The organism is Geodermatophilus sp. SYSU D00742 (genome assembly GCF_054049935.1).
Map to the genome: position 1 here is coordinate 56,260 of NZ_JBJGYJ010000015.1, position 56,384 is coordinate 112,643.

53 protein-coding genes (1 of these 53 running past the window's edge) are annotated in these 56,384 nt (G+C 75.0%); 23 read left to right on the forward strand and 30 right to left on the reverse strand.

What is annotated here, in order from left to right; translation table 11 throughout:
* Window positions 1-1,042, reverse strand: partial view of a non-homologous end joining protein Ku gene (gene ku, locus ACI78V_RS12455; protein ID WP_456851218.1) — the 5' portion only. Its footprint begins 14 nt before the window's first position; the window shows 1,042 of its 1,056 coding nt (coding positions 1-1,042); the start codon lies at window positions 1,040-1,042; its stop codon lies off the left edge, out of view.
* A 129-nt stretch (window positions 1,043-1,171) separates the two neighbouring features.
* On the reverse strand, window positions 1,172-1,735 hold the full coding sequence (locus tag ACI78V_RS12460; protein ID WP_456851219.1) for a DUF1360 domain-containing protein: 564 nt from the start codon (window positions 1,733-1,735) through the stop codon (window positions 1,172-1,174).
* 172 nt (window positions 1,736-1,907) lie between these two features.
* Between ACI78V_RS12460 and ACI78V_RS12465 the strand changes: the two genes are divergently transcribed.
* Window positions 1,908-2,318: a hypothetical protein gene (locus ACI78V_RS12465; protein WP_456851220.1), complete on the forward strand. Its 411-nt coding sequence runs from the start codon at window positions 1,908-1,910 to the stop codon at window positions 2,316-2,318.
* Window positions 2,319-2,605: 287 nt separating this feature from the next.
* Window positions 2,606-3,004 carry an STAS domain-containing protein gene (locus ACI78V_RS12470; RefSeq protein ID WP_456851221.1) on the forward strand — a complete coding sequence of 133 codons (399 nt, stop codon included), beginning with the start codon at window positions 2,606-2,608 and terminating at the stop codon, window positions 3,002-3,004.
* Between the two features lie 96 nt (window positions 3,005-3,100).
* Here ACI78V_RS12470 and ACI78V_RS12475 read toward each other — a convergent pair whose 3' ends face one another.
* Entirely contained in the window at window positions 3,101-4,126 is a 1,026-nt protein-coding gene (locus ACI78V_RS12475; protein WP_456851222.1) for a DNA topoisomerase IB, read from the reverse strand.
* 58 nt (window positions 4,127-4,184) lie between these two features.
* Window positions 4,185-6,035: a SpoIIE family protein phosphatase gene (locus ACI78V_RS12480; RefSeq protein ID WP_456851223.1), complete on the reverse strand. Its 1,851-nt coding sequence runs from the start codon at window positions 6,033-6,035 to the stop codon at window positions 4,185-4,187.
* Between the two features lie 224 nt (window positions 6,036-6,259).
* Between ACI78V_RS12480 and ACI78V_RS12485 the strand changes: the two genes are divergently transcribed.
* Both ACI78V_RS12485 and ACI78V_RS12490 read left to right on the forward strand, forming a co-directional pair.
* Window positions 6,260-6,757, forward strand: coding sequence for an ATP-binding protein (locus tag ACI78V_RS12485; protein WP_456851224.1), 498 nt, complete (start codon window positions 6,260-6,262; stop codon window positions 6,755-6,757).
* Complete coding sequence (locus ACI78V_RS12490; protein WP_456851225.1) at window positions 6,754-7,764, forward strand: RNA polymerase sigma factor SigF; 1,011 nt, start codon at window positions 6,754-6,756, stop codon at window positions 7,762-7,764. Before ACI78V_RS12485 ends, ACI78V_RS12490 begins: the two co-directional genes overlap by 4 nt.
* Window positions 7,765-7,913: 149 nt before the next feature.
* Here ACI78V_RS12490 and ACI78V_RS12495 read toward each other — a convergent pair whose 3' ends face one another.
* Window positions 7,914-9,128, reverse strand: coding sequence for an SPFH domain-containing protein (locus tag ACI78V_RS12495; protein WP_456851226.1), 1,215 nt, complete (start codon window positions 9,126-9,128; stop codon window positions 7,914-7,916).
* Window positions 9,129-9,174: 46 nt separating this feature from the next.
* Window positions 9,175-9,618, reverse strand: coding sequence for an NfeD family protein (locus tag ACI78V_RS12500; RefSeq protein ID WP_456851227.1), 444 nt, complete (start codon window positions 9,616-9,618; stop codon window positions 9,175-9,177).
* A gap of 86 nt (window positions 9,619-9,704) precedes the next feature.
* Here ACI78V_RS12500 and ACI78V_RS12505 point away from each other — a divergent pair, with 86 nt between their 5' ends.
* Complete coding sequence (locus ACI78V_RS12505) at window positions 9,705-10,442, forward strand: hypothetical protein (RefSeq protein ID WP_456851228.1); 738 nt, start codon at window positions 9,705-9,707, stop codon at window positions 10,440-10,442.
* A gap of 85 nt (window positions 10,443-10,527) precedes the next feature.
* On the opposite strand, the gene ACI78V_RS12510 is transcribed toward ACI78V_RS12505, so the two are convergent.
* The 10 genes from ACI78V_RS12510 to ACI78V_RS12555 form a co-directional block, all read right to left on the reverse strand.
* Window positions 10,528-11,655, reverse strand: a complete 1,128-nt coding sequence (locus ACI78V_RS12510; protein ID WP_456851229.1) for a ferrochelatase — start codon at window positions 11,653-11,655, stop codon at window positions 10,528-10,530.
* 37 nt (window positions 11,656-11,692) lie between these two features.
* On the reverse strand, window positions 11,693-12,463 hold the full coding sequence (fabI, locus tag ACI78V_RS12515) for an enoyl-ACP reductase FabI (RefSeq protein WP_456851230.1): 771 nt from the start codon (window positions 12,461-12,463) through the stop codon (window positions 11,693-11,695).
* Window positions 12,463-13,167: a 3-oxoacyl-ACP reductase FabG gene (gene fabG / locus ACI78V_RS12520; protein ID WP_456851231.1), complete on the reverse strand. Its 705-nt coding sequence runs from the start codon at window positions 13,165-13,167 to the stop codon at window positions 12,463-12,465. Before fabG ends, fabI begins: the two co-directional genes overlap by 1 nt.
* A 116-nt stretch (window positions 13,168-13,283) precedes the next feature.
* A complete protein-coding gene (locus ACI78V_RS12525) occupies window positions 13,284-14,204 on the reverse strand; it encodes an AEC family transporter (RefSeq protein WP_456851232.1) in 921 nt (306 codons plus the stop codon).
* A 4-nt stretch (window positions 14,205-14,208) separates the two neighbouring features.
* Window positions 14,209-15,075 (reverse strand): ATP-grasp domain-containing protein, encoded by an 867-nt coding sequence (locus tag ACI78V_RS12530; protein ID WP_456851233.1) that lies wholly within the window; start codon window positions 15,073-15,075, stop codon window positions 14,209-14,211.
* Window positions 15,072-16,586, reverse strand: a complete 1,515-nt coding sequence (locus tag ACI78V_RS12535; protein WP_456851234.1) for an aldehyde dehydrogenase (NADP(+)) — start codon at window positions 16,584-16,586, stop codon at window positions 15,072-15,074. Before ACI78V_RS12535 ends, ACI78V_RS12530 begins: the two co-directional genes overlap by 4 nt.
* A 26-nt stretch (window positions 16,587-16,612) precedes the next feature.
* Window positions 16,613-17,785 carry an L-talarate/galactarate dehydratase gene (locus tag ACI78V_RS12540; protein ID WP_456851235.1) on the reverse strand — a complete coding sequence of 391 codons (1,173 nt, stop codon included), beginning with the start codon at window positions 17,783-17,785 and terminating at the stop codon, window positions 16,613-16,615.
* A 16-nt stretch (window positions 17,786-17,801) separates the two neighbouring features.
* Window positions 17,802-19,130 carry an enolase C-terminal domain-like protein gene (locus tag ACI78V_RS12545; protein WP_456851236.1) on the reverse strand — a complete coding sequence of 443 codons (1,329 nt, stop codon included), beginning with the start codon at window positions 19,128-19,130 and terminating at the stop codon, window positions 17,802-17,804.
* Between the two features lie 29 nt (window positions 19,131-19,159).
* Window positions 19,160-20,074, reverse strand: coding sequence for a 5-dehydro-4-deoxyglucarate dehydratase (gene kdgD / locus ACI78V_RS12550; RefSeq protein ID WP_456851237.1), 915 nt, complete (start codon window positions 20,072-20,074; stop codon window positions 19,160-19,162).
* 136 nt (window positions 20,075-20,210) lie between these two features.
* A complete protein-coding gene (locus tag ACI78V_RS12555) occupies window positions 20,211-21,104 on the reverse strand; it encodes a LysR substrate-binding domain-containing protein (RefSeq protein ID WP_456851238.1) in 894 nt (297 codons plus the stop codon).
* 138 nt (window positions 21,105-21,242) lie between these two features.
* On the opposite strand from ACI78V_RS12555, the gene ACI78V_RS12560 reads away from it, so the two are divergent.
* The 8 genes from ACI78V_RS12560 (at window position 21,243) to ACI78V_RS12595 (ending at window position 27,410) form a co-directional block, all read left to right on the forward strand.
* A complete protein-coding gene (locus ACI78V_RS12560; RefSeq protein ID WP_456851239.1) occupies window positions 21,243-22,256 on the forward strand; it encodes a tripartite tricarboxylate transporter substrate binding protein in 1,014 nt (337 codons plus the stop codon).
* Between the two features lie 110 nt (window positions 22,257-22,366).
* A complete protein-coding gene (locus ACI78V_RS12565) occupies window positions 22,367-22,870 on the forward strand; it encodes a tripartite tricarboxylate transporter TctB family protein (protein ID WP_456851240.1) in 504 nt (167 codons plus the stop codon).
* A gap of 11 nt (window positions 22,871-22,881) precedes the next feature.
* Entirely contained in the window at window positions 22,882-24,396 is a 1,515-nt protein-coding gene (locus ACI78V_RS12570) for a tripartite tricarboxylate transporter permease (RefSeq protein ID WP_456851241.1), read from the forward strand.
* Window positions 24,393-24,782, forward strand: coding sequence for a universal stress protein (locus ACI78V_RS12575; RefSeq protein ID WP_456851242.1), 390 nt, complete (start codon window positions 24,393-24,395; stop codon window positions 24,780-24,782). Before ACI78V_RS12570 ends, ACI78V_RS12575 begins: the two co-directional genes overlap by 4 nt.
* 189 nt (window positions 24,783-24,971) lie before the next feature.
* A complete protein-coding gene (locus ACI78V_RS12580) occupies window positions 24,972-25,466 on the forward strand; it encodes a DUF2975 domain-containing protein (protein WP_456851243.1) in 495 nt (164 codons plus the stop codon).
* Entirely contained in the window at window positions 25,466-25,702 is a 237-nt protein-coding gene (locus ACI78V_RS12585) for a helix-turn-helix domain-containing protein (RefSeq protein ID WP_456851244.1), read from the forward strand. Before ACI78V_RS12580 ends, ACI78V_RS12585 begins: the two co-directional genes overlap by 1 nt.
* Window positions 25,703-25,843: 141 nt before the next feature.
* On the forward strand, window positions 25,844-26,356 hold the full coding sequence (locus ACI78V_RS12590) for a DinB family protein (protein WP_456851245.1): 513 nt from the start codon (window positions 25,844-25,846) through the stop codon (window positions 26,354-26,356).
* Between the two features lie 82 nt (window positions 26,357-26,438).
* On the forward strand, window positions 26,439-27,410 hold the full coding sequence (locus ACI78V_RS12595) for a quinone oxidoreductase family protein (RefSeq protein ID WP_456851246.1): 972 nt from the start codon (window positions 26,439-26,441) through the stop codon (window positions 27,408-27,410).
* Between the two features lie 54 nt (window positions 27,411-27,464).
* On the opposite strand, the gene ACI78V_RS12600 is transcribed toward ACI78V_RS12595, so the two are convergent.
* The 6 genes from ACI78V_RS12600 to ACI78V_RS12625 all read right to left on the reverse strand — a co-directional run bounded on the left by ACI78V_RS12600 (window position 27,465) and on the right by ACI78V_RS12625 (window position 35,384).
* The gene (locus tag ACI78V_RS12600; protein ID WP_456851247.1) at window positions 27,465-28,421 is read right to left on the reverse strand and encodes a VWA domain-containing protein; all 957 of its coding nucleotides are present in this window, start codon (window positions 28,419-28,421) and stop codon (window positions 27,465-27,467) included.
* Between the two features lie 61 nt (window positions 28,422-28,482).
* Complete coding sequence (locus tag ACI78V_RS12605; protein WP_456851248.1) at window positions 28,483-29,496, reverse strand: DUF58 domain-containing protein; 1,014 nt, start codon at window positions 29,494-29,496, stop codon at window positions 28,483-28,485.
* Complete coding sequence (locus ACI78V_RS12610; protein ID WP_456851249.1) at window positions 29,493-30,827, reverse strand: AAA family ATPase; 1,335 nt, start codon at window positions 30,825-30,827, stop codon at window positions 29,493-29,495. Before ACI78V_RS12610 ends, ACI78V_RS12605 begins: the two co-directional genes overlap by 4 nt.
* A gap of 273 nt (window positions 30,828-31,100) precedes the next feature.
* Entirely contained in the window at window positions 31,101-32,480 is a 1,380-nt protein-coding gene (locus ACI78V_RS12615) for an NlpC/P60 family protein (protein WP_456851250.1), read from the reverse strand.
* 116 nt (window positions 32,481-32,596) lie between these two features.
* A complete protein-coding gene (locus ACI78V_RS12620; RefSeq protein ID WP_456851251.1) occupies window positions 32,597-34,132 on the reverse strand; it encodes a long-chain-fatty-acid--CoA ligase in 1,536 nt (511 codons plus the stop codon).
* Window positions 34,133-34,175: 43 nt separating this feature from the next.
* The gene (locus tag ACI78V_RS12625; protein ID WP_456851252.1) at window positions 34,176-35,384 is read right to left on the reverse strand and encodes a LuxR C-terminal-related transcriptional regulator; all 1,209 of its coding nucleotides are present in this window, start codon (window positions 35,382-35,384) and stop codon (window positions 34,176-34,178) included.
* A 113-nt stretch (window positions 35,385-35,497) separates the two neighbouring features.
* Between ACI78V_RS12625 and ACI78V_RS12630 the strand changes: the two genes are divergently transcribed.
* Entirely contained in the window at window positions 35,498-35,911 is a 414-nt protein-coding gene (locus ACI78V_RS12630) for a RidA family protein (protein WP_456851253.1), read from the forward strand.
* Window positions 35,912-35,964: 53 nt separating this feature from the next.
* Complete coding sequence (locus ACI78V_RS12635; RefSeq protein WP_456851254.1) at window positions 35,965-37,323, forward strand: FAD-binding oxidoreductase; 1,359 nt, start codon at window positions 35,965-35,967, stop codon at window positions 37,321-37,323.
* A gap of 48 nt (window positions 37,324-37,371) precedes the next feature.
* Here ACI78V_RS12635 and ACI78V_RS12640 read toward each other — a convergent pair whose 3' ends face one another.
* Window positions 37,372-38,130, reverse strand: coding sequence for an SIR2 family NAD-dependent protein deacylase (locus ACI78V_RS12640; protein ID WP_456851255.1), 759 nt, complete (start codon window positions 38,128-38,130; stop codon window positions 37,372-37,374).
* 142 nt (window positions 38,131-38,272) lie between these two features.
* On the opposite strand from ACI78V_RS12640, the gene ACI78V_RS12645 reads away from it, so the two are divergent.
* From ACI78V_RS12645 to ACI78V_RS12655, 3 genes are read left to right on the forward strand one after another with little or no spacing between them, the layout of a single operon-like run.
* The gene (locus ACI78V_RS12645) at window positions 38,273-41,131 is read left to right on the forward strand and encodes an aconitate hydratase (RefSeq protein WP_456851256.1); all 2,859 of its coding nucleotides are present in this window, start codon (window positions 38,273-38,275) and stop codon (window positions 41,129-41,131) included.
* Complete coding sequence (locus tag ACI78V_RS12650) at window positions 41,131-41,892, forward strand: SDR family oxidoreductase (protein ID WP_456851257.1); 762 nt, start codon at window positions 41,131-41,133, stop codon at window positions 41,890-41,892. Before ACI78V_RS12645 ends, ACI78V_RS12650 begins: the two co-directional genes overlap by 1 nt.
* A 29-nt stretch (window positions 41,893-41,921) precedes the next feature.
* Window positions 41,922-42,608, forward strand: coding sequence for a sirohydrochlorin chelatase (locus tag ACI78V_RS12655; protein WP_456851258.1), 687 nt, complete (start codon window positions 41,922-41,924; stop codon window positions 42,606-42,608).
* Here ACI78V_RS12655 and ACI78V_RS12660 read toward each other — a convergent pair.
* Window positions 42,575-43,219, reverse strand: a complete 645-nt coding sequence (locus tag ACI78V_RS12660; RefSeq protein ID WP_456851259.1) for a TetR/AcrR family transcriptional regulator — start codon at window positions 43,217-43,219, stop codon at window positions 42,575-42,577. The two genes, ACI78V_RS12655 and ACI78V_RS12660, sit on opposite strands and share 34 nt — an antisense overlap.
* A gap of 101 nt (window positions 43,220-43,320) precedes the next feature.
* On the opposite strand from ACI78V_RS12660, the gene ACI78V_RS12665 reads away from it, so the two are divergent.
* The 3 genes from ACI78V_RS12665 to ACI78V_RS12675 all read left to right on the forward strand — a co-directional run bounded on the left by ACI78V_RS12665 (window position 43,321) and on the right by ACI78V_RS12675 (window position 46,927).
* On the forward strand, window positions 43,321-44,325 hold the full coding sequence (locus ACI78V_RS12665; RefSeq protein ID WP_456851260.1) for a hypothetical protein: 1,005 nt from the start codon (window positions 43,321-43,323) through the stop codon (window positions 44,323-44,325).
* Window positions 44,326-44,396: 71 nt separating this feature from the next.
* Window positions 44,397-45,122 carry a hypothetical protein gene (locus ACI78V_RS12670; RefSeq protein ID WP_456851261.1) on the forward strand — a complete coding sequence of 242 codons (726 nt, stop codon included), beginning with the start codon at window positions 44,397-44,399 and terminating at the stop codon, window positions 45,120-45,122.
* Between the two features lie 137 nt (window positions 45,123-45,259).
* A complete protein-coding gene (locus tag ACI78V_RS12675) occupies window positions 45,260-46,927 on the forward strand; it encodes a multicopper oxidase family protein (protein WP_456851262.1) in 1,668 nt (555 codons plus the stop codon).
* Here the strand turns inward: ACI78V_RS12675 and ACI78V_RS12680 are convergent.
* The 6 genes from ACI78V_RS12680 to abc-f form a co-directional block, all read right to left on the reverse strand.
* Entirely contained in the window at window positions 46,924-47,772 is an 849-nt protein-coding gene (locus ACI78V_RS12680) for a sulfurtransferase (protein ID WP_456851263.1), read from the reverse strand. The genes ACI78V_RS12675 and ACI78V_RS12680 overlap by 4 nt on opposite strands.
* Window positions 47,769-48,233 (reverse strand): SgcJ/EcaC family oxidoreductase, encoded by a 465-nt coding sequence (locus tag ACI78V_RS12685; protein WP_456851264.1) that lies wholly within the window; start codon window positions 48,231-48,233, stop codon window positions 47,769-47,771. The genes ACI78V_RS12680 and ACI78V_RS12685 overlap by 4 nt, the downstream gene beginning before the upstream one ends.
* A gap of 110 nt (window positions 48,234-48,343) precedes the next feature.
* On the reverse strand, window positions 48,344-50,236 hold the full coding sequence (locus ACI78V_RS12690; RefSeq protein ID WP_456851265.1) for an ABC transporter ATP-binding protein: 1,893 nt from the start codon (window positions 50,234-50,236) through the stop codon (window positions 48,344-48,346).
* A 69-nt stretch (window positions 50,237-50,305) separates the two neighbouring features.
* The gene (locus tag ACI78V_RS12695; protein WP_456851266.1) at window positions 50,306-51,082 is read right to left on the reverse strand and encodes an enoyl-CoA hydratase/isomerase family protein; all 777 of its coding nucleotides are present in this window, start codon (window positions 51,080-51,082) and stop codon (window positions 50,306-50,308) included.
* On the reverse strand, window positions 51,079-51,306 hold the full coding sequence (locus ACI78V_RS12700) for a helix-turn-helix domain-containing protein (protein ID WP_097205975.1): 228 nt from the start codon (window positions 51,304-51,306) through the stop codon (window positions 51,079-51,081). The genes ACI78V_RS12695 and ACI78V_RS12700 overlap by 4 nt, the downstream gene beginning before the upstream one ends.
* Before the next feature lie 184 nt (window positions 51,307-51,490).
* Complete coding sequence (abc-f, locus tag ACI78V_RS12705; protein WP_456851267.1) at window positions 51,491-53,092, reverse strand: ribosomal protection-like ABC-F family protein; 1,602 nt, start codon at window positions 53,090-53,092, stop codon at window positions 51,491-51,493.
* A gap of 126 nt (window positions 53,093-53,218) precedes the next feature.
* Between abc-f and ACI78V_RS12710 the strand changes: the two genes are divergently transcribed.
* Both ACI78V_RS12710 and ACI78V_RS12715 read left to right on the forward strand, forming a co-directional pair.
* Entirely contained in the window at window positions 53,219-53,947 is a 729-nt protein-coding gene (locus tag ACI78V_RS12710; protein WP_456851268.1) for a hypothetical protein, read from the forward strand.
* A gap of 121 nt (window positions 53,948-54,068) precedes the next feature.
* A complete protein-coding gene (locus tag ACI78V_RS12715; protein ID WP_456851269.1) occupies window positions 54,069-56,243 on the forward strand; it encodes an SCO7613 C-terminal domain-containing membrane protein in 2,175 nt (724 codons plus the stop codon).
* Window positions 56,244-56,384: the final 141 nt, after the last annotated feature.

A 56,384-nucleotide genomic window follows, 5' to 3' on the forward strand; every position in this document is an offset into this window, starting at 1 on the left:
GGGCGCGCTTGGCCGGCTGGTCCGCCGTGGCCTTCTTCGCGGCCGCGCTCCGCGTGGCCGCCGTCGTCTTCGCGGCGGCGGTCGCCTTCTTCGCCGGCTTCTCGGCGGTCTTCTCCGCCGCCTTCCGCGCGGTCGTCTTCCGCGCGGCCGTCGCCTTCCGCGCCGGCCGCTCCTCGACCTCCTCGTCCCCGCGGGCGGGGGCGCGCTTGGCGGCGGCGGCCTTCTTCGCCGGCGCCCGGCGGGCGGGCGCCTCGTCCTCGGCCGGGGCGCCGCCCCGGGCCTGCTCGACGCTGCGGCGCAGGGCGCTCATCAGGTCGACGACGGCGGCACCGGAGTCGGCGGTCTCCGGCAGCGGCTGCACCTCACCCCCGCTCTGCTTGGCCTCCAGCAGGGCGGTCATGGCCTCGCGGTAGTCGTCGGTGAAGGCGGTGGGGTCGAACTCCCCGGTCATGGAGGTGATCAGCGCCTCGGCCATCTGCAGCTCCTGCGGCCGGACGGCGATGTCCTCGTCGAGGAAGGCGAAGTCCGGACGCCGGATCTCGTCGGGCCAGCGCATCGTGTGCAGCACCATCACGCCGTCCCGGACCCGCAGGGCCGCGAGCGACTCGCGCGAGCGGATCGCGATCTTGGTGATGGCGACCTGACCGGCGTTCTCCAGGGCGTCGCGCAGCAGCACGTAGGGGCGGGTCGCCGAGGCGTCGGGCTCCAGGTAGTACGTCTTCTCGAAGTGGATGGGGTCGATCTCGTCCTGGTCGACGAACTCGAGCACCTCGATCTCCCGGCGCGTGGCCAGCGGGAGGTCCTCGAAGTCCTCGTCGCTGAGGATCACCAGCTGGCCGTCGGGCAGCTCGTAGCCCTTGGCGATCTCGGAGTACTCGACCTCCTCGCCGTCGATCGAGCAGACCCGCTTGTACTTGATCCGGCCGCCGTCGGTGGCGTGCACCTGGTTGAACCGGATGTCGTGGTCCTCGGTCGCGGTGTAGAGCTTCACCCCGATGCTGACCAGCCCGAAGGACACCGCGCCGCGCCAGATCGACCGCATGCCGCACTCCTCAGGAGGTCCCGTCCCACGACCGCGGGCGGGGAAGGCCAGGCGGTCAAGATCGCAGGATAGGTCCGTTCCCCGGCCCGTGGCAGGTCGAACCCCGCGCGCCTCGCCCGTACGGAGGAGTCAGCCCTCCTCCTCACCGGGCTCCAGGGCGCCGTTCTGGATGGCGTCGTAGGCGAACTGCAGGACGTCGGAGCCGGCGACTGCGGTCATCGTCAGCGCCGCCAGCCGGGTGGCGTTCGGAGCGGCCACGTAGGCGAACACGAACGCCGTGCCCACCCACTGGGCCAGGCAGAACGGGCAGGTGAGCAGCTCTCCGACGGCGTGCTTCACCCCGCCGTGCTCGCGCACCTCCTCGGCCACCTCCGCGTGACCCGACGGGCCCTGGAAGGCGGTGAACGGCGCGCGCAGGGGGCTGGTCACCGGGTCCTTGGCGATCCGGCGAGCCAGCCGGAAGGTCCCGACCGTCAGCAGCACCGCGTCCCCCAGCGGGATGCGCCGGGGCAGGGGCCGGCCCGAGGCCCGGACGACGGCCACACCGGCGGCGACCACGGCGCTGTACACGCCCATCGCCCCGAGGTCCCCGCCCAGCGGGCGCGGCTCCCCCTGTGAGTACTCGCGCTTCTGGATGCGGGCCCAGCGGCGGACCGGGGCCCCGATCCGCTGCACCTCGTCTGCGATCGCCATGGGGCCCCGCTACCCCGCCGTCCCCGGTGCCATGCCGGAACGGGACCGGCCGTCGGCAGGACGAGGGTCACGCATGGCCGGGCACGCGACGGGTAGGCCGGACCCAGACGTCGGCCGGCTCCCCGGCCGCATCCCCGAGCGCGCGGGCCCTCCCGCGCAGAGGAGGCACCGAATGACGCAGCCCGAGGGCCAGACCGCCCGGGACGTGTTCCCCGAGGACGAGGGGATCCCCGAGGTCTCCCAGGACGACTCCCCCACCCAGGAGCGCGCCGAGGACCCGCAGTTCGCGCCCGTCCCCCGTGACGACGCCGGCGCCAGCGTCGACTTCGGCACGACCGCCTTCGAGCAGTCGGAGGGCGAGTCGCTCACCGGCCGGCTCGACCGCGAGGTGCCCGACGTCCAGCCCGGCGTCCGCGCCGCCGAGGACCCCCAGCGCGCCCACCTGCAACTGGAGCAGGACACCTCCACCACGCCGGACACCGACTCCGGGACCAACCGCACCGCGGACGACGTGGAGGCGACCGGGGACCTGCCGGTCGGCGGCGAGAGCGCCGAGGAGGCCGCGGTCCACGTGATCGACTGACGACGCGGACCGGGGCGGGCTGTGCCGGGTGGCCCCGCCCGCTGCCGGTGCGCAGCGGGCGGGGCCTGCCCGACGGTGCCCGATCGGGCGGGTTGGCGCGTCCCAGGACCGTTGTCTACGTTGGTGCGGCGGTTGAGCAGGCAGCCGCAGCCACGCCGGTTCGCACCGGCGGGGGACACGATCGACGACGAGCGGGCCCGGGGGGCCACGACACCGGCGGGCCGCGCAGCGGTAGATTGACCGGGCGGTCGTGCCGTCGGGCACTGCCGTTGAGAGGAGCTCAGCCCGTGACCACATCCGACCTGCCTGCCGAGGGGCAGCCCGACGTGTCGACCGAAGGCACGGAGGCACCCTTCGACGACGTGATCACGCTCTCCACCTCCACCGGGGACGACGGCGCGGTCACGGTGACGGTCGTCGGCGAAGTGGACACGTTCACCGCCCCGGTCCTCCGCTCCTCGCTGGACACCCAGCTGGAGCAGCAGCCGAAGAGCCTGGTCATCGACCTGTCCGGCGTCCAGTTCCTCGGCTCCGCCGGGCTGGCCGTCCTCGTCGAGACCCAGAAGGCGGCCCGCACCCGTGAGGTCGACCTGCGCCTGGTCGCCACCACGCGCGCGGTCACCCGGCCGCTGGAGGTCACCGGTCTGATCGACCTGTTCACCATCGTGGACGGCAGCGCGCGCTGACGGAGGACCCTGCCCCCGCCACCCACGAGCTCGCGGCGGGACGCTGCAGGGGCGTACACGAAGGGCCCCGCCGGTTCCGGCGGGGCCCTCGCTGTCTCATGCGTCGGTGAGCATCCGGCAGACCGCCTGCTCCAGCACCTTCTGCGCCGTCCGGTCGTCGGTGGCCGAGGCCGCCTCTCCCAGCGCCGGCGCGATGGTCTCCCCGTTCTCGAACCGGTCGACGACCCTCGGGTCGACGTAGCTGGCCTTGCAGACCGCCGGGGTGTTGCCGAGGGTCTCCGAGACCCGTTCGTAGGCCTGCTTCACCACCCGCTTGCGGGCGGTCCTCGTCGCCGGCTCCGGCGTCTCGGCGAGCGTGGCCGCCATCAGCACCGTGGCGTTCCAGGTCCGGAAGTCCTTCGCGGTGATCTCCGCGTCGCTGATCTCCTTGAGGTAGGCGTTGACCTCGGCGCTGGTCACGTCGTGCCACACCCGGCCGGGGCCGGTCGGGTCGTCGACCCAGTACCCGAGCAGCTCCTCGCCGGTGTCGGCCGGCCGCTTGAGCAGCTCACGGACGACGTCGGCCGTCGGCCGGTCGGTCAGCTCGAGCTCCCGCTCGATGCCGCCCTTGGCCGTGTAGGAGAAGAAGACCCGCTCACCGCGCACCCGCACGTGGTCCCGGAGCAGCGTGGCCAACCCGTAGGTGCCGTTGTCCTCGGCGTACTGCTCGCTGCCCACCCGGAAGGCGCCGAGGTCCAGCAGCCGCACGGCAGCGGCCAGCACCCGCTCCCGCGTCAGCCCGGAGCCGGTGACCGCCTCCACCACCGCCTCCCGCACGTCGGGCAGCTGGTGGGCGATCTCCAGCACCCGCTCGTGCTTCTCGGCGTCGCGCCGGGCCCGCCACGCGTCGTGGTAGCGGTACTGGCGGCGCCCCGCGGCGTCGACCCCGGTGGCCTGGATGTGCCCGTTGGGCCACGGGCAGATCCAGACGTCGGACCAGGCCGGTGGGATGGCCAGGGCCCGGACGCGGTCCAGGCGCTCGTCCCTGATCAGCGAGCCGTCGGTGTCGTAGTAGGCGAAACCGCGGCCGGCGCGCCGGCGTCGCCACCCGGGGCCGTGCACGTCGCTGCGGCGGAGTCTCACGCCCGGGGAATGGGCAACGACGACGTTCCTCAAACCGCGCCGTCGGCGCGGTTCCCCGTCAGCGCAGCTCCACCAGGCCGCCCAGCCCGCTGATCTCGAGGATGTGCCGGGTGACGCCGCCCTCGGGGGCGTGCACCGTCAGGCGCCAGCCCTCGTCGCCGGCGATCCGCGCCATGGCGAGGACGACACGCACCGCGGCGCTGCTGAAGAGCGTGACGGCCGTGAGGTCCAGCTCGACACGGCCGGTGCCGCCGTGGCTGGCCTCCAGCAACCGGATGCGCATCTGCTCCGCGCCGACCAGGTCCACCACACCCGCGGCCCGCACCACCGGGCGCTCGCCCGTGCGGTCGACGACGACGTCGGCGGTGCTCGCGTTCGCGTGGCGCTCCTCGATCTCCTCCGGGCTGCGGCGCAGCCGCATGCTGAGGGTGACCGTGGTGCCGTGCTCGCCCTGCAGCACCACGCCGTCGACCAACTGGCGCATGATCAGCAGCCCCCGGCCGCGGTCGCCGGGGTCGCGGTCGGGCGGACGCCAGGTGCCCTCGTCGCGGACGGTGACGGTCAGCAGCCCGTCGACGTCCACCGCGGCGGTGACCCACATGCGGCCGGGCTCGCTGCCGCGGTAGGCGTGCTCCACGGCGTTGGCGCAGGCCTCCCCCACGGCGACCATGACGCCGACCGTGTCCTGCTCCCCCATGCCGAGGGCCGTGAGCCAGGTGGCCAGCCGGCGGCGGACCGCCGGCAGCGAGGACGGGACGGCTAGCAGGTCGAGGGCGATGGCCTCGGTCGCCTCCGCGCGCCGGTGGGCAACGAGGACGGCGATGTCGTCCGGCCGCTCCCGCGCGTCCAGCAACCGCTCCACGACGGCGGCGGCGAGCCCGGCCGCCTCCTCGGCGTCCGGGGCGCCGGGCCCCGGCAGCGCCTCCCGGGCGACCTGCGCCAGGCGGTCCAGCCCCCGGGCCGGCGGCGGCCCCGAGGCCGCGACGGCGCCGTCGGAGTACAGGACGAGCGTGGCGCCCGGCTCCACCTCCGCGGTGGCGACGTCGGTGGGCGCACCGGGCAGGCTCCCCAGCGGGGGGCGGGGGGTGAGCGGCAGGAACGTCGTCGTGCCGTCGGGGTGCACCACCAGCGGCGGCGGGTGACCGGCAGCGGCGTAGGTCAGCCGGCCGGTGGCCGCCTCCAGCACGCCGTAGAACACCGAGGCGCCCTCGACGTCCTCCATCTGGGCGGCGAACGCGTCGAGCGCGGCGACGACCGCCGCCGGCGACGGGTCGCGCAGCGCCACCGACCGCATCGCCCCGCGCAGGCGGCTCATCGCACCGGCGGCCGGGACACCGTGGCCGACGGCGTCCCCGATCACCAGCGCCACCCGGCCCCGACCGAGCGGGACCGCGTCGTACCAGTCCCCGCCGGCCGCGCGGGCCGAGCTGGCCCGGTGGTAGCTGCCCGACAGCCGGAGGTCGGGGAGCAGGGGCAGGGTCGGCGGCAGCAGCGAGTGCTGCGCCAGCTCGACGACGTCGGCCTCGCTGCCCGGGCGGTCGGCTCGGTCGGCCGGGTCGGACTCCAGGACCAGCAGCACCCCGGGCTCGCCCCCGACCGTCAGCGGCTGCAGGACGACGCTGGCGGCCTCGCCGTCGGACCCCAGGGTGCCGTGCACGGTCTCCGGACGGCCGGTGCGGGCGACGGTGTCGGCCAGGTCGGCGACCCGGTGCCCGGCGACGGAGGGGAGGTCCGCACGGGTGGCGCCCAGCTCCCGGGCCCGGGCGTTGGCCCAGACGGGCTCCATGGCGGGCCCGGCGAGGCAGTAGATGGCCGCCGGGGCGTCCTCCATCGCCGCGACCAGCACGGCGCCCCCCGCGTCCTGGGTGGGACGCGACCCCGGGCTCGCACTCTCCTGGCTGGCGTTCATCTGCGGTCAGGAAACAGCAGGGGGAGGAGGGCGGCAACCGCGCTCCCCCAGGTGGGACGGGGGGTTTGGCGCACGGGGGACCACGGGTAACCCACTTCTTCGGGCGCCTTGCCCGTCGACGCTGCGCCGGTCCGGCCGCTCGTCGGGCACGATGGGCCCCAGCCGCGCGCGCCGGGTCCCCCGGCGCCGGGTGCGGAACGCAGAGGATGAGGAGCGGACGACGGATGGTGGACTCGAGGGGTGCCCTCGCGCACGACGGGCGGCGCGCCGAACGACTGGAACTGCGGGTGCCCACCACCCCGAGCCAGCTGCCCGCGGTGCGGGCCATGGCCGGTGACCTGGCGATGCGGATGGACTACGACCTCGATGCCGTCGAGGACCTCCGCCTCGCGGTGGACGAGGCCTGCGCGACGCTCGCCTCGGTCGTGTCCGGCGACCGGCGACTGACCGTCGTGTTCGAGACGACGCGGGCCGGCCTCCACATCGACGCCTGGGTGCCGACCACGGAGGGCACCGACGTCCCCCGCGACGGCTTCGGGTGGGCGGTGCTGCACACGCTGGTCGACAACGTGGAGGCCGGGCCCGCCACGCAGGCGACCGTGCCGGCCGGGGACGGCTCCGCCGCCCCGGTCGCGCTCATCTCGATGGACAAGTTCCTCCCGGGTCAGCACCCGGACCAGCTGCTCGGTGACGCCGGCCAGAACATCTCGGTCGCGCGGTGACCCGGGGGGCAACCGCGAGGTCACAGCCCGTCGAGGAGGACACCCTGCGCGACGACGAGTCCCCGACCGCCCCCCGGCCGACGGAGGGAGAGATCGCGTCGGAGGAGCAGCCGGTCCTGGTCCCCGATCCCCGCACCGAGGAGGTCCCGCCGGCGGACGCCGCGGCCGGGTCCGACGCCACGGACGAGCCGGACGCCGTCGCCGAGCCGGAGGCCGCGGTCGAGCCCGACGCCGTCCCCGTGTCGGACAACCGCCGCCGCGCCGAGCGCACCGCTCCGCTGTTCGCGGAGCTGGCCACGCTGGAGAAGGGCGACCCCCGGCGGGAACGGCTGCGGGAGATCCTCGTCGAGGAGCACCTGCCGCTCGTCCGCCACTTCGCCCGCCGGTTCAGCAACCGTGGCGAGCCCTTCGACGACCTGCTCCAGGTCGGCACGCTGGGCCTGATCGCGGCGATCGACCGGTTCGACCCGACCCGTGGCGTGGAGTTCCTCTCCTTCGCGGTGCCGACGATCACCGGCGAGATCAAGCGCCACTTCCGCGACCAGGGCTGGTCGGTGCGGGTGCCGCGCCGGCTGCAGGAGCTGCACCTGTCGCTCAACGCCGCGGTCGGGGAGCTGGCCCAGAAGAACGGCCGGGCGCCGACGCCCAGCGAGCTCGCCGAGCACCTGGGCATCCCGCGGGCGGAGGTGCTGGAGGGGCTCGCCGTCGCCAACGCCTACCGCAGCAGCTCGCTGGACGAGCGGCTCTCCGGTGAGGACGACTCCCCCACCCTGGCGGCCACCCTCGGCGAGGAGGACGCCGCGCTCGAGGGGGTGGAGTACCGGGAGTCACTGCAGCCGCTGCTGGCCACCATCCCGGCCCGCGAACGGCGCATCCTCATCCTGCGGTTCTTCGGCAACATGACCCAGTCGCAGATCGCCGCCGACATCGGCATCTCGCAGATGCACGTCTCGCGACTGCTCAGCCAGACCCTCGCCAAGCTGCGCGAGGGGCTGCTCAAGGACTGAGGCACCGTCGACCCACCCCGGTCGACACCGCCACCAGGAGCCGTACCCGGCCGGGACACAGCCGCTGCCGTGTCCCGGCCGGGGACCCCCGGCCCCGCGACCGGTCCACTCCCGACAGGAGCGGTACCCGGCGCGGGACGCGGCCGCCGCTACGTCCGGGGCCGGCCGTTGTCGGTCGCGCCGAACTGTTCCCGGACTGCCGGGTCGGCCGCCGGCCCGCTGTCGCGGACGTCCTCGGTCACCTGGGACAGCGGCGGCGGGGTCGGCACGGCCGGCTCGCTGTCGGCGATGCTGGTCAGCTCGATCCTCGCCTCCGGCTGGTCGGCCGCCGGGGGCAGTTGCGACTCGAACCAGCCGCTGGTGTCCATCTCCGCGGTCGGCTTCGCGCCGCCGTCCGGCGACGGGCCGACGTCCATCCAGGACCGTCCCTCCCCGGCCCCGCCGAGGTTGGCCAGGCCCTCCAGCGCCTTGCTGAACTCGCTCGGGACGATCCACATCTTGTTCGCGTCGCCCTGCGCGATCTGCGGCAGCGTCTGGAGGTACTGGTAGGCCAGCAGCCCCTGGTCGGGCTTGCCGTCGTGGATGGCCTGGAAGACCGTCTCGATGGACTTCGCCTGTCCCTGCGCCTGCAGGAACAGCGCGGCGCGCTCACCCTCGGCGCGCAGGATCCGGCTCTGCCGCTCGGCCTCCGCCTCGAGGATGGCCGCCTGCTTCTTGCCCTCCGCCGAGAGGATGGCGGCGGCCTTCTGACCCTCGGCCGTGGTGATCGCCGACTGCCGGGCACCCTCGGCCTGCAGGATGATGGCGCGCTTGTCGCGGTCGGCGCGCATCTGCTTCTCCATCGAGTCCTGGATGGACGGCGGCGGGTCGATCGCCTTGATCTCCACGCGGGCCACCCGCAGCCCCCACGGGCCGGTGGTGCCGTCGAGCACCGAGCGCAGCTGGCTGTTGATGCCGTCGCGGCCGGTCAGCGCACCCTCCAGGTTCAGCCCGCCGACGACGTTGCGCAGCGTCGTCGTGGTCAGCTGCTCCATGCCGGTGATGTAGTTGGCGATGCCGTAGACGGCCAGCCGCGGGTCGGTCACCTGGAAGTAGACGACGGTGTCGATGCCGACCTGCAGGTTGTCGGCGGTGATCACCGGCTGCGGGGGGAAGGAGACGACCTGCTCGCGCAGGTCGATGGTGGCGCGGACGCGGTCGATGAACGGCACGAGGATCGACAGGCCCGGGGAGAGCGTGCGGCTGTAGCGGCCGAGCCGCTCGACCACCTTGGCCTGCGCCTGCGGCACGATCGTCACGCTCTTGGCGATGACGACGACCACCAGCAGGGCGATCACGATGAGGGCGATCAGGGCGGGCGTCACGGGGTGTTCCCTTCGTCAGGGGTGGGACAGGTCCGGGGGCGGCGCGTCACTCCAGTTCGAGGGCGTCCCCCACGACGGCGGTGGCCCCGTCGACCTGCAGGATCCGCACGGTGGTGCCGACGGGGAAGTGCTCGCCGCCGTACTGGCTGCGCGCGGTCCACTCGTCGGCGCCCAGCCGGATGCGCCCGCCGTGCCCGTCGACGGCCTCGGTGACCTTCGCCGTCCGGCCGATCACGGTGGCGACGCCGTCGAGCTGCTCGGGCGTCCGGTCCACCAGGTGCCGCTTGGCCAGCGGGCGCACGAGGACCAGCAGCAGCGCCGAGACGACGATGAACCCGACGAGCTGCAGGACCACCGGACCGCCGAGGAGGGCGACGGTCATGCCGCCCAGCGCACCGCCGGCGAACATGAGCAGCACCAGGTCGAGACTGGCCATCTCACCCGCCGCGAACAGGCCGGATGCGATGAGCCACAGCAGCCAGGCGTCCACCCCGTCACTCTCGCAGACCGGAACCGGGGAGTGACCGGTTCCCACACCCTCGTCACCATCCCGAGACCCCGGCATAACCTCGCCGGGTGCACGACTTCCCCGCCGGCCGGTTCGCGGTCTGGGCGACCGCCTGGCTCACCGGCCGTTCCTCCTACGACGAGGCGCTGGACGCGCTGACCGGCGAGACCGCGCACCGGGTGTCCGGGATGCCGGGCACCGCCGAGGCGGTCCCCCTCGGATGGGCACTGACCGCGCTGCGCGGCCTGGGCGAGCGCCGGTTCCGGCTCGTCCTGCCCGTGCCCGGTGACGTCCGCGGGCTGCCGCGCGCCCCCGGTCTGGCCGAGCTGGCACTGGAGGCGGGACAGGCGGCCGTCGGGGAGCGCCTCGCGCTGGTGCCGGAGCCCCTCGGGCCCGAGGTGGTCCAGTGGACGGCGTTCCCCCTGGACGGTGTGCCACCGGTGCCGCCGCCGGTCGAGGGCTCGCTGCGGGCGGTGTCCGGCGCGCTGGACCTGGCCGTGGGCGACGCGGCCCGCACGCTGGTCGACCTCGACCTCGCCCGCTGGCACCCGGAGGTGCCCGCACTGCTGGCCGGGCTGGCCAGGCCGGCGCACGTGCCCGGGATGCCGCCGGGCACCGACCCCGTCGCGCTGTCGGTCCTGGGCCGCGCCCAGCGGCTGGCGCAGGTGCTCGACCTCGCGCTCACCGACGCCCCGGGTGGCGCGGTCACCACCGGTCAGGCCGCCGCCCGGGACGACGCGCTGCGCCCGCTGGCCGACGCCGTCCGCGAGGCCGTCACGGCGGCCTTCAACGCCGTCCCGCGCTGAGGCCGCAACCCGTCGCCGGGTTCCTCCGGCCATTGCCGGTCCTGTAGCACCCGCGATCCGCGAGGAGTTCCGGCGATGCCGTCGCTCAGGCGGGCGGCCCGGCGGGTCTGGCCACGAAACAGCAGGCCGCGGGGCAGTTCGTGCCCAGGCGCGGGCGGGCGCCGGCCCGGCGCTCCTGCACCAGCTCCCGCACCGTGGCGACGAACGCCGGGTGCGTGCCCGCCGTGCCCGCCCGGGCGAAGGCCAGGCCCAGCCCGGCGGCGGTCTCCCTCGCCTCGTTGTCGAGGTCCCAGACGACCTCGAGGTGGTCGCTGACGAAGCCGACCGGGAACAGCACGACCGCCTTCTCCCCCGCCGCCGCCAGCGTGCGCAGGTGGTCGTTGACGTCGGGCTCCAGCCACGGCACCGACGGCGGGCCGCTGCGGCTCTGCCACACCAGGTCGAACGACCGGCCCGGCGCGACGGCGTCCACCACCTGACGGGCGGCGGCCCCGAGCTCGTTCTCGTAGGCGTGCCCCTCGGGGCCCGCGACGGCCGCCATGGCGTTCGGGATGCTGTGCGCCGTCGCCACCAGGCGCGCGGTGTCCCGGACGTCGTCGGGCAGCGAGGCCAGCGCCGCGGCCAGGGCGTCGGCGTTGGCCCGGACGAAGCCGGGGGCGTCGAAGTAGTGCGGCAGCTTCTCGGCCGTCGGCGCACCGGGGCCGAACGCGGCACGGGCCCGGGCGACGTCCTCGTGGTACTGCCGGCAGCCCGACGCCGAGGCGTAGGCGGAGGTGGCGAAGACGTAGACGTGCTCGATGCCGTCGTCGGCCATCCGCCGCCAGGTGTCCTCGACGTAGGGCGCCCAGTTGCGGTTGCCCCAGTAGACCGGCAGGTCGACCCCGGCGGCGGCCAGGTCGGCCTCGACCGCGGCGATCAGCGCCTTGTTCTGGTCGTTGATCGGGCTGACGCCGCCGAAGTGGTGGTAGTGCTCGGCGACCTCCTCCAGCCGCTCGCGAGGGATGCCGCGGCCGCGGGTGACGTTCTCGAGGAACGGCATGACGTCCTCGGGCCCCTCGGGGCCCCCGAAGGACAGCACGAGCAGCGCCTCGCGGCGTCCGGCCGGAGCCGGCCGGTCCGACGGGACGACGCCGCCGTTGTTGCGGACGGCGAGCGAGGGGTCCTCGTCGGGGCGCTGGCCGGGGTGGAGGTCGACGTCGGTGGCGCGGGGCACGGTACTTCTTCTCTCTGGCGTCGCGGACGGATGCACCTCACACGCCGACGGCGTGGAACCCCCCGTCGACGTGCACGATCTCGCCGGTGGTCGCGGGGAACCAGTCCGACAGCAGGGCCACGACCGCCTTGCCGGCGGGCTCGGTGTCGGTGACCGACCAGCCCAGCGGTGCGCGTGCCTCCCACGCCTCCTCGAACTGGGCGCTGCCGGGGATCGACTTCATGGCCATGCTGCGCAGCGGGCCCGCGGCGACCAGGTTGACCCGGACGCCCTCGGGGCCCAACTCCCGGGCCAGGTAGCGGGAGGTGGACTCCAGCGCCGCCTTGGCCGCCCCCATCCAGCCGTACACCGGCCAGGCGACGGTCGCGTCGAAGGTCAGCCCGACGACGGAGGCCTGCGCCCCGAACAGCGGTCGGCAGGCCTGGGTGAGGGAGGCCATCGACCAGGTCGACACCTGGAAGGCGGTCGCCGCGTGCTCCCACGCCACCTCGGGGAAGCCCTCCCCCATCGCCTCCTGCGGCGCGAAGCCGATCGAGTGGACGACGCCGTCGAGGGTGTCGCCGACGTGCTCGCGCAGCCGGTCGGCCAGGCTGGCCAGGTGCTCGGTGTCGGTGACGTCGAGCTCGACGACCGGCGCCTCCGCCGGCAGCCGCTTGGCGATCCGCTGGCACAGCGACAGGGCCCGGCCGAAGTTGGACAGGACGACGGTGGCGCCCTGCTCCTGCGCGATCCGGGCGGTCGCGTACGCGATCGACGCCTCGGTGAGGACCCCGGTGACCAGGATCTTCTTGCCCTCGAGGATGCCCATCAGTGCCCCATTCCCAGTCCGCCGTCGACCGGGACGACCGCCCCGGTGATGTAGCCACCCGCGTCGCCGGCCAGGAAGCGCACGACGCCGGCGATCTCCTCCGCGGAGGCGTACCGGCCCAGCGGCACCTGCCCGAGGATCTCCTGCTGGCGCTTCTCCGGCAGCTGCGCGGTCATGTCGGTCTCGACGAAGCCGGGGGCCACCACGTTGGCGGTGATGCCCCGGCTGCCGAGCTCGCGGGCGATCGAGCGGGCCAGGCCGACCAGGCCGGCCTTGCTCGCCGCGTAGTTGGTCTGGCCGGCCGAACCCAGCAGGCCGACGACCGAGGAGATGAAGACCATCCGGCCCGACCGCGCCCGCACCATCTTCGCCGCGGCCCGCTTCGACACCCGGTAGGCGGCGGTGAGGTTGGCGTCGAGGACGTCGGTGAAGTCGGCCTCCTTCATCCGCATGAGCAGGCCGTCGCGGGTGATGCCGGCGTTGCTCACCAGCACCTCGACCGGGCCCTGGTGCTCCTCGACCTCGCTGAACGCCCGGTCGACGTCCTCGGTGCTGGTGACGTCGCACCGCACGCCGAACAGCCCGTCGGGGACGCCGCTGCCCCGGTGGGTGACCGCCACCGAGTCGCCCTGCTCGGCGAAGGAGCGGGCGATGGCCAGCCCGATCCCCCGGTTCCCACCGGTCACGAGCACCGATCTGCCCACTGCGTCACTCCCCTGCGCCGACCGCACCGTCGGCCACCGAACCTAGTCGGTCGGCGCAGGTCACACCTCCGCGCACGGTCGTCGGCCGCCGCGACCACCTCGGGGCCCGCGCCCGGTCAGCCCAGGAGCAGCGCCACGCCCAGGAGAACGGGCACGGAGAGCACCGTGGTGACCAGGACGACGTCCCGGGCCAGGACGGTGGACCGGCCGGAGGCGGCTGCGTAGACGAAGACGTTCTGGGCGGTCGGCAGCGCCGAGGTGACCGTGACGGCGAGCAGCTCGCCCCCGTCGAGCCCGGCGACCCACCTGCCCAGCGCGTAGGCCAGCAGCGGCTGGCCCACCGTCTTGAGCGCCACCGCCAGCCACACCCGGCCGGCCCCGCTGCCCGACGCCGGCCGTGGCGCCCCGTGCAGGCTCATGCCGTAGGCCAGCAGAGCGGCCGGGACGGCGAGCCCCGCGGTGAGCTCGACAGGACGCAGCACCACCGCGGGCAGGTCGCCCCCGGTCGTGGCGACCAGCAGCCCGAGGGCGCAGCCGACCACGACCGGGGTCCGGACCGGCGCGGTCAGCACCCGCCACCGCGAGGAACCCGCCGGCTGTCGGCCGGCGAGGACGGCGAGTCCGACCGGCGCCATGACGAGGACCTGGAACAGCAGCACCGGCGCGACGTACGAGGCGTCGCCCAGGACGTACACGGCCACGGGGACGCCGAGGTTGCCGGCGTTCACGTACGAGGAGGCCAGCGCACCCGTCGCCAGGTCGGTCGCCGGCACGCGCCGGCGCCACCGGGCGAGGACGACGAACAGGAGGGCACACCCGACGGCGCTGCCGGCCGTGGCGACCAGGTGCGGTGAGACCAGGACGGAGGGATCGGCCTCGGCGAGGGTCAGGAAGAGCAGCGCCGGCGTCGCCACGTAGAACGCCAGCCGGGACAGCACCTCGGAGGCGCCGGCCCCCAGCGTGCCGGCCCGGCCGACCAGCCACCCCACCGCGATGACGGCGGCCAGCGCGGCGAAGCCGCCGAGGACGGCGTTCACCGGCTCACGGCAGCTCGGCCCGCACCGCCTGGACGAGCTGGTCGACCGCGGCCGCGGGGGCCTGCGGCAGGAACAGGCTCGGCTCGGTCAGCTCCAGCTCGAGCACCACCGGGCGGCCGGCGGCGTCCGCCACGAGGTCGATGCGCGCGTACAGCGGGGCGGCCGATCCCGGGACGAGCCCGGGCACGGCGTCGAGCACCGCCTGGGCGACCTCCCGCTGCGCAGGCGTCGCCTCGACGGCGAGCAGGTCCCCGCGGCTGTCGCGGTCCTGCCGCACCCCCTCTCCGGGCTGCAGCAACGCCGCCTTGCGGACGGCGTGGGAGAACCGGCCGCCGAGGAACAGCACGGCGGTCTCCCCCGCCTCGTCGACGCTGGGCAGGTAGGGCTGCAGCATCGCCGTCCGCCCGGCTGCGCGGAGCTCGGCGGCGTGCGCGAGCGCCGCCGTCGGATCGGCCCACCGGGCGGTGTCCCGGGAGCCGGCGGAGACCGACGGCTTCACCACCCACTCCGCGGCGTCGGGCAGGTCGATGGGCTCCGTCGGGTCCCACACGGTCGGGACGACGGGCAGACCTGCGGCGGCGAGGTCGCGCAGGTGGGACTTGTCGGTGTTCCACCGCAGCACCGCGGCGTCGTTGCGCAACCGCGGCACCGAGGACGCCCAGGTCAGGAACTCCTCGCGGCGCCAGGCGTAGTCCCAGCAGGAGCGCACGACGGCCAGGTCGTAGGCGGACCAGTCGACCGCCGCGTCGTCCCACCGCACCAGGTCGACGGTCATCCCCGCCGCCCGGAGGGCCGGGGCCGCGATCGGCAGGTCGGGGTCGACCCGCAGGCCGCGCTCGAAGCTGACCAGCGCGGCCCGCGGCTCCGTCACCGGGGCAGCTCCAGCACCCCGTCGATGCGTCGTGGGATCCCGCGGTAGCCGTCGGTGAGCTCCTCCGGCAGCACCTCCTGCGGCGCCCCCTGCCAGGTGACCGGGCGCAGGAACCGGCGGATCGCGGTGGTGCCCACGGAGGTGTGCTGGGAGTTGGTGGACGGCCACGGGCCGCCGTGGTGCTGCGCCCAGGAGACGGCGACCCCGGTCGGGTAGGCGTCGTAGACCAGCCGCCCGGCGCGGGTCCGCAGCCGCTGGGAGACCGCCAGCGGCAGCTCCGTCTCGCCCTCGCCCCGCAGCACGGTGGCGGTGAGCGAGGAGGGCATGGCGTCGAGCGCGGCGAACAGCTGGCCCTCGCCGTCGTAGCGGGCCACGACCGACACCGGGCCGAAGCACTCCTCGGTCACCTCGTGCGGGAGGTCGGCGGCCGACGTGGTGAGCAGCCGCGGCACCGCGCGGAAGCCCTGCCCCGAGGGGGCCTCACCCCGGGCGATCTCCTCGACACCGGGCGCCTCGGCCAGCCGGTCGGAGATGCGGCCGTAGGACGCCGCGATGCCCTCGTTGAGCAGCACCGGGGCGGCCGCCCCGCGCACCGCCTCGGCCATCGCGTCGACCAGGGCGTCGCCGTCGGGGCCGGCCGGCACGAGGGCCAGGCCGGGCTTGGTGCAGAACTGCCCGCCGCCGAGGGTGAAGGAGCCGACCAGCTCGCCGCCGATCCGGCCGCCCCGCTCCGCGGCCGCCGTCGGCGTGACGACGACCGGGTTGAGGCTGGAGAGCTCGCCGTAGAAGGGGACGGGGTCCGGGCGCTGCTCGATGATCCGCTGCAGCGCCTGCCCGCCGGCCAGCGAGCCGGTGAAGCCGACCGCGCGGATGGCCGGGTGGGCCACCAGGTCGGCGCCGGCGCGCAGGCCGTGGACGATGCCGAGGGTGCCGTGGGGCGCCCCGGCCTTCCCGGCCGCCTCGGTGAGGACGTCGAACACCAGCTGCGACGTCGCCGGGTGGGACCCGTGGGCCTTGACCACGACCGGGCAGCCGGCGGCCAGCGCGGAGGCGGTGTCCCCGCCGGGCACCGAGAACGCCAGTGGGAAGTTGCTCGCGCCGAACACCGCGACCGGGCCGATCGGCACGAGCATCCGGCGCAGGTCCGGGCGCGGCCCCATCGGGGTGTCGCCGGCGGTGTCGATCGCGGCCTCGAGGTAGCTGCCCTCGTCCAGCACCTCGGCGAAGACCCGCAGCTGGTAGCAGGTGCGGGTCAGCTCGCCGTTCAGGCGGGTCGGGCCCAGCGCGGTCTCCCGGTCGGCGACGGCGACGACGTCGTCCCGCCGGTCCTCCAGGGCGTCGGCGAGGGTACGCAGCAGCGCGGCGCGGCCGGCCCGGCCCAGCTCCTCCAGGGCGGGCGCGGCGGCCAGCGCGATGGTGCAGAGGCGGTCCACCTCCTCGGGAGTGGTCTCCTGCGCGACGACCTCGACGGTCTCGCCGGTGCGGGGGTCGACGCTGACGACGTCGCTCATGGGGTTCTCCTCCAGGTGGTGCGGGGTCAGCGGGCGGTCGCGACGTGCACGCGGTCCACGGTCCAGGCGCGGGCCTGGTCGCTGAGGGTGACGCCGAGGCCGGGCCGGTCGGAGATGTACATGCGGCCGTCCCGCGTCTCCAGGCGCTCGTCGAACAGCGGGTACAGCCAGTCGAAGTGCTCCACCCACGGCTCGCGCGGGTAGGCGGCCGCGAGGTGGACGTGGATCTCCATCGCGAAGTGCGGGGCCAGCTGCAGGTTCGCGACGTCGGCCAGGGTCGCCAGCTTCAGGAACTGGGTGATCCCGCCGATCCGTGGGGCGTCGGGCTGGATGACGTCCACCGCGCCGTGCCGGATGAGCTCGGCGTGCTCGGCGACGCTGGTCAGCATCTCGCCGGTGGCGATGGCGGTGTCCAGCGTGCGGGCGAGCTGGGCGTGTCCCTCGGCGTCGTAGGCGTCGAGGGGCTCCTCGATCCAGACGAGGTCGAACTCCTCCAGCCGGCGGCTGACCCGCATGGCGGTGGGTCGGTCCCACTGCTGGTTGGCGTCGACCATGAGGGGGACGCCGTCGCCGAGGTGCTCGCGGACCGCGCGCACCCGGCGCAGGTCCTCGGCCGAGTCGGGCAGGCCGACCTTGATCTTGATGCCGCCGACCCCGGACTCCAGGGTGCGGGTGGCGTTGTCCTCGACCTGGTCGATCGACTCGTGCAGGAAGCCGCCGGAGGTGTTGTAGCAGCGCACCGAGTCGCGGTGCGCGCCGAGCAGCTTGGCCAGCGGCAGGCCGGCGCGCTTGGCCTTGAGGTCCCACAGCGCGACGTCGATCGCCGCGATCGCCTGCGTCGAGGCGCCGCTGCGGCCCACCGACGCCCCGGCCCAGACCAGCTTGGTCCACAGCCGGGCGATGTCGCTGGGGTCCTCGCCGATCAGGTCGGGGGCGATCTCGCGGGCGTGGGCGAACTGGGCCGGGCCGCCGGCCCGCTTGGAGTAGCTGAAGCCGACGCCCTCGTGCCCGCCCTCGGTGCGGATCTCGGCGAAGAGGAAGGCGACCTCGGTCATGGGGCGCTGCCGGCCGGTGAAGACCTTGGCGTCGCTGATGGGGGCGGGCAGCGGCAGGGTGACCGAGGAGAGGGTCACCGACTCGATGCGGTCGAGCACCGCCGGGGCGGTGGGGTGGAACGGCGCGGGCACGGTCGTCGTCATCGCGGTCTCCGAGGGGTCAGCGGACCAGGCAGGGGCGCTTGGGGTCGAACTGCCAGCCGGGCACGAGGTACTGCATGGCGACCGCGTCGTCCCGGGCGCCGAGGCCGTGCTCGAGGTAGAGCTCGTGGGCCGCGGCGAGGGCGTCCCGGTCCAGCTCGACGCCGAGTCCGGGCGCCGTCGGCACCTCGATGGCGCCGTTGCGGATCAGCAGCGGCTTGCGGGTCAGCGCCTGCCCGTCCTGCCAGATCCAGTGCGTGTCCAGGGCGGTGATCGCCCCCGGGGCGGCCGCCCCGACCTGGGTGAACATCGCCAGGGAGATGTCGAAGTGGTTGTTCGAGTGCGAGCCCCAGGTCAGGCCGAAGTCGGAGCACAGCTGGGCCACGCGGACCGAGCCGCGCATCGTCCAGAAGTGCGGGTCGGCGAGCGGGATGTCGACCGCGTTGGACCGGACGGCGTGGGCCATCTGCCGCCAGTCGGTCGCGACCATGTTCGTCGCCGTCGGCAGGCCGGTGGCCCGGCGGAACTCCGACATCACCTCGCGGCCGGAGAAACCGCCCTCGGCGCCGACCGGGTCCTCGGCGTAGGCGAGCACGCCGTGCAGGTCGCGGCACAGCTCGACGGCGTCGGCCAGCAGCCAGCCGCCGTTGGGGTCGAGGGTGACGCGGGCCTCCGGGAAGCGCTGGGCCAGCGCCCGGACGGCAGCGACCTCCTGCTCGCCGGCCAGGACGCCGCCCTTGAGCTTGAAGTCGCTGAACCCGTACCGGGTCTGCGCCGCCTCGGCCAGCGCGACGACCGCCTCCGGCGTCAGCGCCGGTTCCCGGCGCAGCCGCTCCCAGTCGTCGGCCGGGTCGCTCTCGGCGAGGTAGGGCAGGTCGGTGGCCCGCCGGTCGCCGACGTAGAAGAGGTAGCCCAGCATCGGGACGGTGTCGCGCTGCTGCCCCTCGCCGAGCAGCTCGGCCACGGGGACGCCGAGGTGCTGGCCCAGCAGGTCGAGGAGGGCCGACTCCAGCGCGGTGACCGCGTGGATGGTCGTCCGCAGGTCGAAGGTCTGCAGCCCACGGCCGCCGGCGTCCCGGTCGGCGAAGGTGGCCGACACCGCCCGCAGCAGCCGGCCGAGGGCGGCGACGGGCTGGCCGGCGAGCAGTTCGGCGGCGTCCTCGACGGTGCGGCGGATCGCCTCCCCGCCGGGCACCTCCCCCACCCCGGTCCGGCCCTCGCTGTCGGTGACGATCGCGATGTTGCGGGTGAAGAAGGGGCCGTGCGCGCCGCTGAGGTTCAACAGCATGCTGTCGTGCCCGGCGACGGGGACCACCTCGACGCGGGCGACGGTGGGCGTGCGGGTCATACCGTCCTCCAGGGGTGCGGGGTGGTGGGTCAGGAGACCTTGCCGACCAGCGCGGTCAGCTCGTCGAGCTCGGTCTCGGTGAGGTCGGTCAGCGGCGGCCGCACGCGCCCGCCGTCGCGCCCGACGGCGGTCAGACCGGCCTTGACGATGGAGACCGCGTACCCCTTCCGCCGGTCGCGGATGTCGGCGTAGGGGATGACGAAGTCGTTGAGCATCCCGTAGACCGCCGCGCGGTCCTGGGCGCGGACGGCCGCGTAGAAGCGCAGCGCGAACTCCGGCAGGAAGTTGTAGAGCGCCGAGGAGTAGGTGCTGACCCCCAGCTGCAGCAGCGGCAGCGCGAACGTCTCGGCCGTGGGCAGGCCGCCGACGTAGATGAGCCGGTCGCCCACCTTGGCGTAGGTGCGGGTCATCTGCTCGATGTCGCCGATGCCGTCCTTGAGCCCGATCAGGTTCGGGTTGCGGTCGGCGACCTCGGCGACGGTGACGTCCCGGAGGACGGCGTTGGCCCGGCTGTACACGATCACGCCGAGGTCGGTGGCCCGGCACACGGCGCTGATGTGCTCCACCAGGCCGGCCTGGCTGGCCTCGGTGAGGTAGGGCGGGAAGAGCAGGATGCCGTCGGCCCCGGCCTCCTGCGCCGCGCGGGCCTGGGCCACGGACTCGGCGGTGCCGCCGGTCGCCGGGGCGAGCACGGGCACCCGGCCGCCGATCTCGTCCACCGCGACACGGACGACGCGGTCGATCTCGGCGCTGGTGAGGGAGAAGCCCTCCCCGGTCCCACCGGCCGCGAACAGGCCGGCGACGTCGAAGCCGGCCTGCCACGCCAGGTGCTGGCGGTAGCGCGGCTCGTCGAACTGCAGGTCGGCGTCGAAGTGGGTCACCGGGAAGGAGAGCAGGCCGGACTTCAACCGGGTGGCGAGCTCGGCGGGCGGCAGCAGGGTCACGGGGTCGTCCTCGGGTCCGACGGGTCCGGAGTCGTCCGCGGGAGGCGGGTCCGGAGGTGGTCGGCGTCACCGTAGGAACGACTGATGATGCCTGTCCAAGAGCTGTTTCGCATCGTCCGATGCCGACAGCGCATCGTCAGGACGTGGGGAAGGCCCGCCCGAGCACGTCCAGCACCCGCCACAGGGCGGGGTTGCGCGACTGCCGCATCCACAGCAGGTGCAGCTCGACCGGCTCGGCCACCGGCGTCGCGAGGGGCACGAAGGCGACCCCGTCGATGTGCAGCCGGCTGGCCGACTCGGGCACGAAGGCGACGCCCCGGCGGGCCGCCACGAGCCACAGCATCGTGAGCACCTGGCTCACCGTGTGGACGACGTTCTCGTGCGCGACCGGCACCAGCCCGACCACGAGGTCGTAGAAGTACCGCGCCCTGGTCGGCGAGTGCATCACGACCGGCTCGCCACGGAGGTCCTCGGCGACGACGGGCCGGCCCAGCCCGGTGAGCCGGTGGCCGACCGGGACGGCGACGAGCATCGCCTCGCGGTGCAGCAGGCGGGAGCCGAAGGTCTCGGCGTCGAAGGGCGGCCGGGCCAGGCCCAGGTCGACCTCCTCGTTGAGCAGGGCGCCGACCTGCTCCCGGGTGACCATCTCGGCGAGCTCCACGTCGACGTCCGGCAGTTCGCCGGCGACCTCGTTGAGCAGCCGGCCGAGCGTGCCGTAGGTGGAGGCGGCGGTGAAACCGATCCGAACCAGACCGCTGGAGCCGGAGGACACCCGCCGGGCCATCTCGGGCGCGGCGTCGGCCAGGGCGAGCAGCCGGCGGGCCTCGGTGAGGAACACCGCACCGGCGGCGGTCAGGGCCACCCGGCGGTTGTCCCGTTCCAGCAACTGGGCACCCACGCTGCGCTCCAGTTTCTGGATCTGCCGGCTCAGCGGCGGCTGGGTCATGCTCAGCCGCTCGGCCGCCCGGCCGAAGTGCAGCTCGTCGGCGACGGCCACGAAGCCCCGCAGCTGCTCCAGCGTGTAGGCCATGCTCTGACGGTATCAATCGATGCACGAGTGAACTTGGACAGGCATTGAGCGGCCTACCTACGCTCTGCCGCGACCGCTTCCGGGTGACCGCGCTCACAGCCGTGTACCCGGGATCCTTCCCTCGCACAGGAGCGCGACATGACCAGCACCTCCCGGAACCGCCGCGGCCTGACCGCCGGGCTCGGTCTCGTGACCGCCCTCTCGCTCGCCGCCTGCGGCGGCAACCTCGGGGGCGGGGACAGCGCGGACGCCGCCGCGTCCTTCCCCGACGGCCCGATCACCCTGCTGGTCGGGCAGGACGCCGGCGGCAGCACCGACCTCATCGCCCGGGCGCTGGCCGACCAGGCCTCGGAGGAGCTCGGCGTGCCGATCACCGTCGAGAACCGGCCCGGCGCCAACGGCGCGGTGGCCGCCCAGGAGCTCGCCGGCGCCGAGCCCGATGGTCAGACGCTGATGACCTTCGTCGGCAGCCTGGCCTACATCACCCCGCTGGCCGTCGGCGAGGACGAAGCGGTGGACATCAACGACTACACGGTCGTCACCGGCATCTCCCAGGACGACTACGTGCTCGTCACCAGCCCGCAGACCGGCTTCACCAGCGTCGACGACATCGTGAACGCCGGCCGGCCGATCACCTTCGGGACGACCGGAGTGGGCACCGGCAGCCAGCTCTCGCAGGAGCTGCTCCTCGCCCAGGCCGGCGTCGACGCCACCGCCGTCCCGTTCGACGGCGGCGCGCCCACCCTGACCGCGGTGCTCGGCGGTCAGGTCGACGTCGGCTCGGTGCAGCTGGGCGAGGCCGCGGCGCAGATCGAGGCCGGCGAGCTGGTGCCGATCGTGACCTTCGCCGAGGAGCGCCCGCAGTACCTGCCGGACACCCCGACCGCCGTGGAGGCCGGCTACGACGTGCCGGTGCAGCAGTCGCGGGCCATCGCGGCGCCGGACGGCACCCCCGAGGAGGTCGTCACGCAGCTGGAGGAGGCCTTCCAGGCCGCCTTCGCCAGCGAGGAGTACCAGGCCTTCAACGAGGAGCGGCTGCTCACGCCGAACGAGATCAGCGGCGAGGAGCTGCAGCAGCAGTGGACCGAGAACCTGGAGAACTACCGGTCCCTGGTGGAGGAGTACTCGATCGACCTCGGCGGCGGGCAGTGAGCTCGCCCCAGGGCGGTACCCCGGCGGCTCCCGGCGGCCGGACGGCCGCCGGGGGTCCACCCTCCCCCGGGCACCCCGGCCCGGGGCGCCACGGTCCCGAGCACCACGGCGTGACCGAGACGGTGCACGAGCTCGAAGAGGCCCTGCACGAGCTCGAGGACGCGGACCGGCCCCCACCGGCCGGCCCGGTCGCCAACGTGCTCATCGCCCTGGTGGTGGTGGCGCTCGGGGCCGCGACGATCGCCGGAGCGCTGACCCTGGACGTCGGCAGCGCGGCGACCCCCGCCGCCGGGATGTGGCCCCTGCTGATCGGCGGGCTCCTCGTCGTCCTCGGCCTCGCGCTGCTGCCCCTCGCCCGCCGCACGGCCGACGCCGAGCGCTTCACCGGCGCCAGCTGGCTGGTCGTGGCCGGGCTGGCCTCGATGCTCGTCTTCGTCGCGCTGATCAGCGTCATCGGCTTCGAGATCCCGGCCCTGCTGCTCATGTTCGTGTGGCTGCGCTTCCTCGGGCACGAGAGCTGGCGGCTGTCGGTCATCACGAGCCTGGCCGTCGTCGTCGGCTTCTACCTGGTCTTCGTCGCGGCCCTCTCGGTCCCGATCCCGCACCTGTTCTAGGGGACAACCGCATGGACATCGCCCCCGTGCTCGACGGCTTCACCGTCGTCCTCGAGCCCACCAACCTGCTCTACTGCCTGATCGGCGTCGTCATCGGCATGCTGATCGGCGTCCTGCCCGGCCTCGGCCCGGCGGCGACCATCGCGATCCTGCTGCCGCTGACGTTCGGCATCGAGCCGGTCACCGCGATCATCATGCTGGCCGGCATCTTCTACGGCGCCCAGTACGGCGGGACGATCACGTCGGTGCTGCTGCGGCTGCCCGGTGAGGCCTCGTCCGTGGTCACCGTCTTCGACGGCCACGCGCTGGCCCGGCAGGGCAAGGCCGGCACCGCGCTCGGGATCGCCGCGATCGGCTCCTTCGTCGGCGGGACGGTGTCCATCGTCGCCCTGTCGATCGTGGCCCCGGTCGTGGCCGGTTTCGCCCTGGACTTCGGCCCTCCGGAGTACACCGCCCTGGCGCTGCTCGGCATCCTGCTGGTGTCGACCGTGAGCAGCGGCGACCGGCTCAAGGCGGTCATCGCCGCCGCCGTCGGGCTGCTGCTGGCCACCGTCGGCCGGGACGGCTTCACCGGCGCCGAGCGCTTCACCTTCGGCAGCCTCGACCTCGCCGACGGCCTGGACTTCGTGCCGATCGCGATGGGCCTGTTCGGTCTCGGCGAGATCCTGCACGCCCTCGAGGAGCGGCACCGCGCCGTCCAGGCCCCGGCGAGGGTCGCCAACGTGTGGCCGTCGCGGAAGGACCTGCGGCAGTCCTCCGGTGCGATCGGTCGCGGGTCGGTCCTCGGCTTCCTGCTCGGCATCCTCCCCGGCGGCGGCGCGACGCTGTCCTCCCTCGCGGCCTACGCCCTGGAGAAGCGCCGCTCCAAGACGCCGGAGCGCTTCGGCGAGGGCGCCGTCGAGGGCGTCGCCGCCCCCGAGACGGCGAACAACGCCGCCGCGACCTCGTCCTTCATCCCGCTGCTGACGCTGGGCATCCCGGCCAACGCGACCATGGCGGTCATCTTCGGCGCCCTGCTCATCCAGGGCGTGACGCCCGGCCCGCAGCTGGTCAGCGAGGAGCCGGAGCTGTTCTGGGGCGTGGTCAACTCCATGTACATCGGCAACATCCTGTTGCTGATCATGAGCATCCCGCTGGTCGGCGTCTTCGTGCGCATCCTGCGCGTGCGGGCCACCGTCCTCGCCCCGATCACCGTGCTCATCACGCTGGTCGGCGTCTACACCGTGCGCAACAACGTCTTCGACATCGTGCTGGTCATCGCCTTCGGCGCCCTCGGCTACCTGATGAAGAAGCTCGGCTTCGACCCCGGCCCGCTGGTGCTGGCGTTCGTCCTCGGCTCACTGCTCGAGGAGTCGCTGCGCCGGTCGCTGCTGCTGTTCGGCGGCGACCCGACCGGCTTCTTCACCCGGCCGATCTCCGGGACCCTGCTGGTCCTCTTCCTGGTGGTCCTGCTCCTCCCCCTCATCAGGACCGCCCTCGCCCGCCGCCGGGCCCCCGCCCGGCGTGACACCAAGGAGCTCGTGTGACCGTCCTCGCCGGATTCGTGCCCACCCCGGAGGGCGAGGCCGCCTTCACCGCGGGGCTCGAGGAGGCCCGTCGGCGCCGCGAGGGGCTCCTCGTCCTCAACACCCCCCGCAGCGGCGCCCCGGTCAGCGCCGACGTCGCACCTCCCGAGCTGGTCGACCAGCTGTCCGCCCGGGCCGCCGACGCCGGTGTCGCCCTCGAGGTGCGACAGACCCCCCACGCCGGCGACCTGGCCGACGAGGTGCTCCGGGTGGCCGACGAGTCCGACGCCTCGGTCATCGTGATCGGCCTGCGCCGCCGGTCGCCGGTCGGGAAGCTGCTCATGGGCAGCGCCGCGCAGCGCATCCTGCTCGACGCCACCCGCCCCGTGCTGGCCGTCAAGCCGTAGCGGACCTGCTCCCACCCGGGCTCCCCGAGCCCGCCGACGAGCCGGGCCGGGTCGAACCGATCGGGCGAGGTGCACAGGTCCCTTGTGTTCCCCCGCGGCAGCACGAGCGCGCCGTGGCCGTCCGGTCATGGTCGGCCACCACGGTGCGTCCTGTTGACGATCGATAGCCACCGACCGAGGGTCGATGTCATGTCGACGGTGCACCGGGCCGTGGGCCCGCTCCGGGTCCTGCTCGCAGTGGTGTTCGTGGCCTTGCTGGCTGCCCAGATCTGGGCCGTGCCCGGGATGGTGCCGGACATCGCCGCGCCCTCGCTGGAGCAGTCCTTCATGCGGTGGACGATGGCGACGGTCTCGGTGCTGGGGCTGGTGTGCGTCCAGGTCGTCATCGTGTCCACCTGGCAGTTGCTGACCATGGTCACGCACGACCGCATCTTCAGCGCGGGTTCCCTGCCGTGGGTGAACGCGATCGTCGGGGCGGTCGCCGCGGGGTGGCTGATGCTCCTCGGGGCGTTCGTCTGCGCGTACTACTTCATCGTCGACGAGGTCAGCGACGACCCCGCGCTGCCGGCGCTGCTCCTGGTGCTGCTGCTGGTCGGCGCCGTGGTCGGGCTGCTCCTGGTGGTGATGCGCGCGCTGCTGCGGCAGGCCACGACGCTGCGGACCGACATGGAAGCGGTCATCTGATGCCCATCGTCGTCCGCATCGACGTCGAGCTGGCCAGGCGGAAGATGAGCGTCGGCGAGTTCGCCGAGCGGGTCGGCCTCACGCCGGCGAACGTGGCGGTGCTGAAGAACGGCCGGGCCAAGGCCGTCCGCTTCAGCACGCTCGAGGCCATGTGCCGGGTCCTCGGCTGCCAGCCCGGCGACCTGCTCGAGTGGGTCCCGGAGGACTCCGACGCTCCGCACGGGGCCCGCCGGTGACCGGGGTCCGGGGGCCGACGGAGCGCTCCGGCGACGACGCCGACCGCTGACCGGGGTACCGGCACCGCCACCGGTCCCATCCGGCACCCCCTGCCCCTAGCGTCGGCACCGACCCACCGGAGGACGACGGGAGGAGCTCCCATGACCGGTACGACCACCCTCACCCGCGAGCGGGCCGACCTGATCGAGTCGCTGCGGCGACACCGGTCCTTCCTCCGGTACACCGTCCGCGACCTGACCGACGAGCAGGCGCAGCGGCGGCCGACCGTCAGCGCGCTGGACCTCGCCGGGCTGATCAAGCACGTGGCGGCCACGGAGGCGGGCTGGGCCCGGTTCGCCGAGGGTGGCGCCGAGGCGATGCACCGCAACTGGGGCCCCGATGCCGCGACCCGGCACTGGCACCTGGCCCCCGGGGAGACGCTGGCAGGCGTGCTGGCCGACTACGAGGAGATCGCCCGGCGCACCGACGACCTCGTCGCCTCCTTCCCCGACCTGGACGCCGAGCACGCGCTGCCCGAGGCCCCGTGGTTCGAGCCGGGCGCCCGCTGGTCGGCCCGGCGGGTGTTCCTGCACATCATCGCGGAGACCGCTCAGCACGCCGGCCACGCCGACATCCTGCGGGAGGCGATCGACGGCCAGAAGACGATGGGCTGACCCGGGCCGCTCGTCGCCACCGACCGTCGCGACCACCGGTCCCCGGTCCGGTCCCTCGGCGGTCAGGCCTAGCCTCCGGTCCATGCGTGCCGTGCAGATCACCCGCTTCGGCGGCCCCGAGGTCCTCGACGTCGTCGACCTGCCCGACCCCGTCCCCGGCGACGGCCAGCAGCTCTACGAGGTGAGTGCCGCAGGAGTTAACTTCGCCGACACCCACCAGATCGAGGACAGCTACCTGGCGCCGCAGCAGCTGCCGCTGGTCCCGGGCGCGGAGTTCGTCGGGACGCCGGCCGGCGGCGGGCCGCGGGTGGTCGGGCTGCTCGACGGCGGCGGCTACGCGGAGCGGGTCGCCGCCTCCCCGCGCCTGACGTGGCCGGTACCCGACGGCGTCACCGACGAGCAGGCGCTGGCCGTCGTCCTGCAGGGCGCGACCGCCTGGCACCTGCTGCGCACCAGCGCCCACCTCGCCGCCGGGGAGACCGTCGTCGTCATCGCCGGTGCCGGCGGGGTCGGCTCGCTGGCCGTCCAGCTGGCGCGGCGGTGGGGTGCCGGCCGGGTCATCGCCACCGCGTCCAGCGCCGAGAAGCGGGCGCTCACCGAGGAGCTGGGGGCCGACGCCTCGGTGGATCCGGCGCTGGCCGACGACGACCCCCGGGCGTTCACCGCCGCGCTGCGCGAGGCCAACGGCGGCAGCCCTGTGGACGTCGTCCTGGAGATGACCGGCGGCAACGTCTTCGCCGGCTCGCTGTCCGCGCTGGCCCCCTTCGGCCGGCTGGTCACCTACGGCATGGCCTCCCGCCAGGAGACCCGCGCCGTCCCGCCGGGCTCGCTCATGCAGAGGAGCCGCGCGGTCATCGGCTTCTGGCTGGCCCACTGCATGACCCGGCCGCACATGATGGACGACGCCATGGCCGAGCTGCTGCCGCTGGTGGCCGAGGGCGCGCTGCAGCCGGTCGCCGGGGGCCGCTACCCGTTGACCGCCGTCCGCGAGGCGCACCAGGACCTGCTCGCCCGCCGCACCACCGGCAAGCTCTCCCTCGACCCCGCGCGGTAGTGGAGACCCCGTCCCCACCACCGGCAGACCCGTGGCGGGGCGCTGGACGGGCCGCTAGACGAGGCGGTTGGTCCAGAGGAGGCTGAGGACGAGGCCGACCAGCGCGACGAGCACGCCGCCGCGGACGAACCAGTAGCTGACGTCGCGGGGCTCGGTGGTGTAGCCGATCTGGCTGCCGAGGTCCTCGTAGACCTGCTCGAGCTCCGCGGCGCTGGCCGCCTCGCTGTAGCTGCCGCCGGTCTCGTCGGCGATGCGCTCGAGGGTCTCCCGGTCCACCGGCACCGGGACCCGCTCCCCGTCGAGGTCGAGGGTGCCGTAGTCGGTGCCGAACGCGATGGTGGAGACCGGGATGCCGGCGTCGACGGCGGCGTCGATCGCCTGGGTGTCGTCGCGGCCGACGGTGTTGTAGCCGTCGGAGAGCAGCACGACGCGGGCGGGCGGGAGGTCCTCCTGCGCCGCGTCCAGTGTTGCCTGGTAGTTCTGGATCGCGGTCAACGACGTGAACACGGCCTCGCCGATGGCGGTCGACTCCGCGAGGTCCAGGTTGTCGATCGCGGCCCGCACCTGCCCGCGGTCGGTCGTGGGCGTGACCAGCGTGGTGGCCGTCCCGGCGAACGAGACCAGCCCTAGGTTGATCCGCGCCGGGAGGACGTCGACGAACTGCTTGGCCGCGACCTGCATGGCCTCGAACCGGCTGGGCTCGATGTCGGTGGCCTGCATCGACAGCGAGACGTCGACGGCCATGACCACCGTCGCCCGTTCCCGCGGCACCCGGACCTCGGTCGAGGGGACGGCGAGGGAGACCAGCAGCGCGGCCATCCCCAGGGCGACCAGCCCGAAGGCCAGGTGCCGCCGCCACCCCGGCCGCCTGGGCACCAGCGTGCCGAGCAGGGCGACGTTGGTGAACCGGGCCGCGTAGGCCTTGCGGCGCAGCTGCAGCACCACGTACAGCGCCACCAGCGCCACGACGGCGACCAGGGCGAGCAGCCACAGGGGGGCCTGGAAGGTCATCGGGGGGCTCCTCCGCTGCCGGGACGCCGGCGGTCGCGGCGGGCGGTCGGGACCGACGACGTCATCGCGACGCACCTCCGGAGCCCGCCCGCCGCCGGTCGGCGACGAACCGGACGACGTCCATCAGCCAGTCCCGGTCCGTCCGCAGTTGCAGGTGCCCGGCGCCGGCCCGGCGCAGCGCCGCGGCGATCTCCCGTCGCTGGGCGGCGGCGCCCGCCGCGAACCGCACGCGGAACTCCGCGTCGCCGGTCGGCACCTCCAGCGTCTGCCCGCTCTCGGGGTCGACGACGGTGAGGAGGCCGACGTCGGGCAGCTCGAGTTCCCGCGGGTCGACCACCTCGATGGCGAGCAGCTCGTGGCGCCCGGACAGGCCGCGCAGCGGGCGCTCCCAGTCGCTGTCGCCGAGGAAGTCCGAGACGACGACCACCAGGCCGCGACGGCGCTGCGGCCGGCGCAGCGACTCCAGGGCGGCGGCGAGGTCACCGCGGCGCCCGCCGCTCGCGCGCGGGGTGGCGACGACGCCGCGCAGCAGCCGGTCGGCGGCCAGCCGCCCGGACGCCGCCGGGTAGCGGTCGACCCGCTCCCCGGTGGTCACGACGGCGCCGAGGCGGTTGCCGCCCCGGACGGTCAAGTGGCTGACCGCCGCCAGGCCGGCGATGGCGAGGTCGCGCTTCTGGCAGCGGGCGGTACCGAAGTCGAGGCTGGCGGAGAGGTCCACCACCGCCCAGGTCTCCAGCTCGCGGTCGGCGATCGTCTCGCGGACGTGCGGCACCAGGGTGCGCGCGGTCACCGGCCAGTCCATCCGCCGCACGTCGTCGCCCGGGTGGTACGTGCGGGAGTCGCCGGCCTCGCTGCCCGATCCCGGGACCAGCCCCAGGTGGTCTCCCTGCAGCAGCCCGTCGAGCCGCCGCCGGATGGTCAGCTCCAGTCGCTGCAGCAGCACGTCGGCCGGGCCCTCGGCGAAGTGCGGCGGCGCGCCGTCGCCGGGACCCGGGTCGATGCCCGAGCCCGGGGTGGGCGCGCGCCCGGACGGCTCGGGCTCGGCGGTGGCCGCCGTGCGGCGACGGAGGATCACGCCGGTGCGGACCCGCGTGCGTAGCCGTTCCCGGCGGGGCCGGGCTCGCCGTGCGGCGCCCCGCCCGGCTGGCCCTGGGGAGCCGGCGCAGCGTGCGGACCGGCCTGGCCCTGCGGACCGGCCTGGACCGGGCCCCCGCCCGGGCCCGGGCCGAACTGCGGCACCGGCTGTCCCTGGGGCGGGCCGAACAGCGGCCCGGGCTGGCCCGGGGCGAACTGCGGCTGCCCCTGCGGCGGGGCCAACTGCGGCACGGCCGGCCCACCGGGCACGCTCGGGCCGAAGCCGCCGGCCCGCTGCCGCGGGGTCACCTGCGGCAGGGGCACCGTCTGCAGGATCCGCTTGATGACGTGGTCGGCGGGCACGCCGTCGGCCAGGGCGTCGTAGGACAGCACCAGCCGGTGGCGGAGCACGTCGGCGGTGACGTCGAGGACGTCCTGCGGGAGCACGTAGTCCCGGCCGCGGACCAGCGCCAGCGCCCGGCTGGCCGCGATGAGGCCCAGCGAGGCGCGCGGGCTGGCGCCGTAGGACACCCAGGCGGCGACGTCGTCCATGCCGTGCTCGCGCGGCGCCCGGGTGGCGACCACCAGGCGGACGACGTAGTCGACCAGTGCGTGGTGGACGAACACCTGCGAGGTGGTGCGCTGCATCCGGACGAGGTCGCTGGGCCCGAGGACGGTCTCGGCCACCGGCGGGGTCGACCCCATCCGGTAGATGATCTCCCGCTCCTCCTCCGGGCTCGGGTAGTCGACGAGCACCTTCATGAGGAAGCGGTCGCGCTGGGCCTCGGGGAGCGGGTAGACGCCCTCGGACTCGATCGGGTTCTGGGTGGCCAGGACCAGGAAGGGGTCGGGCAGCGGGTGGGTGACCCCGCCGATGGAGACCTGCTTCTCGGCCATCACCTCCAGCAGGGCCGACTGCACCTTGGCCGGGGCGCGGTTGATCTCGTCGGTGAGGACGAAGTTGGCGAACACCGGTCCGAGCTCGGTGTCGAAGGCGTCCTGGCCGGCCTTGTAGATGCGGGTGCCGATGATGTCCGCGGGCACCAGGTCGGGGGTGAACTGCAGGCGGGCGAAGGTGCCGCCGACGACGGTGGCCAGCGTCTCCACCGCCAGGGTCTTGGCGACGCCGGGCACGCCTTCCAGGAGCACGTGACCGCGGGCGAGCACCGCGACGAGCATCCGCTCGACCAGCCGGTCCTGGCCCACGATGACCCGCTTGATCTCGAACAGCACCCGCTCCAGGCGGGCCGCGTCGGCCGACGGCGGGACCGGCTGACCGGCGGCGGTCGCGCCGGCGGGCTGCTCGAGAGGGGTGCTGGCGGCGCTGGTCACGCGGTCTCCTCGCTGGGGGTCGTCCCGTCGGAGCCAGTGTCCTACACGGAGCTGGACGCTTCCTGGGCGTCCGCCGTCCGCCTCCGGCGGGCGCGCCGCGGGCACCGTCGGACCGCCACGCCGACGGTGCGCGTGGCGCGTGCACACCCCTGCCCGTGGGCCCGGCAGGCTGCTAGCCTCGATCCTGCGTCGGGCAGCTCCCCCCGTGGCTGCCCGACGCCCCATCTCCCTCCGGCCCCAACCTCGGTGCCGTCGAGCGCCGGGGTTCCTCCCTCAGCCGGTCGGGCGCACGGCGCCGTAGTAGTCCGAGCCGAACCACATCGACGAGATGCGGACGACGTCGCCGCTCTGCGGGGCCTGGATCACCTGGCCGCCGCCGATGTAGAGCGCCACGTGGTAGATCGAGGTGTAGGCCGACCCCGTGGCCCAGAACACCAGGTCACCGGGCTGCAGCTCCGACGCGGCCACGGTCCGGTCGCGGAAGCGCCAGTACTGGTCGCGACTGGTGCTGCCGATCGCGATGCCGGCCTGGGCGTAGGCGTACTCGGTCAGGCCCGAGCAGTCGAAGCCGAAGATCGTGGTGTCCGGCGGGATGCCGAGGGAGGGACCACGGCTGTTGCCGCCACCCCAGCTGTAGGGCAGCCCGCGCTGCGACTTCGCCGCCGCGATCGCGGTCTGCACGGCCGACCCGGTGGGCGTCCCGGCCGTGGTGCTGTTCGAGGGCCTGGTCGACCCACCCGACGACGAGCCGCCCGAGGACGAGCCACCCGAGGACGAGGACCCCGAGGACGAGGACCCCGACGACGAGGAGCCGCCGGAGGACGAGCCGGTGGAGGACGGCGTGGTGGCCGGCGGGCGCGACCGCGAGGCCTCCTCCGCCGCCGCGGCGGCCGCGGCGGCGTCCCGCGCACCCTCGGCGCCGTAGAGCGTCTCCTGCGCCTCGGCGAGCTCGGCCTCCATCGTGGCGCGCTGCTCGGTCAGCGTCGCGGCCTGGGCGCGGGCGGAGACCTCCTGCTCCTGGGCGGCGGCCAGGGACTCCCCCGCCCGGGTCTCCAGCTCGGTGGCCTCCTGCACCGCCTGCTGGGCCGCGCCCTCGGCGACGGTGGCCTGCTCCTCCAGCACGGTCAGCTGCGCCACGACGTCCACGCGGTGCGAGCCGGCGGCGTCGAGCAGCGCCGCCCGCTCCACCAGCTGCGCCGGGCCCGCGGCGCTCATCAGGGCCGCGGCGCCGGGGGCCGTGCTGCCCTGCATGTAGCTGGACCGGGCGAAGGCGACCACCTGCGCGCGGCCACGCGCCAGCTCGGCCTCGGCGCGGGCGGCCTCGGCAGCGGCGGCGTCGGCCGCGGCCTGCGCCTCCTGCTGCGCCGCGCGGCACTCCTCGTACTCCTGCAGCGCGATCTGGGCGGCCTGGTACGCCGCCGCGGCCGCGTTCTCGGCCTGCGCGAGCTGTGCGCTCAGCGCGCCCACCCGCGCCGCGGCGGCGTCACGCTCGCTGCGCGCGTCGGCGACCGCGTCGTCCTCGGGGGTGGCGGCCGCCGTCCCCGGCGCGAGGCCGACGACCACGAGCGTGGCGGCGACCGTCCCGATGCCGCGGAGCCAGCGGGGGCCCCTGCCCCTCGTCCGGCCCCGTCCCGTATGTGCTGCGCTGTCCACGAACCGACCCCTCTTCGACCCTGCGCCGACGCGCCCCGGAGGGCGCTCCCTGGTGCGGGATCGACCCGACCGGGGAGGGAGTTGAGGGGGCCCTCACCCGGCCGGGTGATGCCGGGTCAGTTGACCTGACGGTCGGACGTGGACCAGAAGGCCTCGCGCAGCTTGAACTTCTGGATCTTCCCGGTGGCGGTGCGGGCCAGTTCGTCGGCGAACTCCACCCGCTTGGGGGCCTTGTAGGTGGCGATCCGCTGCCGGCAGTGGGCGATGATCTCCTCCGCCGTCGCCGACTGCCCCTCGGCGAGGACGACGATGGCCGTCACCATCTCGCCCCACTTGTCGTCGGGGACGCCGATGACCGCGACCTCCGCGACCGCCGGGTGGCTGAAGACGGCGTCCTCCACCTCGATGGAGGAGACGTTCTCCCCACCGGTGATGATCACGTCCTTCTTGCGGTCGGAGATCGTGAGGTACCCGCCCTCGTCGATCGTGCCGCCGTCCCCGGTGTGGAACCAGCCGCCCTCCAGCGCCTCGGCGGAGGCGTCGGGGTTCTGCCAGTAGCCGGCCAGGACGGTGTTGCCCTGGGCCAGCACCTCGCCGGACTCGCTGACGGCCAGCCGGGTGCCCAGCGCCGGCACCCCGGCCCGGGACAGCAGCTTGGCCCGCTCCTCCGGTGCCAGGCCGTCGTACTCCTCGCGCGGGCGGTTGATCGTGAGCAGGGGGGCGGTCTCGGTGAGGCCGTAGATCTGGTTGAACTCCCAGCCCAGCTCCGCCTCGACGCGGGCGATGGTGCGCGAGGGCGGCGGGGCGCCGGCGACGATGATCCGCACCCTGTCCCGGCCGGGGATCTCGCCGTCCCACCCGGCGGCGGCGTCGAGCACGGCGTTCCAGACCGCCGGGGCACCGGCCATGAGCGTGACGCCGTGCTGCTCGACCCGGCGCAGGATCTCCGGGCCGTCGACCTTGCGCAGCACCACCTGGCGGGCGCCCAGGCCCGTCGTGGAGTAGGGCAGGCCCCAACCGTTGCAGTGGAACATCGGCAGGGTGTGCATGTAGACGTCGCGGTCGCTGATCTGCATGTGCATGGCGAAGGTGACGGCGTTGACCCACTCGTTGCGGTGGGTCATCTGCACGCCCTTGGGCCGGGCCGTCGTCCCGCTGGTGTAGTTGATGGTGGCGGTGGCGTCCTCGTCCGGCTCCGACCACGGCCGCGGCTCGGTGTCGAAGCGGAGCAGCTGCTCGTACTCCTCACCGGTCGTGAACTTGTGCTCGGCCTCCACGCTCTTGAGGGCCGGCTCCAGCTCCGGGTCGACCAGCAGCACCCGGGCGCCGCAGTGGCCGACGATGTAGCTGACCTCCTCCGGCTGCAGCCGGAAGTTGACCGGGACCGCCACCCGCCCCGACGACGGGACGGCGAGCAGGCACTCCAGCAGCCGACCGGCGTTGTGGCTGACGATCGCCACCCGCTCCCCCTCGCCCACCCCGAGCGCGTCCAGCCCGGCCTGCAGGGCGCGCCCGCGCCGGGCCACCTCGCGGTAGGTGAGCTCGCCGGTCGAGGGCGCCGGCTGGTTGGGCTCGTCGACGATGCCGATCCGGTCGCCGTAGACGAGCTCGGCCCGGTCCAGGAAGTCACGGGTGGTCAAGGGCACGTGCATGTCCGGCTCCCCGGTGCTGTGGCCGCCCCCCGGGAGCAGGGAGTCAGCCGCTCGACGTGGTCGCCGTCACGCTATCCGCACCGGACCGGTCAGGCAGCGCCCTCGCTCCCGGTCGATCCCCGGTGGGGTCCCGGAACCAGCCGGACGGCCCCGGCTCGCGACCGGCGGCCAGCCGGGGCGCGTACTGGTCGAAGAACACCCGGGCGGTGAGCTCGCGGCGGCTGCGGACGCCGACCTTGGCGAAGACCGCCTTGAGGTGGTCCTGCACGGTGTAGGCCGACAGGTGCAGCGCCGCCGCGATGCCGCTGGTGTCCACCCCCTGCAGGACGAGTTGGACGACGTCCTGCTCCCGCGGCGTGAGGCCGAAGGCGGCCACGACGAGGGGCACGATCTCCGGCGGCCGCGCCTCCTCGATGGTCACGACGACGTCGGAGGCCGTGCCGTCGCGGGACAGCAGCCGGGAGGCGTGCGCGACCACCCAGTGCCCCGAGCGCGTGCGGAGCCGGACCCGCGGCACCACCGGCCGGCCGTCCGCGGCGTACCGCCGGGCGGCGCCCACCAGGCTGAGCAGGGCCAGCGGCAGCGGCGCCTCCCCCAGCGGCCCGCCACCCAACTCGGCGACCTGCGCCGCGGCGCCCACGCTGGCCGAGGCGATCTCGCCGTCGGCACCCACGACGAGCACCGCCGGGCCGTCGACGTGGGCGGCGCCGTCGGCCGCGGCGGCAGCCAGCAGCCCGCTGCGCAGGCCGGTGGCCAGGGTCGAGCCGATGCTGCTGAGGAACTCCTGCTCCGGCGGGCTGAAGGCCGCGCCGGGCCCGTCGCGGAACAGCGCGAGGAAGCCCCAGGTGGTGCCGTCGACGGTGAGCGCGGCGCGCATCTCGTCGTCGAGGTCCCAGTGGCGCTGGATGAACCGGGAGAAGCGGGGTGAGAGGTCCAGCCGGCCCTCGGTCGCCGTGTGCAGGCCCAGGACCCGGCCGGGGCGGTGGGTGACCTCCAGGAAGGCCGACGGGTCGGGCACCTCGTACTCGAAGTGCGCCCACTCGTCGTCGTGGTGGTCGTCGAACACCGCCTTGACGGTGCTGGTCACCAGGCCGGTCGCAGGGTCGGCGGTGGCGAAGCAGGCCGCCGCGAACGGCACCGCCCGGGAGAGCACCTCGAGCGCCGACTGCGCGAAGGTCGGCACGTCGAGCCCGCTGGCCGCCAGGCCGCCCACCTGCGCCCGCACCCGTTCGGTCAGCATGCTGCTGGTCACGGCGGACAGTGTGGCGGCGGCCGCCCGCCTGCAGGTATCCCAGCGATCTGGGGGTCGGACCCACCAGCCGGCTGGGATGGGCACGGCGGCCGCGCGCCGCCAGGTTCGTCGGCATGACACCGACGCCCCCCGCTCCCGTGGAGCGGATCAACCCCACCGCCTGGAGCGCCGCCCTCGGCTTCGACCAGGCCCAGCTGCGACCGGCGCCGTCCCGGCTGCTGACCGTCGCCGGGCAGGGACCGGTCGACGAGACCGGCGCCCTGCTGCACGAGGACGACGCGGCCGCCCAGCTCGCGCTCGCCGTCGCCAACCTGGAGGCCGTGCTCGCCGCCGGCGGCATGGACCTCGCCGACGTGCTCCGGCTGACGGTCTACGCCGCCGACGTCGACGCCGTCCTCGCCGCCTACGACGTCCTCGCCGAGCGGCTGTCCCGCGTCGGTGCCACGCCGCCGACCACGCTCGTCGGCGTCGCCCGCCTGGCCCTGCCCGGCATGCTCGTCGAGCTCGAGGCGAGCGCCGGCCGATGACCCTCCTCTCCCGCCTCCGCCGCCGACCTCCCTCGACCACCCCGGAGTCCGCCGTGACCACCGCCCCCACGCCCGACCCCTCCGCCCTGGCCGCCCGCGTCTCCGGGCCCGTCCTCCTCCCGGGGGACGCCGGCTTCGCCGCCGAGGTCGCCGGCTTCAACCTCGCCCACCCGCCGCGCCCCGCGGTGGTCGTCGGCGCCACCGGCCCCGAGGACGTCGCCGCGGCCGTCCGGTGGGCCGCCGGCGCCGGCCTGGCGGTGACCGTCCAGGCGACCGGCCACGGGCTGGTCGACGACCTCGCGGGCACGCTGCTGGTCACGACCGCACGGATGACCGAGCTGACCGTCGACCCGGCCGCCCGCACCGCGCGGGCCGCCGCCGGCGTGCGGTGGCGGCAGGTCATCGACGCGGCCGCGCCGCACGGCCTCGCACCGCTGTCCGGGTCGTCGTCGGGCGTCGGCGTGGTCGGCTACACCCTCGGCGGCGGGCTCGGCCCCCTCGGCCGCCGGTACGGCTTCGCCGCCGACGCGGTCCGCCGGGTGCAGCTGGTCACCGCGGACGGCGCCGTCACGACCGTCGACGCCGCGAGCGACCCCGACCTGTTCTGGGCCGTGCGCGGCGGCAGGAGCGCCTTCGGCGTCGTCACGGCGCTGGAGTTCGACCTCGTGCCCGTCACCGGCCTGCACGGCGGCGGCCTGTTCTACGCCGGCCCGGCGGCCTCGGACGTGCTGCACGCCTGGCGGGAGTGGACCGCCGCCCTCCCCGAGGAGACGTCCACGTCGGTCGCCGTCCTGCGGCTGCCGCCGGACCCGGCGCTGCCCGGGCCCCTGCGCGGGCAGACCGTCGTCCACCTGCGGTTCGCCCACCTGGGCCCGGCGGACGAGGGGAAGGCGCTGCTCGCGCCGATGCGGGCGGTGGCGCCGGCGCTGCTGGACACCGTCACCGACCTGCCCTTCACGGCCGTCGACGCCGTCCACATGGACCCGACCGAGCCGATGCCCACCCACGACCGCGGCACCCTGCTGCGGGAGCTGCCCGCCGAGGCGGTCGACGCGCTGCTGGCCGTGGCCGGCCCGCAGGTGGACGTGCCGCTGGCGATGGTGGAGCTGCGGCAGCTGGGCGGGGCGCTGGGGCGGCCGGCCGCGGTCCCGAACGCCGTCGCCGGGCGGGACGCCGCCTACTCCTGCTGGGCGCTCGGACCGATGGCGGGGCCGGCCGCCGCGGTGGTGCCCGCGGTCGCCGCCTCGGTCGTGGAGCGACTGGCCCCGTGGTCGACCGGCCGGTCGCTGCTGAACTTCCGCGGGACCCCCGGCCCCGGCGGGGTGTGGGACGACGCCGACCTCGCCCGCCTGCGGGCCGTGCGCGACCGGGTCGACCCGGCCGGGCTGTTCGCCGCCGCCTCCGCGCTCTGAGCACGCCTCGACCGCGGCCCGGCCCCCGCACGGTGGGCCGGGCCGCGGTCAGCGGGCGACCAGGCGCGGCAGCGCGGTGCCGATCGGCTCGCGGACGACGAGGTCGGCGAGGTCGTCGTGCGGCGTGGGCTGGGCGTTGACGACGACGACCCGCGCGCCGGCGCCCGCGGCGAGGACGGGGAGGCCCGCGGCGGGGTGGACGGTGAGCGAGGTGCCCACGGCGAGGAAGACGTCGCAGTCGCCGGCGGCCTCCGCGGCGGCCTCGACGACGGCGGGGTGCAGCAGCTGGCCGAAGCTGACCGTCGCCGACTTGAGGATGCCGCCACAGCGCAGGCAGGCCGGGTCGGGCTCACCGGCGTCGACCCGGGCCAGCGCCTCGGCCATCGTCGTCCGGTCGCGGCAGCCGAGGCACTCGACCTCGTGCACCGTCCCGTGCAGCTCCAGCACCCGCTCCGGCGCGGACCCGGCGGCCTGGTGCAGCCCGTCGACGTTCTGGGTGAGCAGCGCCCGCAGCCGGCCCTGGCGCTCGAGGTCGACCAGCGCCCGGTGCCCGGCGTTGGGGTGGACCGCACCGGCCTGCATGTCGCGGCGCATCCGCCAGGCCCGGCGCCGGATGTCGGGGTCGGCCACGTAGTACGACAGCGTCACCAGCTTCTCGGCGTCCGGGTCCCTGGTCCAGACACCGTTCGGGCCGCGGTAGTCGGGGATGCCGCTGTCGGTGGAGATGCCGGCGCCGGTGAGCACGGTGACCCGCTCGGCGGAGGTCATCCAGTCGGGCAGCGGGTCGGGCACGGCACCGGTCGTCACGCCGTCCACCGTAGGAGCGCCGCCCCGGCCGACCCCGTCCGAGCAGGCAAGGGTCGCCTCACCTGCGCACCGGTGGCGGACGACTGGGATGATCGGGGGTGGCAATCAGCGCGACAGACCAGCGAGGGGTAGGCGCAGAGAAGTGGCAGCCAGCAAGGACAGCTTCGGGGCGCGGTCGACGCTCACCGTCGACGGCACCGACTACGACATCTACCGGCTCGACGCGGTGGAGGGCGCAGAGCGGCTGCCCTTCAGCCTGAAGGTCCTCCTCGAGAACCTGCTGCGCACCGAGGACGGCGCGGACATCACCGCCGACCACATCCGGGCGATCGCGGACTGGGACCCCTCCGCGGAGCCCAACCAGGAGATCCAGTTCACCCCGGCCCGGGTGGTCATGCAGGACTTCACCGGCGTCCCGTGCATCGTCGACCTCGCCACGATGCGCGAGGCCATGGCCGAGATCGGCGGCGACCCGCAGAAGATCAACCCGCTGGCGCCGGCCGAGCTGGTCATCGACCACTCCGTCATCGCCGACGTCTTCGGCACGCCCGAGTCCTTCGAGCGCAACGTCGAGATCGAGTACGAGCGCAACGGCGAGCGCTACCAGTTCCTGCGCTGGGGCCAGGGCGCCTTCAGCGACTTCAAGGTCGTCCCCCCGGGCACCGGCATCGTGCACCAGGTCAACATCGAGCACCTGGCCCGCGTGGTCTTCCCGCGCCAGGAGGGTGACCGCGTCGTCGCCTACCCCGACACCTGTGTCGGCACCGACTCGCACACCACGATGGTCAACGGCCTGGGCGTCCTGGGCTGGGGCGTCGGCGGCATCGAGGCCGAGGCCGCGATGCTCGGCCAGCCGGTCTCGATGCTCATCCCGCGGGTCGTCGGGTTCAAGCTCACCGGCCAGCTGCCCGACGGCTCCACCGCCACCGACCTCGTGCTCACCATCACCGAGATGCTCCGACAGCACGGCGTGGTCGGGAAGTTCGTCGAGTTCTACGGCGAGGGCGTCTCCGCCGTCCCGCTGGCCAACCGCGCCACGATCGGCAACATGAGCCCCGAGTTCGGCTCCACCGCGGCCATGTTCCCCATCGACGAGGAGACCATCGGGTACCTGCGCCTCACCGGCCGCTCGGCCGAGCAGGTCGCCCTGGTCGAGGCCTACGCCAAGGAGCAGGGCCTCTGGCACGACCCGTCCCGCGAGCCGGCCTTCTCCGAGTACCTGGAGCTGGACCTCTCCACCGTCGTCCCGTCGATCGCGGGGCCCAAGCGCCCGCAGGACCGCGTCGCCATCACCGACGCCAAGGCCTCGTTCCGCGCGGCGCTGGCCGACTACGTGACCGACGACCGGACCGGCGGGGACGACCGCAAGCCCGGTGTCCCGCAGCAGGAGCGGCCCTACGGCGTCGTGTCGGCCGCCGACGAGGCCTCCGCCGAGTCCTTCCCCGCCTCGGACCCGGTCAGCCCGTTCGCGCACGACGACGGTGAGGACGGCCGGCCGCACCCGTACCTGCCCGGCGCGCAGCTGCCCGACCGCCCGAACAAGCCGACCAAGGTCGTCATGGAGGACGGCACGGAGACCTTCGTCGACCACGGCCACGTCGTGATCGCCGCGATCACCTCCTGCACCAACACCTCCAACCCGCAGGTGATGATCGGCGCGGCGCTGCTGGCCAAGAAGGCCGTCGAGCGCGGGCTGGCCACCAAGCCGTGGGTGAAGACGACCCTGGCCCCCGGGTCCAAGGTCGTCATGGACTACTACGAGAAGGCCGAGCTCACCCCGTACCTGGAGAAGCTCGGCTTCTACCTGGTCGGCTACGGCTGCACGACCTGCATCGGCAACTCCGGCCCGCTGCCCGAGCCGGTCAGCCAGGCGGTGAACGAGGCCGACCTCGCCGTCGTCTCGGTGCTCTCGGGCAACCGCAACTTCGAGGGCCGGATCAACCCCGACGTCAAGATGAACTACCTGGCCAGCCCGCCGCTGGTCATCGCCTACGCGCTGGCCGGGTCGATGGACGTGGACCTCAACAACGACCCGCTGGGCCAGGACGCCGACGGCAACGACGTCTACCTGCACGACATCTGGCCCTCGCCGCACGAGGTGCAGCGGGTCATCGACGAGGCCGTGTCGGCGGAGCAGTTCGGCCGCAGCTACGAGGACGTGTTCGCCGGTACCGAGCAGTGGCAGAACCTGCCCACGCCCACCGGTGACACGTTCGACTGGGACCCGAACAGCACCTACGTCCGCCGCCCCCCGTACTTCGAGGGCATGCCGGCCGAGCCGGCCCCGGTCGGCGACATCACCGGTGCCCGCACCCTCGCGGTGCTCGGCGACTCGGTGACCACCGACCACATCTCCCCGGCCGGCTCCATCAAGGCCGACAGCCCCGCCGGCACCTACCTGCGGGAGCACGGCGTCGAGCGGCGGGACTTCAACTCCTACGGCTCCCGGCGCGGGAACCACGAGGTGATGATCCGCGGCACGTTCGCCAACATCCGGCTGCGCAACCTGCTGGTGCCCGGCACCGAGGGTGGGGTCACCAAGAACCACCTGACCGGCGAGACGACGACGATCTACGACGCGTCGGTCGCCTACCAGGAGCAGGGCATCCCGCTGGTCGTGCTCGCGGGCAAGGAGTACGGCTCCGGCTCGTCGCGCGACTGGGCGGCCAAGGGGACGGCGCTGCTGGGCGTCAAGGCCGTCATCGCCGAGAGCTACGAGCGCATCCACCGCTCGAACCTGATCGGCATGGGCGTGCTGCCGCTCCAGTTCCCCGAGGGCCAGAACCGCGAGTCGCTCGGCCTGAGCGGCGACGAGGAGTTCACGATCACCGGGATCACCGCGCTCAACGACGGCGAGGTGCCGCGCACGGTGAAGGTGCAGGCCGGTGACGTCGAGTTCGACGCCGTCGTCCGGATCGACACCCCCGGTGAGGCGAACTACTACCGCAACGGCGGGATCATGCAGTACGTCCTGCGCTCGCTGCGGGGCTCCGCCGCCTGATGGACCTGGGGCTGGGCGGTCGCGGGTACCTGCTCACCGGCGCGAGCCGGGGGCTGGGGTTCGCGACCGCCCGGGCCCTGGTCGACGACGGGGCCCGGGTGCTGGTGAGCTCCCGGTCCGCCGACTCCGTCGCCGCGGCCGCCGAGCAGCTCGGTGGCGCCCCCGCGGCGTTCGGCGAGGCCGCGGACCTCGCCGACCCCGGGGCCGCCGACCGGCTGGTCGAGGCGGCCGTGGCGCAGCTGGGGGAGGTCCACGGCGCGCTGGTCTCGGTCGGCGGGCCGGCCCCCGGGACGGTGCTGGGCACCGCCGAGCGGGACTGGCGGGACGGCGTCGAGAGCCTGCTGCTGGGCCCGCTGCGGCTGGTGAAGGCGCTGGTCCCGCACCTGCACGAGGGCGCGGCGATCGGTTTCGTGCTCTCGACGTCCGTGCGTCAGCCCCTGGAGGGCCTGGCGGTCTCCAACGGGCTGCGCCCGGGCCTCGCCATGACCGCGAAGGGCCTCTCCGACGAGCTGGGCCCCCGCGGGATCCGGGTCGTCGGGTTGCTGCCGGGGGCGACCGCCACCGACCGGGTCGTCGAGATCGACTCGCAGAAGCCGGACCCCGACGCCGCCCGCCGCGCGACCGAGGCGGCGATCCCGCTGCGACGCTACGGGCGCCCGGAGGAGTTCGGCCGGGTCGCCGCCTTCCTGCTCTCCCCCGCCGCCTCCTACGTCACCGGCACCATGGTCGCCGTCGACGGCGGCCGGCTGCGCGGCCCGTGACCGGGCCGGCCGGGACCACCCCCGTGCTGGTGGCGTGCGCGCATGGCACGCGCAACCCCACCGGCCGCCGACTGGTCGCCGAGCTCGCCCTCGCCGCCCGCGCGCTGCGCCCCGGACTGACGACGACGGCGGCGTTCGTCGACGTCCAGCCGCCCACCGTGGCCGACGTCGTGGCGGGGCTGAGCGCCGCCGGCCGGCCCTCCGTCGTGGTGCCGGTGCTGCTGTCGGGCGGCTACCACGTGCACGTGGACATCGCGCGGGCCGTCGCCACCGCCCGGGGCGCGGTGGCCGCCCGCCCGCTCGGGCCCGACCCGCGCCTCGCCGAGGTGCTCTCGGACCGGCTGCTCGCGGCGGGGGCCGATCCGCGCGACCCGCTGACCGCGGTCGTGCTGGCCGCGGCGGGCTCGAGCGACCCACGCTCGGTGGCGGACGTCGAGGACACCGCCGACCTGCTGCAGCGCACCTGGGCCGGCCCGGTGACGGCCGGCTACGGCTCCGCCGCGCAGCCGGCCGTCGCCGACGCCGTGGCGGCCGCCCGCCGGGCCGGCGCCGAGCGGGTCGTGGTGGCGGCCTACCTGCTCGCGCCCGGGCACTTCCACGACAGGCTCGCCGGCGCGGGCGCCGACGCGGTGACCGCTCCCCTGCTGCCCGACGAGCGGATCGCCGCGGTGCTGCTCGACCGCTACGACGCGGTGGCGTCCTCCGCCGCCGCCTGAGGTCGGGTCCAATCCGGCCCACCGAGCAGCGCGCGGACGGCGTCGCCGTACGCCGGGGCGGGCACGTCCCCCAGCAGCAGCCGCTGCAGCAGGAAACCGACCACCAGCGAGAACATCGCGGCCCCCACCTGCTGGGGATCGGCGTCCCGCGGCAACCTGCCCGCCTCCTGGGCCCGGACCGCGACCTCCATCAGGTAGCCGCGGATGGTGCCGTAGGCGCCGCGGACCACGTCGTGCACGCCGGGGTTGCGCAGCGCCTCCCCCCACGCCTGGACGGCGACCCGCGTCACGTCCACGGGTGCGCGTTCGGCCACCGTCGCGACGAGGTCGACCGCCGTCGCCACCGCCTCGGCGGGGTCCGGGTCCTCCAGCGTGGCCAGCCAGTGGTCGAACCGCGTGGCGGCCTCGGCGAGGACCCGGTCGACGATCGCCCGGACCAGCTCGTCCTTGCTGGCGAAGTACCGGTAGACCGCGCCGGCCGAGAGGCCGGACTCGGCGATGACCTCCGCCATGCCGGTGGCCTGGAAGCCGTTCCGGGCGAACCGCAGGACCGCCGCGTCGACGATCTGCTCCCGGCGGGCGGTGAGGTGCTCGTCGGAGACTCGGGGCACGCCCGTCATCGTAGAACGGACGTTCGTTCTTGACGTCGTGCCGACCGCGGAGGACGCTCCGCAGGAAGGAGAACGGTCGTTCGTTTTGATGGGAGGGTCCCATGTCCACCACCGCACCCCAGCGGGACGCCCGGCTCGTGCCGGCGCTCGTCGCCCTCTTCGCGGTCCTGCTCGCCGTGCTGCTCACCGCCTTCGCCTGGCCGGCCGTCCGCTCCCAGCCACGGGACGTGCCGGTCGCCGTCGCCGGCCCCGCGGCGGCGACCGGCCGGCTCACCGACGCCCTGACCGCGCGCGTGCCCGGGGCGCTCGACGTCCGCGTCGTCGACGACGAGGCGGCGGCGCTCGAGGCCATCCGCGACCGCGAGGTCTACGGGGCCGTCGTCGTCGGTGCCGGCGGTCCCCGGGTCCTCGTCGCCTCCGCCGCCGGCCCGGCGGTGGCCCAGGCGCTGCAGCAGGTCGCCGCGGGCCTGGGTGCCGCGACCGGCGCGGCCGTCCCGGTGGAGGACGTCGTCCCGGCACCGGAGGCGGACCCGCGCGGGGCGGGCCTCGCCGCCGGGGCCCTGCCCCTGGCCGTCGGCGGCATCGCGACCGCCGCGCTGACCTCACGGTCGCTCTCCCGCACCCGGCCGCGGATCGCCGCGGCGCTGGGCATGGCGATCGCCGGGGGCATGGTGACCGCGACCGTGCTCGGGACGTGGCTGGGCTCCCTGTCCGGCGGCTGGTGGACGGTCACCGGGATCGTCGCCCTCGGCATCGCGGCCACCGCCCTGGTCCTCCTGGGGCTGCAGACCCTCGCCGGCACGCCGGGGTTCGCACTCGGCGCGGCCACCGTGGTGCTGCTCGGCAACCCGCTGTCGGGCCTCGCCTCGGCACCGGAGCTGCTGCCCACCGGTTGGGGGACGCTGGGCCAGCTGCTGCCCCCGGGAGCGACCGGATCGCTGCTGCGCTCGGTCTCCTGGTTCGACGGGGCCGGTGCTGCGGCCCCGCTGCTCGTGCTCACCGGGTGGGCCGTCGCGGGGCTGGTGCTGCTCGCCGCGGGAACGGCGGTGGCCCGCCGCCGGGTGGTCACCCCGGCCACCGACCGCCCCCTGGGCGCCGCCGCCTGACCGCCCCGCCGGGATGCCCGGCCGTGCCGGCACCGGTTGTCCGACCGGTGCCGGCAGGCGACGCTCGGGACATGGGTGCCGACGCCGTCTTCTTCGCCCGTCCGGAGGGGGAGGCCTCCCCGTTGGGCATCGCACCGCGCATGGCCGGCTGGATGGCGACCGGCCACCCCGACCAGGTGCACGTCCGTGCCTTCGTCACGCACGCCCAGCAGGTGCTCGGCCCGGCGCCCGACGACGCCGGGCCCAGAGCGCTGCGCCTGGACGTCGGGCTGGCCGACGACGTCCGGCTGCTCGACCAGTACACCCTCTCCCACTACCTGGTCCCGCTGGTCGAGTGGCTGGGCGCCAACGGCGGGTGGGAGTTCGCCAGCGTGTGGGGCACCAAGGCCGTGGGCCGGGACACCCTGCTGCGTTGTGCGGCAGCCGAGCCCGTCGAGCTGCCCGCCGGCGGTCGCACGTTCGTCGTCCGCACCCGCACGGCCGTCGGGTCACCCGAGTACACGACGCAGGTGCGCGATCAGCTCCAGGGGCAGGCGCCGCTACCGGAGGGCCCGGTCGGCCTGCAGCTCTCCTTCACCGTGCCGCCGGGGTGCAACTGGGCCAGCTTGTGGCAGCCCACCGTGGACGGCCTGGCGGCCGTGCTCGGCGCCGCGGGCGACGACCGCCCGGACGACCCCCGCGACGGCCGGGTGGTCGAGCTGGGCCTGCACCGCCGGGAGGACCCCGCACTGGAGCACGAGGTGGTGGTCACGGGGGTCTGCCGGCACCTGGGGGACGACGACCACGACGAGCGGTAGCGGGGTCGCCACCGACGGCAGCCGGCCGACCCCAGCTTGCGGGGGTGGCGGGCCCCCAGGTGTCGGGTTCTGAGCAGCCCGGCCCCCGCCGGAAGCTGTTCCCTGCACGGGGGATCTCGACGAGACGGGATCCGAGCATGGATCAGCAGCACGGCATCACCCGCCGGGACGCCCTGAAGGTCGGCGTCCTGGGTACGGCGGCACTGACCCTCCCCTTCCTCCCCGGCGCCCTGGCCGCCAAGCGGGCGTCCGAGCTCGACGAGAGCCGCCTGCCGCGGGCGTACACCACGCCGTTCGCGCCGCCGCCCGACCTGGCGCCGACGGGCACCGTCACGGTCGGTGGGCAGGTCCGGCCGCTGTACGTCCTGGAGCAGCGGCAGTTCTCGGCCACCATCCTGCCCCGGCACCGGACGACGATGTGGGGCTACAACGGGACCTTCCCGGGGCCCACCATCCGGGCGACGCGGGGCACGCCGATCGCCGTCCGCCAGATCAACCGGCTGCCCGCGACCCACCCCACGCTGCGGTACGAGGCCACCACCTCCACGCACCTGCACGGGGCGCCGTCACTGCCCCAGTACGACGGCTACGCCAACGACCTCATGCGGCCGGGCCAGTTCAAGGACTACCTGTACGACAACATCGAGGAAGAGCGCACGATCTGGTACCACGACCACGCGGTGCACCACACGACCGAGAACGTCTACATGGGGCTGGCCGGCCTCTACGTCCTGCGCAATCCCGTGGACGGGCAGCTGCCCAGCGGCCGGTACGACGTCCCCCTGGTCATCAGCGACGCCGCCTTCACCCGGTCCGGCCAGTTGCTCTTCGAGGACCACAGCGAGTCCGGCCTGGCCGGTGACGTCATCCTGGTCAACGGCCGGCCGTGGCCGTTGATGCAGGTCGAGCGGCGGCAGTACCGCTTCCGGGTCCTCATCGCGTCGTTGGGCCGCGCGTACCGACTGCAGCTCTCCCCCGCCGCGCCGATGACGGTGGTGGCCACCGACGGCGGCCTGGTGCCCGAACCGCAGCCGGTCACCACGCTCACCGCCGGCATGGCCGAGCGCTACGAGATCGTCATCGACTTCGCGAACTACCGGATCGGCCAGCGGGTCGAGCTGCGCAACCTCGGGGTGGACAACGCGATCGACTACGACCACACGGACAAGGTGATGGCGTTCCAGGTGGTGGCCGAGGCCAGCGTCCCCGACGCCCCCATCGCCCTCCCCCGGATCGCCGAGCCGTCGCTCCCCGAGAAGCCGCTGATGCAGCTCGAGCCGGCCGATGCGGTGCGCACCCGGCAGCTGCGCTTCGAGCGCCAGGGCGGGGAGTGGACCATCGACCGCAGGACGTGGGCCGACGTCGAGAGGTCGCAGTTCCGGGACGTGCTGGCCGACCCGCAGCCCGGCGACGTGGAGGTGTGGGAGTTGCAGAACGACTCCGGCGGCTGGTTCCACCCCATCCACCTGCACCTGGTCGACTTCAGGATCCTCGACCGGGACGGCCGGCCGCCGGAACCGTACGAGCGGGGGCCCAAGGACGTGGTCTACCTGGGCGAGAACGAGACGGTGCGGATCATCGCGCGCTTCGGCGGGGCCATCACCCCCGGTCCCGGTCAGGAACCCGTCCGCCGCACCGGCCGGTACATGATCCACTGCCACAACACCAGCCACGAGGACCACGACATGATGTCCCAGTTCCGGGTCGGCGCCGACACCCCGGACAACGACCCCCTCGGCGTCCCGCCGCAGCCGCTGCCGGTCGGCGCCGACGGCGGTGACGCCCGCCCCGCGTCCGGGGACTAGGGACGCGGGCCGGTCGCCACCGGACGGTCCGGGTCGTTCGACCACTGCGACCAGGACCCGGGCCACAGGGCCGCCTCGTAGCCGGCGACGGCCAGCGCTGCGACCTCGTGGGCGGCGGTGATCCCCGACCCGCAGTACGCGGCCACCGGCCGGCCCGGCGCGACGCCGAGCTCGGCGAAGCGGGCGGCGAGTACAGCGGCCGGCAGGAAGCGGCCGTCACCGCCCAGGTTCTCGGTCGTGGGCGCGCTGAGCGCACCGGGCACGTGTCCGGCGCGCGGGTCGACCGGCTCGACCTCCCCGCGGTACCGCTCGGCGGCCCGCGCGTCGAGCAGGACCCCGCCGGCACCGGGCAACGCGGCGGCCTGGTCGGCGGACACCACCGGCATGCCCCCGCCGTCGAGGGTCACGTCCCCCGGCTCGGGGACGACGTCACCGGTGTCCAACCGGCCGCCCGCCCGGCTCCAGGCGGCGAGGCCGCCGTCGAGCAGGCGGACGTCGGGGAGCCCACCCCAGCGCAGCAGCCACCACGCCCGCGCCGCGGCCAGCCCCCCGGCGTCGTCGTACACGACGACGGCGTCGCCGTCGTGCACGCCCCACCGTCGCGCCGCTTCCTGCAGTCGCTGTAACGAGGGCAGCGGGTGCCGCCCCTCCGCCGCGGACGGCGGTCCGCTCAGCTCGCTGTCGAGGTCGACGAAGACCGCTCCCGGGAGGTGGCCGGAGCGGTACAGCTGGCGGCCGCGGGGGTCGCCGAGGGACCACCGGACGTCGAGCAGCACCAGGCGCTCCTGTCCGGCCCGCAGCTCCTCGGCGGTCACCAGGACGGCGGCCGGCCCGGGTGCGCTCACCGGACGGCGAGCAGGCCGCGGAGCTCCTGGGTGAGGGCCTCCCGGGCGTCGTCCCGGCCGTGCCAGGCGGCCGGGGTGGCCTGCAGCAACGAGATCCGCCAGCGGCCTCCGCCCTCGTCGACGGCGACCACGGTGTGCACCGTGTGCAGCGCCGGGTCGAGGTCCTCCCCGCCGGGCGGGATCATCCCGGCGTGCGCCAGCAGCAGGGCGACGCCGGGAGCCAGTGGCCGCACCGACCGCACCACCCCGACGTAGGTCGGCGTCTGGTGGCTGCCGAAGACCTGCCGGAGGTCCGCGGCGATGGACAGCCGGCCGCGGTGGTGGGAACCGTCGAAGCCGATGATGTCCCCGTCGTCGGCGAAGCCGGCCGCCACCGCGGCTCCGCTGCGCCGGTTCCAGCCGTCGAGGAACGACGTGTAGAGCGCACGGATCTGGGCGTCGTACGGGTGCGCTGCGGTCACAGAGTCCTCCTCGCTGGCGCCGCCGACCGGCGGTGCAGTCTTCCCGCGTGACCGCGCCAGCCCGGTCACGTCGTCCCTCGTGTGTCCTGGGACGGGAGTGACGGTAGTGGTCAGGCCGCGCCGACCGTTCGACCCTCGCCGACGGCGAACTGGGTCCGGTACAGGTCGGCGTACCGCCCCCCGAGCGCCAGCAACTCGGCGTGTGTGCCCGACTCCGCGATGCGACCGTCGTCGATCACGAGGATCTGGTCGGCGCTGCGGATCGTCGACAGCCGGTGGGCGATGACCAGTGACGTGCGGCCGGTGAGCGCGGTGTCCAGGGCGTGCTGCACCGCCACCTCCGACTCGCTGTCCAGGTGCGCGGTCGCCTCGTCGAGGATGACGATGCCCGGGGCCTTGAGCAGCACGCGGGCGATGGCCAGCCGCTGCTTCTCCCCGCCCGAGAGCCGGTAGCCGCGGTCGCCGACGACGGTGTCCAGCCCGTCGGGCAGCGACCGCACGAGCCCGGCGATCCGCGCGCCGGCCAGCGCCTGCCAGAGCTGCGCCTCGCTCGCTTCCGGGCGGGCGTAGAGGAGGTTGGCCCGGATGGTGTCGTGGAACAGGTGCGCGTCCTGGCTGACCACGCCGATGGCGTCCCGCAGCGAGTCCAGCGTCGCGTGCCGGACGTCCACCCCGCCCACCCGGACGGTGCCGCTGGTCGCGTCGTACAGCCGCGGCACCAGGTTCGCGATGGTCGACTTGCCGGCGCCGGAGTGGCCGACCAGGGCCACGAGCTGGCCGGGCTCGACGCGGAAGGAGACGTCGTGCAGCACCGCCGTCGGCCCGCCGTGCTCGGGCAGGGACACCTCCTCCAGGGACGGCAGGGAGACCTCCGCGGCCGACGGGTAGCTGAAGGAGACGTGCTCGAACTCGATGGAGCGGTCACCGGCCGGCACGGGTACCGCGTCGGGCTCCTCGCGGATCATCGGCTCGAGGTCGAGCACCTCGAAGACCCGGTCGAAGCTGACCATCGCGCTCATGACGTCGACGCGGACGTTGGACAGCGCGGTCAGCGGGCCGTACAGCCGCGACAGCAGCAGCGCCAGCGCGACGACGTCCCCCGGACTGAGCGACCCGGTGAACGCCAGCCAGCCGCCCAGGCCGTAGACCAGCGCGGTCGCCAGCGCCGCGACCAGCGTCAGCGCGGTGAAGAAGGTGCGCCCGTACATGGCCGACAGGACACCGATGTCGCGGACCCGCGCCGCCCGGCCGCGGAACCCGTCGGCCTCGACCCCCGGGCGGCCGAACAGCTTGACCAGCAGGGCGCCGGCGACGTTGAACCGCTCGGTCATCGTGGCGTTCATCGACGCGTTCAGCCCGTAGGACTCCCGGGTGATCTCCTGCAGGCGCCGGCCGATCCGCCGCGCCGGCAGCACGAACACCGGCACGAGCACCAGCGAGAGCGCGGTGATCTGCCACGACAGGCTGAACATGACCCCGGCGGTCAGCACCAGGCCGATCGCGTTGGACAGCACGCCCGACAGCGTCGAGGTGAACGCCTGCTGCGCGCCGATGACGTCGTTGTTGAGCCGGCTGACCAGCGCGCCGGTCTGGGTGCGGGTGAAGAACGCCACCGGCATCCGCTGCACGTGCTCGAACACCCGGCTGCGGAGGTCGTAGATGACGCCCTCGCCGATGCGGGCGGAGAACCAACGGGTGGCCAGCGAGATGCCGGCGTCGACCACCGCGAGGGCGGCGATCAGCAGCGCGATGCGGACGATGTCGGCGGGGGTGCCCTCCAGACCGGCGATCCGGTTGATGATCCGACCGGCCAGCAGCGGGGTCAGCACGCCGATCACCGAGGAGCCGATGACCAGGAGCACGAAGAACGTGAGGTCGCGGCGGTAGGGCCGGGCCACGCCCAGCACCCGCCGCACGGTGCCCTTCGGCAGCTCCCGCGCGGCCACCGACGGGTCGCGGCGGAAGGACCGCATCGCCGCCATCGAGGTCATGGGACTGCTCACGCCGCCACCACCTCCCTCCCGTCGTCCGGCCAACACCGCCGCGGGACGGCGGATTCCGTCGGCAGGATGTCAGCGCCCTCCGACGAGTTCGGCCAGCCGGCGGGTCTGCGCCGCCCGTTCGGCGGCGTCCTGGGTGGCGGGGTCGTTGCGGACGGCCGAGCGCACCAGCGCGGCGGTCTCCCGGCTGGCCCCGACCGGCGCCGCGGTGATCGCCGCGACCAGCCGGCCGACGGCGGCGTCGAGCCGGCCGGCGGGGACGACGGTGGTGGCCAGCCCGATCGCCTGCGCCTCGGCCGCGCCGACCCCACGGCCGGTCAGGCACATCTCCAGCGCGCGGGAGTAGCCGACCAGCTCGACCAGGGTGCTGGTGCCGGTGAGGTCGGGGACCAGCCCGAGCGTGGCCTCGGGCAGCCGCAGGACGGCGTCCTCGGTCAGAACGCGCAGGTCGCAGGCGAGGGCCAGCTGGGCGCCGGCGCCGATCGCGTGCCCCTGGACCGCGGCCACCGAGACGATGCCGGGCGAGCGCAGCCAGCGGAAGGCGGCCTGGTAGCCGCGGATCCGCTCCTGGGTCTCCTCCGCGGGCAGGCGCGCCAGTTCGCCGAGCCCGCCCGCGGTGTCCGGGTCGGCGCTGAACAGGCTGCGGTCGAGGCCTGCGGAGAACGACCGGCCCGCGCCGCGGACCACCACCACGCGGACGTCGTCGTCGAGGGCCGCCCCGACGGCGGCCAGCGCGGCCCAGGTGGCGGGGGTCTGGGCGTTGAGCCGGTCGGGACGGTCCAGCGTGACGGTGAGGACGGCGCCGTCCCGCGCCGTCCGCACCCACCCGGCGTCGGCCGCCGGCGTCACGCCTTCTTGCTGTTCCGGTTGGCGCCGCCCCGGCTGCGGAGGGTGGCGCCGGACTCCGACAGCAGGCGGTGGACGAAGCCGTACGAGCGGTTGGTCGACGTCGCCAGCGACCTGATGCTCTCCCCGCCGTCGTACCGCTGGCGCAGCTCGTCAGCCAGCGACGACCGGTCACCTCCGGTGATGCGCTTGCCCTTGCCGAGGTCCGCAGTGCTCGAGTCGGCCATGACTCCCCTCCGTCAGCGGCCGTCCGCGACCCGTCGTGGCCCGCTCCGGCTGCTCGTCCCCTTGGCGCCGGGCCCCACTGACCTCGGCATCCCGCGACCCATGATCACTCAGCCCCGCGGACTCGGCCACGTGAGCGCGGAGGACGGCCCGTGCCGCTCGGGACCGAACGGAACGCGGGCGTGACTAGGCGAGCTCGACCAGGTCGGCGAGGTCCTCGCTCCAGGCGTCCTCGGTGCCGTCGGGCAGCAGGATGACCTTGTCCGGGTCGAGCGCCCGCACGGCGCCCTCGTCGTGGGTGACCAGGACGATCGCGCCGGTGTAGGTGCGCAGCGCCTCGAGCACCTGCTCGCGGCTGGCCGGGTCGAGGTTGTTGGTCGGCTCGTCGAGCAGCAGCACGTTGGCGCCCGAGACCACCAGCGTGGCCATGGCCAGCCGGGTCTTCTCACCGCCGGAGAGCGTGCCGGCCCGCTGGTCGACGGTGTCGCCGGAGAAGAGGAAGGCGCCGAGGATGCGCCGCAGCTCGGTGTCGGTGCTGTCCGGGGCCGCCGACCGCATCACCTCGAGCAGCGAGCGGTCGAGGTCGATGGTCTCGTGCTCCTGCGCGTAGTAGCCGATGCGCAGGCCGTGGCCGGCCTTGACCTCGCCGGTGTCGGGCAGCTCCGTGCCGGCGAGCATGCGCAGCAGCGTCGTCTTCCCGGCCCCGTTGAGGCCGAGGACGACGACCCGCGTGCCGCGGTCGACGGCCAGGTCGACGTCGGTGAAGACCTCCAGCGAGCCGTAGCTCTTGGACAGGCCCTCGGCGGTGAGCGGGGTCTTCCCGCACGGCGTCGGCGTGGGGAACCGCAGCTTCGCCACGCGGTCCTGGACGCGGACGGCCTCCAACCCGGCGGCCAGCCGCTGGGCGCGCTTGTCCATGCTCTGCGCCGCCTTGGCCTTGGTCGCCTTGGCGCGCATCTTGTCCGCCTGCGCGGCCAGGGCGTCGATCTTGCGCTCGGTGTTCGCCCGCTCCTGCTTGCGGCGGCGCTCGTCGGTCTCCCGCTGCGCGAGGTAGGGCTTCCAGCCGAGGTTGTAGACGTCGACCTCGGCCCGGTTGGCGTCGAGGTGCCACACCTTGTTGACGACGGCGTCGAGCAGCTCGACGTCGTGGCTGATCACGATGAGCCCGCCCTTGTGGGACGCGAGGAAGCCCTTGAGCCAGCTGATCGAGTCGGCGTCGAGGTGGTTGGTCGGCTCGTCGAGCAGCAGGGTCTCGGCGTCGGAGAAGAGGATCCGGGCGAGCTCGACGCGGCGGCGCTGACCGCCGGAGAGGGTCCGCAGCGGTTGGACGAGCACGCGGTCGGGCAGGCCGAGCGCGGTGCAGATCCGGGCCGCCTCGCTCTCGGCGGCGTACCCGCCCAGCGCGGCGAACTGGTCCTCCAGGCGGCCGTAGCGGCGCACCGCCCGGTCACGCTCGGCGTCGTCGGCCGGCTCGGCCATCGCGACCTGCGCCTTGGTCATCTGCGCGCGCAGCACGTCCAGCCCGCGGCCGGACAGCACGCGGTCGCTGGCGGTGATGTCGAGGTCGCCGCTGCGCGGGTCCTGCGGCAGGTAGCCGATCTCCCCCGTCACCTCGACCTTCCCGGCGTGCGGCAGCCGCTCGCCGGCCAGGGTCGTGAGGGTGGTGGTCTTGCCGGCCCCGTTGCGCCCGACCAGCCCGATGCGGTCACCGGGCTGCACGCGGAGGGTCGCCCCGCTGATGAGGATGCGGGCGCCGGCGCGCAGCTCCAGGCCGGTGGTCGTGATCACTGATCCCAGGGTAGGCGCTCGACGCGCTCCGGTCCGCCGGGTTCCGGGTGACATCGGCGGCACCGCCGTGTCCACAGACCGCGACGGGCGCCCCCACCGGGGCGCCGGCCGAGCCAGGATCCCGCCGTGACCTCGTCGAACGGGACGCCGTGGGGCCCGCCGTGCCCCGTCTGCGGCGCTCCGCACGACGAGCCGGCGTGGTCCGGGTCCTGTGGCGTGCCCGCCGACGGGACGGCGCCACCGTCCTCTCCGTGGCAGGCCGCGACCGACGCACTGCTCGTCACCGGTCTCCTGGCGGTGCTCGTCTCGGCCATCGCCGTGGTCACGATGCTGCTGGGCGCGGGTCCCCCGTCAGCGGGCGGCCTCGGACCGGAGCCGCGGGTCGGCGTCGCAAGCGTCGTCGTGGCGGCCGTCGCGCTCGTTGCCGGGCAGGTGACGCGCAGCGCTCTGGTGTGCCCTCTGCTCACGCTGCTGGCCGCCCAGCCGGCGCTGGTGCTGCTCGTGTCGACCTGTGCCGGTACCGCCGCCGGCCTGCTGGCCGGGCTGCTCGGGGCCGTGCTCCTCGACGTGGCGGTGCTGGCCAGGGGGCGCAGGGTCCTCGCGTCCGTGGCCGAGGTGCTGATGCGGCTGGGCGTGGCGCTGACCGTCGCCCTCGGCCCGGTCCTGGCCTGGAGTGGGAGCACCACCGACTCGTGGACGACCACGGCGCTGCTCACCACAGCCGGCGCGGTCGCCCCCCTCCTGCGCCGAGAACCGCGCCTGGCCGCCCACCTGCCGGGTACTGCGGTCCTCCTGGCCGGGGCAGCGGTGCTCGTCGCCCTGAGCCTGCCCGCGTCGGTGCTCCACATCCGGTGAGCCCGCCTCCCCGGGTGGGCGGTCCACCGGCCCGGACGTCGCAGGTGCACTGACCGTCGCCCGGTGACCGCCGAGCCCCGGCCCTACCGTGGACCGGACGTCCGGAGGGAGGGAAGCGGTCGTGGATCCCGTGGAGGCAACGCCGCTCCCCTACCGGGCGCGCGGGCTCGAGTGGCTGCTCGCGGTCGGGGTGGTGCTCATCGCGACCGCCGGGGCCGGCATGACCGCCCTCTTCGGTGGGGACTGGGCCCGGGTCCTGCTCCTGGGCCTGGCCGCGGCGGCGGCCATGGCGTCGTGGGCCGGTGCGGTGGCGTCCCTGCCGCGGTCGGAGGAGGCGCTCGCCGCCGCGGCGGTCGTGCTCACCGCGCTGGGCGCCGACCCCGGCGGCTCGCTGCTGTCCGGCGGCCTCGGACCACCGGTCACCGCCGGAGCGGTGTTCGCCGTCCTGGCCTACCTGCTGCCCTCCCCCGCCTCCTGGCCCCTGGCGCTGTGGGCCGCCACCCAGGTGACCGCCCTGCGCGCGGTCGACGGCGCACCGTCGGGGGCACCGGACGTCGCCCTCGCCGTCGGCGCGGCCCTCGCCGGCCTGGCGACGGCGGGCGTGGCCCGGCCGCTGGTCGCCCGCATCGCCCTGGTGGTCGCGCTGCCGTGGTGGCTGGCGGGGGTGGGCGGCGCCGTCTCGACCGCATGGAGCGGCACCGGACCAGAGCGTTGGCTGTCGGCCGCCCTGGCCGTCGCGGCGGCCGCCGCCCTGCTGGCGGCGGCGGGACGGCCGGAGCCGGATGCCCTCCTGCGGCCGGCCTCGACGGTGGGCGCGGTGTCCGGCATCGCGGCCGGCGCCGCGATCGGGGCCGCCCTGCACAGCCCCGGCCCGGTGGCCGTCCCGCTCGCCGGCTACCTCGGGGTCGCTCTCGCCTCCGTCGCCGCGGCGCTGCTCACCGGTGCCGCGCGCCGGGCGCTGCTCCCCGCGGCCGTGGGCGCCGGCGCGACGCTGGTCGTCCTGTGCCTCGTCCAACTCGTCGCCGACGCCCGCTGGACCGCTCTGTCCTGGCTGCTCGCGGTGACCGCGGCGGCCAGCCTGCTCACCGCGGCGCTCCGGCGGGACGAGCGGCCGCGGGCGCTCCCGGCGGCGGTCGTCTGCGGTGGCCTGGCGGCGGTGTGCACCGTCCCGGACGGCGGCCTGGGCGGCCCGCGCGGCGTCGCCGTCGTGCTGACCGGCCTGTACCTGGTCGCCCTCGCCGGCGGGCTGGGCCTGGAGACGCGGACCCGGCGGCCGACCGTGACGGCGGCCGCGGCGTGCGCGGTCGGCGCGGCCGCCCTGCTGGTGGGCCTCCGCGCCCGTGACCAGCTGGCCGCGCACCTCGCCGTCCAGGGGGCCTGCACCTACGTCTGGGCCTGGCTGCTCTGGCGGCGGACCCGCGGCCGGCGCGGGCGCTGGCGCCTCCGGCGCGCGGCGAGGGCCGGCCGGCCGGGAGCCGCGACGTCCGGGGCCGGACCGGGGGACGCGGCGACGGCCGAACCCGGCTGGGCCGCCCGGCTGGGCGCTGCGCTGCTCCCCTGGCTACGCACCGTCCGCACCGGGCTGCGCACCGTCCGCGCCGGGCTCCGCGCCGTCCGGCGGGCCGCCCAGTCGGCGATCGGGGTGCCGGCCGCGGCGGTCCCGGAGCAGCCGCCCCGGCCGACCGCCCGGCGTGCGCGGACCGCCGCCCCGGCACCGACCGGGGCCGACGAGCCGGTCGACGAGGACGGAGCCGCACCCGAGGTGTCGCCGGCGTGGCGGGCCGGTGCGGCGCAACTGGTCCTGGCGGCGTGGGTGCTCGCCGCCCGCACCGGAGGGGTCGTCCCCGAGGCCTACTCGCTCCCGGCGGCTGTCGGCCTGCTCATGGCGGCCGGGCCGCGGCTGGCGTCCGGAAGGTCGGCGCCGGCCTGGGGGCCGGGGCTGTGGGTCGCCGCGGCGCCGTCGGTGACCTGGGCGGTGCTGGCGCCGGGCAGCACGCGGCCGATGCTGGTGTTCGTCGTGGCCGCCGCCGTCATGGCCGTGGGCGCCTGGCGGTCGGTCCGCGCACCCGTGGTCGCCGGCGCGGCCACCACCGTGGTCCTCGCCCTGGGCCTGCTGACCGTCCGACTGCCCCTGGCGGTCGGCAGCGGACTGGTCGTCGGCGTGGGCCTGCTAGCGGTGGGCGCCTGGCGGGAGGTGGTGCTGCGGCAGCGCCGGCGTCAGCAGGAGTCCGACGACGGCACCACCGCGGCCGACCGGTCCGACGGCTTCCGCCGGCGCGTGGCGGCGATGCGCTGAACAGCACCCGGGACGACGACGGCGGGGGGGGGGGGGGGGGGGGCGGCGGGGGGGGGGGGGGGGGGGGGGGGCGCGGGGGGGGGGGGGGGCGGGGGGGGGGGGGGGGGGGGGGGGGGGGGGGGGGGGGGGGGGGGCGGGGGG

Bases quoted from the DNA above. Each gene is read 5' to 3' on its own strand.
- ACI78V_RS12585 (WP_456851244.1), top strand. From the start codon at position 25,466: ATGCCCATCGTCGTCCGCATCGACGTCGAGCTGGCCAGGCGGAAGATG.
- ACI78V_RS12665 (WP_456851260.1), top strand. From the start codon at position 43,321: ATGTCCACCACCGCACCCCAGCGGGACGCCCGGCTCGTGCCGGCGCTC.
- ACI78V_RS12580 (WP_456851243.1), top strand. From the start codon at position 24,972: ATGTCGACGGTGCACCGGGCCGTGGGCCCGCTCCGGGTCCTGCTCGCA.
- ACI78V_RS12595 (WP_456851246.1), top strand. From the start codon at position 26,439: ATGCGTGCCGTGCAGATCACCCGCTTCGGCGGCCCCGAGGTCCTCGAC.
- ACI78V_RS12555 (WP_456851238.1), bottom strand. From the start codon at position 21,104: ATGGCCTACACGCTGGAGCAGCTGCGGGGCTTCGTGGCCGTCGCCGAC.
- ACI78V_RS12590 (WP_456851245.1), top strand. From the start codon at position 25,844: ATGACCGGTACGACCACCCTCACCCGCGAGCGGGCCGACCTGATCGAG.
- ACI78V_RS12620 (WP_456851251.1), bottom strand. From the start codon at position 34,132: ATGCACGTGCCCTTGACCACCCGTGACTTCCTGGACCGGGCCGAGCTC.
- ACI78V_RS12465 (WP_456851220.1), top strand. From the start codon at position 1,908: ATGACGCAGCCCGAGGGCCAGACCGCCCGGGACGTGTTCCCCGAGGAC.
- ACI78V_RS12600 (WP_456851247.1), bottom strand. From the start codon at position 28,421: ATGACCTTCCAGGCCCCCCTGTGGCTGCTCGCCCTGGTCGCCGTCGTG.
- ACI78V_RS12670 (WP_456851261.1), top strand. From the start codon at position 44,397: ATGGGTGCCGACGCCGTCTTCTTCGCCCGTCCGGAGGGGGAGGCCTCC.
- ACI78V_RS12545 (WP_456851236.1), bottom strand. From the start codon at position 19,130: ATGACCCGCACGCCCACCGTCGCCCGCGTCGAGGTGGTCCCCGTCGCC.
- ACI78V_RS12700 (WP_097205975.1), bottom strand. From the start codon at position 51,306: ATGGCCGACTCGAGCACTGCGGACCTCGGCAAGGGCAAGCGCATCACC.
- ACI78V_RS12630 (WP_456851253.1), top strand. From the start codon at position 35,498: ATGACACCGACGCCCCCCGCTCCCGTGGAGCGGATCAACCCCACCGCC.
- ACI78V_RS12535 (WP_456851234.1), bottom strand. From the start codon at position 16,586: ATGAGCGACGTCGTCAGCGTCGACCCCCGCACCGGCGAGACCGTCGAG.
- ACI78V_RS12485 (WP_456851224.1), top strand. From the start codon at position 6,260: ATGGTGGACTCGAGGGGTGCCCTCGCGCACGACGGGCGGCGCGCCGAA.
- ACI78V_RS12480 (WP_456851223.1), bottom strand. From the start codon at position 6,035: ATGAACGCCAGCCAGGAGAGTGCGAGCCCGGGGTCGCGTCCCACCCAG.
- ACI78V_RS12560 (WP_456851239.1), top strand. From the start codon at position 21,243: ATGACCAGCACCTCCCGGAACCGCCGCGGCCTGACCGCCGGGCTCGGT.
- ACI78V_RS12650 (WP_456851257.1), top strand. From the start codon at position 41,131: ATGGACCTGGGGCTGGGCGGTCGCGGGTACCTGCTCACCGGCGCGAGC.
- ACI78V_RS12675 (WP_456851262.1), top strand. From the start codon at position 45,260: ATGGATCAGCAGCACGGCATCACCCGCCGGGACGCCCTGAAGGTCGGC.
- ACI78V_RS12570 (WP_456851241.1), top strand. From the start codon at position 22,882: ATGGACATCGCCCCCGTGCTCGACGGCTTCACCGTCGTCCTCGAGCCC.
- ACI78V_RS12540 (WP_456851235.1), bottom strand. From the start codon at position 17,785: ATGACGACGACCGTGCCCGCGCCGTTCCACCCCACCGCCCCGGCGGTG.
- fabI (WP_456851230.1), bottom strand. From the start codon at position 12,463: ATGGGCATCCTCGAGGGCAAGAAGATCCTGGTCACCGGGGTCCTCACC.
- ACI78V_RS12460 (WP_456851219.1), bottom strand. From the start codon at position 1,735: ATGGCGATCGCAGACGAGGTGCAGCGGATCGGGGCCCCGGTCCGCCGC.